General features: G+C 54.5%; 54 protein-coding genes and 2 pseudogenes (2 of these 56 cut by a window edge). 32 read left to right on the forward strand and 24 right to left on the reverse strand.

Features of this window, described 5'->3' with window-relative positions:
- From HWQ14_RS15650 to HWQ14_RS23325, 6 genes are all read left to right on the forward strand, one after another.
- Positions 1-590 carry the 3' portion of a phage minor tail protein L gene (locus HWQ14_RS15650; RefSeq protein WP_176610220.1) on the forward strand. The gene continues 166 nt to the left of window position 1, outside the view, so only the last 590 of its 756 coding nucleotides appear in the window; its start codon lies beyond the left edge, outside the window; its stop codon occupies positions 588-590.
- Position 591: 1 nt separating this feature from the next.
- Positions 592-1,305 (forward strand): C40 family peptidase, encoded by a 714-nt coding sequence (locus HWQ14_RS15655; RefSeq protein WP_176610221.1) that lies wholly within the window; start codon positions 592-594, stop codon positions 1,303-1,305.
- Positions 1,306-1,341: 36 nt separating this feature from the next.
- Entirely contained in the window at positions 1,342-2,001 is a 660-nt protein-coding gene (locus tag HWQ14_RS15660) for a hypothetical protein (RefSeq protein WP_141108482.1), read from the forward strand.
- An 87-nt stretch (positions 2,002-2,088) separates the two neighbouring features.
- Positions 2,089-2,712: a tail assembly protein gene (locus tag HWQ14_RS15665; RefSeq protein ID WP_176610222.1), complete on the forward strand. Its 624-nt coding sequence runs from the start codon at positions 2,089-2,091 to the stop codon at positions 2,710-2,712.
- Between the two features lie 52 nt (positions 2,713-2,764).
- Positions 2,765-6,592, forward strand: coding sequence for a TipJ family phage tail tip protein (gpJ, locus tag HWQ14_RS15670; RefSeq protein WP_176610223.1), 3,828 nt, complete (start codon positions 2,765-2,767; stop codon positions 6,590-6,592).
- 93 nt (positions 6,593-6,685) lie between these two features.
- Positions 6,686-7,843 carry a pyocin knob domain-containing protein gene (locus tag HWQ14_RS23325; RefSeq protein ID WP_245166409.1) on the forward strand — a complete coding sequence of 386 codons (1,158 nt, stop codon included), beginning with the start codon at positions 6,686-6,688 and terminating at the stop codon, positions 7,841-7,843.
- Here HWQ14_RS23325 and HWQ14_RS23330 read toward each other — a convergent pair.
- Together HWQ14_RS23330 and HWQ14_RS15685 are read right to left on the reverse strand one after the other, a co-directional pair.
- Positions 7,809-8,678: a hypothetical protein gene (locus tag HWQ14_RS23330; protein WP_245166465.1), complete on the reverse strand. Its 870-nt coding sequence runs from the start codon at positions 8,676-8,678 to the stop codon at positions 7,809-7,811. The genes HWQ14_RS23325 and HWQ14_RS23330 overlap by 35 nt on opposite strands.
- 116 nt (positions 8,679-8,794) lie before the next feature.
- Positions 8,795-9,475 (reverse strand): hypothetical protein, encoded by a 681-nt coding sequence (locus tag HWQ14_RS15685; protein ID WP_176610224.1) that lies wholly within the window; start codon positions 9,473-9,475, stop codon positions 8,795-8,797.
- Positions 9,476-9,645: 170 nt separating this feature from the next.
- Between HWQ14_RS15685 and HWQ14_RS15690 the strand changes: the two genes are divergently transcribed.
- Positions 9,646-10,212 (forward strand): recombinase family protein, encoded by a 567-nt coding sequence (locus HWQ14_RS15690; RefSeq protein ID WP_176610225.1) that lies wholly within the window; start codon positions 9,646-9,648, stop codon positions 10,210-10,212.
- A 4-nt stretch (positions 10,213-10,216) separates the two neighbouring features.
- Here the strand turns inward: HWQ14_RS15690 and HWQ14_RS23515 are convergent, their stop codons facing one another.
- Complete coding sequence (locus tag HWQ14_RS23515; protein ID WP_413815236.1) at positions 10,217-10,324, reverse strand: YnaM/YnfT family protein; 108 nt, start codon at positions 10,322-10,324, stop codon at positions 10,217-10,219.
- A 208-nt stretch (positions 10,325-10,532) separates the two neighbouring features.
- A complete protein-coding gene (locus tag HWQ14_RS15695) occupies positions 10,533-10,760 on the reverse strand; it encodes a hypothetical protein (RefSeq protein ID WP_176610226.1) in 228 nt (75 codons plus the stop codon).
- A gap of 150 nt (positions 10,761-10,910) precedes the next feature.
- On the opposite strand from HWQ14_RS15695, the gene HWQ14_RS23335 reads away from it, so the two are divergent.
- The gene (locus HWQ14_RS23335) at positions 10,911-11,075 is read left to right on the forward strand and encodes a YnfU family zinc-binding protein (protein ID WP_213787091.1); all 165 of its coding nucleotides are present in this window, start codon (positions 10,911-10,913) and stop codon (positions 11,073-11,075) included.
- 247 nt (positions 11,076-11,322) lie between these two features.
- Here HWQ14_RS23335 and HWQ14_RS15700 read toward each other — a convergent pair whose 3' ends face one another.
- The gene (locus HWQ14_RS15700; RefSeq protein WP_022651253.1) at positions 11,323-11,541 is read right to left on the reverse strand and encodes a cold shock domain-containing protein; all 219 of its coding nucleotides are present in this window, start codon (positions 11,539-11,541) and stop codon (positions 11,323-11,325) included.
- 282 nt (positions 11,542-11,823) lie between these two features.
- Between HWQ14_RS15700 and cspF the strand changes: the two genes are divergently transcribed.
- The gene (gene cspF, locus HWQ14_RS15705; RefSeq protein ID WP_245166466.1) at positions 11,824-12,036 is read left to right on the forward strand and encodes a cold shock-like protein CspF; all 213 of its coding nucleotides are present in this window, start codon (positions 11,824-11,826) and stop codon (positions 12,034-12,036) included.
- Positions 12,037-12,073: 37 nt separating this feature from the next.
- Here the strand turns inward: cspF and HWQ14_RS15710 are convergent, their stop codons facing one another.
- Both HWQ14_RS15710 and HWQ14_RS15715 read right to left on the reverse strand, forming a co-directional pair.
- Positions 12,074-12,763, reverse strand: coding sequence for an SOS response-associated peptidase (locus HWQ14_RS15710; protein ID WP_176610228.1), 690 nt, complete (start codon positions 12,761-12,763; stop codon positions 12,074-12,076).
- Positions 12,764-13,018: 255 nt separating this feature from the next.
- A pseudogene (locus HWQ14_RS15715) lies at positions 13,019-13,327 on the reverse strand (tyrosine-type recombinase/integrase); the annotation flags it as partial.
- A 544-nt stretch (positions 13,328-13,871) separates the two neighbouring features.
- Between HWQ14_RS15715 and HWQ14_RS15720 the strand changes: the two are divergent.
- Positions 13,872-14,045: a hypothetical protein gene (locus tag HWQ14_RS15720; RefSeq protein ID WP_176608609.1), complete on the forward strand. Its 174-nt coding sequence runs from the start codon at positions 13,872-13,874 to the stop codon at positions 14,043-14,045.
- 143 nt (positions 14,046-14,188) lie between these two features.
- Here the strand turns inward: HWQ14_RS15720 and HWQ14_RS15725 are convergent, their stop codons facing one another.
- Positions 14,189-15,085, reverse strand: a complete 897-nt coding sequence (locus HWQ14_RS15725; RefSeq protein ID WP_176611214.1) for a LysR family transcriptional regulator — start codon at positions 15,083-15,085, stop codon at positions 14,189-14,191.
- A gap of 86 nt (positions 15,086-15,171) precedes the next feature.
- Here HWQ14_RS15725 and HWQ14_RS15730 point away from each other — a divergent pair, with 86 nt between their 5' ends.
- The 3 genes from HWQ14_RS15730 to HWQ14_RS15740 all read left to right on the forward strand — a co-directional run bounded on the left by HWQ14_RS15730 (position 15,172) and on the right by HWQ14_RS15740 (position 16,707).
- On the forward strand, positions 15,172-15,942 hold the full coding sequence (locus tag HWQ14_RS15730; protein WP_176610229.1) for an NAD(P)H-dependent oxidoreductase: 771 nt from the start codon (positions 15,172-15,174) through the stop codon (positions 15,940-15,942).
- A 141-nt stretch (positions 15,943-16,083) separates the two neighbouring features.
- Positions 16,084-16,281, forward strand: a complete 198-nt coding sequence (locus HWQ14_RS15735; RefSeq protein ID WP_003856931.1) for a hypothetical protein — start codon at positions 16,084-16,086, stop codon at positions 16,279-16,281.
- Between the two features lie 3 nt (positions 16,282-16,284).
- Positions 16,285-16,707 (forward strand): GFA family protein, encoded by a 423-nt coding sequence (locus HWQ14_RS15740; RefSeq protein WP_176610230.1) that lies wholly within the window; start codon positions 16,285-16,287, stop codon positions 16,705-16,707.
- A 34-nt stretch (positions 16,708-16,741) separates the two neighbouring features.
- Here the strand turns inward: HWQ14_RS15740 and ompC are convergent, their stop codons facing one another.
- Entirely contained in the window at positions 16,742-17,881 is a 1,140-nt protein-coding gene (gene ompC, locus HWQ14_RS15745; protein WP_176610231.1) for a porin OmpC, read from the reverse strand.
- Between the two features lie 387 nt (positions 17,882-18,268).
- Complete coding sequence (gene nifJ, locus HWQ14_RS15750; RefSeq protein WP_148419746.1) at positions 18,269-21,793, reverse strand: pyruvate:ferredoxin (flavodoxin) oxidoreductase; 3,525 nt, start codon at positions 21,791-21,793, stop codon at positions 18,269-18,271.
- Positions 21,794-22,065: 272 nt separating this feature from the next.
- Here nifJ and HWQ14_RS15755 point away from each other — a divergent pair, with 272 nt between their 5' ends.
- Complete coding sequence (locus HWQ14_RS15755; protein ID WP_148419747.1) at positions 22,066-22,332, forward strand: putative hemolysin; 267 nt, start codon at positions 22,066-22,068, stop codon at positions 22,330-22,332.
- Position 22,333: 1 nt separating this feature from the next.
- Here HWQ14_RS15755 and hslJ read toward each other — a convergent pair whose 3' ends face one another.
- The 4 genes from hslJ to HWQ14_RS15775 form a co-directional block, all read right to left on the reverse strand.
- Positions 22,334-22,771, reverse strand: coding sequence for a heat shock protein HslJ (hslJ, locus tag HWQ14_RS15760; RefSeq protein WP_148419748.1), 438 nt, complete (start codon positions 22,769-22,771; stop codon positions 22,334-22,336).
- 123 nt (positions 22,772-22,894) lie between these two features.
- Positions 22,895-23,023 (reverse strand): DUF2474 domain-containing protein, encoded by a 129-nt coding sequence (locus HWQ14_RS15765; protein WP_017693358.1) that lies wholly within the window; start codon positions 23,021-23,023, stop codon positions 22,895-22,897.
- Positions 23,023-24,033, reverse strand: coding sequence for a cytochrome d ubiquinol oxidase subunit II (cydB, locus tag HWQ14_RS15770; RefSeq protein WP_176610232.1), 1,011 nt, complete (start codon positions 24,031-24,033; stop codon positions 23,023-23,025). Before cydB ends, HWQ14_RS15765 begins: the two co-directional genes overlap by 1 nt.
- A gap of 5 nt (positions 24,034-24,038) precedes the next feature.
- Entirely contained in the window at positions 24,039-25,433 is a 1,395-nt protein-coding gene (locus tag HWQ14_RS15775) for a cytochrome ubiquinol oxidase subunit I (RefSeq protein ID WP_176610233.1), read from the reverse strand.
- A 392-nt stretch (positions 25,434-25,825) separates the two neighbouring features.
- Between HWQ14_RS15775 and HWQ14_RS15780 the strand changes: the two genes are divergently transcribed.
- The 3 genes from HWQ14_RS15780 to patD all read left to right on the forward strand — a co-directional run bounded on the left by HWQ14_RS15780 (position 25,826) and on the right by patD (position 29,085).
- Positions 25,826-26,014, forward strand: coding sequence for a cold-shock protein (locus HWQ14_RS15780; RefSeq protein WP_176610234.1), 189 nt, complete (start codon positions 25,826-25,828; stop codon positions 26,012-26,014).
- A gap of 82 nt (positions 26,015-26,096) precedes the next feature.
- Positions 26,097-27,521 (forward strand): PLP-dependent aminotransferase family protein, encoded by a 1,425-nt coding sequence (locus tag HWQ14_RS15785; protein WP_176610235.1) that lies wholly within the window; start codon positions 26,097-26,099, stop codon positions 27,519-27,521.
- A gap of 139 nt (positions 27,522-27,660) precedes the next feature.
- Complete coding sequence (patD, locus tag HWQ14_RS15790; protein WP_176610236.1) at positions 27,661-29,085, forward strand: aminobutyraldehyde dehydrogenase; 1,425 nt, start codon at positions 27,661-27,663, stop codon at positions 29,083-29,085.
- Between the two features lie 36 nt (positions 29,086-29,121).
- Here the strand turns inward: patD and HWQ14_RS15795 are convergent, their stop codons facing one another.
- From HWQ14_RS15795 to HWQ14_RS15805, 3 genes are read right to left on the reverse strand one after another with little or no spacing between them, the layout of a single operon-like run.
- Positions 29,122-29,304 (reverse strand): DUF1869 domain-containing protein, encoded by a 183-nt coding sequence (locus HWQ14_RS15795; protein WP_003856955.1) that lies wholly within the window; start codon positions 29,302-29,304, stop codon positions 29,122-29,124.
- A 3-nt stretch (positions 29,305-29,307) separates the two neighbouring features.
- Positions 29,308-29,661, reverse strand: a complete 354-nt coding sequence (locus tag HWQ14_RS15800; protein WP_176610237.1) for a DUF1971 domain-containing protein — start codon at positions 29,659-29,661, stop codon at positions 29,308-29,310.
- Positions 29,662-29,688: 27 nt separating this feature from the next.
- Positions 29,689-30,015 (reverse strand): DUF1971 domain-containing protein, encoded by a 327-nt coding sequence (locus HWQ14_RS15805; protein ID WP_148419755.1) that lies wholly within the window; start codon positions 30,013-30,015, stop codon positions 29,689-29,691.
- Positions 30,016-30,259: 244 nt separating this feature from the next.
- Between HWQ14_RS15805 and HWQ14_RS15810 the strand changes: the two genes are divergently transcribed.
- Entirely contained in the window at positions 30,260-30,433 is a 174-nt protein-coding gene (locus tag HWQ14_RS15810) for a GhoT/OrtT family toxin (protein ID WP_148419756.1), read from the forward strand.
- Between the two features lie 86 nt (positions 30,434-30,519).
- Positions 30,520-31,278, forward strand: coding sequence for an alpha/beta fold hydrolase (locus HWQ14_RS15815; protein WP_176610238.1), 759 nt, complete (start codon positions 30,520-30,522; stop codon positions 31,276-31,278).
- Positions 31,279-31,310: 32 nt separating this feature from the next.
- Here HWQ14_RS15815 and HWQ14_RS15820 read toward each other — a convergent pair whose 3' ends face one another.
- From HWQ14_RS15820 to HWQ14_RS15830, 3 genes are read right to left on the reverse strand one after another with little or no spacing between them, the layout of a single operon-like run.
- Positions 31,311-33,485, reverse strand: a complete 2,175-nt coding sequence (locus tag HWQ14_RS15820) for a virulence factor SrfC family protein (protein ID WP_176610239.1) — start codon at positions 33,483-33,485, stop codon at positions 31,311-31,313.
- Positions 33,482-36,463, reverse strand: coding sequence for a virulence factor SrfB (locus tag HWQ14_RS15825; RefSeq protein WP_176610240.1), 2,982 nt, complete (start codon positions 36,461-36,463; stop codon positions 33,482-33,484). Before HWQ14_RS15825 ends, HWQ14_RS15820 begins: the two co-directional genes overlap by 4 nt.
- A 4-nt stretch (positions 36,464-36,467) precedes the next feature.
- Positions 36,468-37,787 carry an SrfA family protein gene (locus HWQ14_RS15830; RefSeq protein WP_176610241.1) on the reverse strand — a complete coding sequence of 440 codons (1,320 nt, stop codon included), beginning with the start codon at positions 37,785-37,787 and terminating at the stop codon, positions 36,468-36,470.
- Between the two features lie 282 nt (positions 37,788-38,069).
- Between HWQ14_RS15830 and HWQ14_RS15835 the strand changes: the two genes are divergently transcribed.
- On the forward strand, positions 38,070-39,668 hold the full coding sequence (locus HWQ14_RS15835) for an ABC transporter substrate-binding protein (RefSeq protein ID WP_176610242.1): 1,599 nt from the start codon (positions 38,070-38,072) through the stop codon (positions 39,666-39,668).
- A gap of 50 nt (positions 39,669-39,718) precedes the next feature.
- Positions 39,719-39,952, forward strand: a complete 234-nt coding sequence (locus tag HWQ14_RS15840) for a YdcY family protein (protein WP_148419761.1) — start codon at positions 39,719-39,721, stop codon at positions 39,950-39,952.
- Between the two features lie 2 nt (positions 39,953-39,954).
- On the opposite strand, the gene HWQ14_RS15845 is transcribed toward HWQ14_RS15840, so the two are convergent.
- Positions 39,955-40,404, reverse strand: a complete 450-nt coding sequence (locus HWQ14_RS15845) for a DMT family transporter (RefSeq protein ID WP_176610243.1) — start codon at positions 40,402-40,404, stop codon at positions 39,955-39,957.
- Positions 40,401-40,919 carry a GNAT family N-acetyltransferase gene (locus HWQ14_RS15850; protein WP_148419763.1) on the reverse strand — a complete coding sequence of 173 codons (519 nt, stop codon included), beginning with the start codon at positions 40,917-40,919 and terminating at the stop codon, positions 40,401-40,403. Before HWQ14_RS15850 ends, HWQ14_RS15845 begins: the two co-directional genes overlap by 4 nt.
- 150 nt (positions 40,920-41,069) lie before the next feature.
- Here HWQ14_RS15850 and HWQ14_RS15855 point away from each other — a divergent pair, with 150 nt between their 5' ends.
- The 3 genes from HWQ14_RS15855 (at position 41,070) to HWQ14_RS15865 (ending at position 43,674) form a co-directional block, all read left to right on the forward strand.
- On the forward strand, positions 41,070-41,645 hold the full coding sequence (locus HWQ14_RS15855) for a helix-turn-helix domain-containing protein (RefSeq protein WP_148419764.1): 576 nt from the start codon (positions 41,070-41,072) through the stop codon (positions 41,643-41,645).
- A gap of 66 nt (positions 41,646-41,711) precedes the next feature.
- Positions 41,712-42,746, forward strand: a complete 1,035-nt coding sequence (locus HWQ14_RS15860; RefSeq protein ID WP_176610244.1) for an NADP-dependent oxidoreductase — start codon at positions 41,712-41,714, stop codon at positions 42,744-42,746.
- A 259-nt stretch (positions 42,747-43,005) separates the two neighbouring features.
- Positions 43,006-43,674, forward strand: coding sequence for a GntR family transcriptional regulator (locus tag HWQ14_RS15865; RefSeq protein WP_176610245.1), 669 nt, complete (start codon positions 43,006-43,008; stop codon positions 43,672-43,674).
- Between the two features lie 130 nt (positions 43,675-43,804).
- On the opposite strand, the gene pqqU is transcribed toward HWQ14_RS15865, so the two are convergent.
- Positions 43,805-45,922 carry a TonB-dependent receptor PqqU gene (gene pqqU / locus HWQ14_RS15870; protein WP_176610246.1) on the reverse strand — a complete coding sequence of 706 codons (2,118 nt, stop codon included), beginning with the start codon at positions 45,920-45,922 and terminating at the stop codon, positions 43,805-43,807.
- A 246-nt stretch (positions 45,923-46,168) separates the two neighbouring features.
- Here pqqU and HWQ14_RS15875 point away from each other — a divergent pair, with 246 nt between their 5' ends.
- Positions 46,169-47,230, forward strand: coding sequence for a YncE family protein (locus tag HWQ14_RS15875; RefSeq protein WP_148419768.1), 1,062 nt, complete (start codon positions 46,169-46,171; stop codon positions 47,228-47,230).
- A gap of 85 nt (positions 47,231-47,315) precedes the next feature.
- Here the strand turns inward: HWQ14_RS15875 and ansP are convergent, their stop codons facing one another.
- A complete protein-coding gene (gene ansP / locus HWQ14_RS15880; RefSeq protein WP_176610247.1) occupies positions 47,316-48,812 on the reverse strand; it encodes an L-asparagine permease in 1,497 nt (498 codons plus the stop codon).
- Positions 48,813-49,309: 497 nt separating this feature from the next.
- On the opposite strand from ansP, the gene HWQ14_RS15885 reads away from it, so the two are divergent.
- From HWQ14_RS15885 to HWQ14_RS15920, 7 genes and pseudogenes are all read left to right on the forward strand, one after another.
- Positions 49,310-49,849: a shikimate kinase gene (locus tag HWQ14_RS15885; RefSeq protein ID WP_176610248.1), complete on the forward strand. Its 540-nt coding sequence runs from the start codon at positions 49,310-49,312 to the stop codon at positions 49,847-49,849.
- A gap of 109 nt (positions 49,850-49,958) precedes the next feature.
- On the forward strand, positions 49,959-50,960 hold the full coding sequence (locus HWQ14_RS15890) for an LLM class flavin-dependent oxidoreductase (protein ID WP_176610249.1): 1,002 nt from the start codon (positions 49,959-49,961) through the stop codon (positions 50,958-50,960).
- Positions 50,957-52,078, forward strand: a complete 1,122-nt coding sequence (locus HWQ14_RS15895; RefSeq protein ID WP_176610250.1) for an amidohydrolase — start codon at positions 50,957-50,959, stop codon at positions 52,076-52,078. The genes HWQ14_RS15890 and HWQ14_RS15895 overlap by 4 nt, the downstream gene beginning before the upstream one ends.
- Before the next feature lie 16 nt (positions 52,079-52,094).
- Positions 52,095-54,358: pseudogene (locus tag HWQ14_RS23340) on the forward strand (NtaA/DmoA family FMN-dependent monooxygenase).
- A gap of 9 nt (positions 54,359-54,367) precedes the next feature.
- Positions 54,368-54,877 carry a GNAT family N-acetyltransferase gene (locus HWQ14_RS15910; protein WP_176610253.1) on the forward strand — a complete coding sequence of 170 codons (510 nt, stop codon included), beginning with the start codon at positions 54,368-54,370 and terminating at the stop codon, positions 54,875-54,877.
- 9 nt (positions 54,878-54,886) lie between these two features.
- The gene (locus HWQ14_RS15915; RefSeq protein WP_176610254.1) at positions 54,887-55,813 is read left to right on the forward strand and encodes an amino acid ABC transporter permease; all 927 of its coding nucleotides are present in this window, start codon (positions 54,887-54,889) and stop codon (positions 55,811-55,813) included.
- Positions 55,797-56,277, forward strand: the 5' portion of a protein-coding gene (locus HWQ14_RS15920; protein ID WP_176610255.1) for an amino acid ABC transporter ATP-binding protein. The gene runs 293 nt beyond the window's last position; only the first 481 of its 774 coding nucleotides appear in the window; the start codon lies at positions 55,797-55,799; its stop codon lies beyond the right edge, outside the window. Before HWQ14_RS15915 ends, HWQ14_RS15920 begins: the two co-directional genes overlap by 17 nt.

A 56,277-nucleotide genomic window follows, 5' to 3' on the forward strand; every position in this document is an offset into this window, starting at 1 on the left:
AGGCGAAAAGCATCTGGTGGCAGGGGGAAGAATATGCCGCCTGGCCGTATCAAATTGAAGGGCTTGAAGCATCCACAGAAGGCAACAGCGCCCAGCCAACGCTGACGGTTGCAGATATCGAAAGCAAGATTACAGCGCTGTGCCTTGCCTATGACGATATGCTACAGGCGAAAGTCACTACCCATGACACCTATTCGCACTATCTCGATGCGAAAAACTTCCCTGCAGGTAACGCAACAGCTGATCCGCAACAGGTCAGAAAACGAGTTTTTTACATTGATAGCAAAAGCAGCGAAATTCCGGGCGAAAGTATCGAATTCGTACTCGATAGCCCGATGTCGTTACAGGGAAAGATGATCCCTACACGTCAACTTCATTCTCTGTGTACCTGGTGTATCCGGAATAAATATCGTACCGGCGACGGCTGCGACTATGCCGGAACCCGCTATTTCGATAGAAACAACAACCCGGTGAGTGACCCCTCTCTGGACGAATGCAACGGCACGCTCACGGCCTGTAAGCTCCGGCATGGAGACGGCAACGAACTGCCGTTCGGTGGGTTCCCGGGCACGTCTTTGATCAGGAGCTGATATGCGTCAGAAAACCATCGATGCGATTATGGCCCATGCTGCAGCTGAGTATCCTCGCGAGTGTTGCGGCGTGGTGGCGCAGAAAAGTCGAGTGGAACGCTATTTCCCATGCCGTAATCTGGCTGCCGAACCAACGGAACAGTTTCACCTTTCACCAGAAGATTACGCCGCTGCTGAAGACTGGGGGACGATAACGGGAATCGTACATAGTCACCCCGACGCGACGACACAGCCAAGCGAACTGGACAAGGCTCAATGCGATGCAACGTTGCTGCCCTGGCATATTGTCAGTTGGCCGGAAGGAGACTTTCGAACCATTACTCCTCGCGGTGAATTGCCGCTACTCGGGCGCCCGTTTGTGCTCGGACACTATGACTGTTGGGGCCTAGTGATGAGCTATTTCCGGCAGGGGCACGGGATCGAGCTTAAGGATTACCGTGTAGATTATCCCTGGTGGGAGAACGACTACCCGGACAACTTCTATCAGGATTGCTGGTACGAGTGTGGTTTCCGTGAATTCGACGGACCGCCGAAAACAGGCGATATGGTGATTATGCAGGTTCAGGCCGATAAGTGGAATCACGCCGGGATCCTTCTGGAGGGCAATATACTGCTGCACCACTTATATGGACACCTCAGCCAGCGAGTACCTTATGGAGGGTACTGGATGGAAAGAACTATGAAAATTGTTCGTCATAATACACTTTTTCATTGATAATGAATTTTCAATGTCAATACAGTGGGCTTCCTTGTGGGAAATAAATTTAAATATTGTCACAATCTCAAAAAAATAGCTGTTTTTCTACCTCTTACAATTGGTGGCTTCCTTTTTGTTAATAGCTTATTCAGTTGTTCTATGAATTTATGGGCCGGGAGTGGTTATCTATTTACAGGTCTCGGTCTGACCATTTTTTTTGTAAGATGGCTGTTATGGGGGGACTTGGATTTTACTTCTGGCGGAGTGATGTTAACAGTTGGGTTTGCTTTAGGGATAATAAGTGTGTTTACAGGTTCAAAAGCACTCGACCCGGCATACAACAAGCTGAGAGTAGACATATACAGCGTGTTTGTGGAAGCCTCGCTAACTTGTAAGGGGGGCAGCCAACCCTACATTAATGCCGCACGTTCTTGTGGTGTTGCCCCCATATTAGATATTATGGATTTGAATTACCAGCTAGCCAAAGCTCGTTATTTGAATCCCACAACTTCGATTGTTGATGGTGTTTACCATTCAACAGATGGTGTAAAGGTAGATCCTTGTTTAGTTAATTATTATAAATTATCTTCACAGTGTCCCGATGCATTTGTTCAATTGAAGATTGACCATCCCGAATTAACCTCACCTGAATACTTCAAACAGTGCTCATCTCTTTGGGGAATGATACGTGGTTGGATAGGAAGACTTTTTTAATTCTAAAATTAATACAAATGGAACATGTTCCGCAATGCATTCTCAGCCCACTATTATTGGTGGGCTTTTCATTGGAGTCCATTACTCATGAATGTTGTTTCTGAGGGCTTCAGAACTATTCGTCTTTATGGTGTTCTGGGAGCTACTTTTGGCAGGGAGTTCAAACTTTCCGTTTCTTCACCAAAAGAGGCCATCCGCGCATTGTGCGTTATCGTGCCAGGCTTTGAGCGTTTTTTGAATACCAGCAAGCAGCGCGGCCTAACCTACGCTGTTTTCAGCGGTAAGCGTAACCTCTTAAACGATGAGCTCAGTATGGACAGGAGCACAGAGGAAATCCGCATCGCGCCGGTGATCATCGGCAGTAAGCGAGCCGGGGTGTTTCAGACAATCCTCGGGGTTGCCCTTGTCGCTGTTGCTGCGTTCGTCACGGGAGGGGCCGCGATCGGGATTGGTGGTACCGCTTTCGCTGGTGGATGGGGCGCTATGGCGGGGATTGGGGCATCAATGGCGATCGGCGGCGTAGTCCAAATGCTTTCTCCACAGACAACCGGGCTCGCCAGTAAGCAATCTGCGGATAACCAAGCCAGCTACGCCTTTGGTGGAGTAACAAACACAACAGCCCAGGGGAATCCGGTACCACTTCTTTATGGCCGCCGGCGAATCGGCGGCGCGATTATTTCTGCCGGGATTTATGTCGAAGATCAGCAATAAATAAATACCTTCTTTCAGGCCACCTTCGGGTGGCTTTTTTTATGGGCGCAATATGGCAACTACAATCGCTATAAAAGGCAGCAAGGGCGGCAGCTCAAGTTCCCGCACCCCTACCGAACAGCCTGACGATCTGCAATCTGTAGCAAAGGCAAAAATCCTAGTTGCACTGGGAGAGGGGGAATTTGCAGGGCAGCTGACGGCGAAAGATATCTACCTGGACGGAACGGCTCTGGAGAATGCTGACGGCTCTCAAAACTTCAGCGGCGTTACGTGGGAATTTCGCGCGGGAACTCAGGCGCAAAAATATATTCAGGGCATACCCGGTACCGAAAACGAAATCAACGTGGGAACTGAGGTATCGAGCACTACAGCGTGGACGCGCACGTTTACCAATACGCAGCTTTCAGCTGTTCGCCTGCGCCTGAAATGGCCTTCGCTTTTCAAGCAGGAGAACGACGGTGATCTGGTCGGTTACTCGGTTAATTATGCGATTGACCTGCAGACGGACGGCGGCACATGGCAGACGGTACTCAATACTAGCGTGACCGGCAAAACGACGTCAGGTTACGAGCGCAGCCACCGTATTGATTTACCTCAGGCTGGCAGCACCTGGACAATCCGACTCCGTAAGATTACGTCTGATGCCAACAGCGCGAAGATCGGCGACACGATGATGCTGCAGAGCTTCACCGAGGTAATTGACGCCAAATTACGCTATCCAAACACAGCGCTGCTTTATATCGAATTCGATTCCAGCCAGTTTAACGGCTCTATCCCGCAGATCTCCTGCGAGCCCCGCGGCCGCGTTATCCGCGTACCGGATACTTACGACCCCGAAACCCGCACTTATAGCGGTACATGGGCTGGGACATTTAAATGGGCCTGGACCGATAACCCTGCATGGATTTTCTACGATCTGGTGGTTAGCGACCGTTTCGGGCTTGGGGATCGTCTCACAACAGCAAACATAGACAAATGGACACTTTACCAGGTTGCACAGTATTGCGATCAGATGGTGCCGGATGGCAAAGGCGGAAGTGGCACCGAACCACGTTATACCTGCAACGTCTACATTCAGGAACGCAACGACGCTTATACGGTCCTGCGTGATTTTGCTGCCATCTTCCGTGGGATGACCTACTGGGGCGACGACCAGATTGTGGCGCTGGCGGACATGCCGAGAGATGTAGATTTTACATATACGCATGCAAACGTTATTGATGGGCGCTTTACCTATTCCAGCAGCACCACAAAGAACCGTTACACCAATGCGCTGGTGTCCTGGTCTGATCCTGATAACGCTTATTCTGATGCGATGGAGCCTGTTTTTGAGCAGGCGCTGGTTGCGCGTTATGGGTTTAATCAACTTGAGATAACTGCGATCGGCTGTACCCGTCAGTCAGAAGCGAATCGGAAAGGGCGATGGGGGATCCTCACCAACAACAAGGATCGCGTTGTTACTTTCAATGTAGGGGAAGATGGCAACATTCCGCAGCCTGGCTATGTAATCGCTGTAGCGGACCGAAATCTCTCCGGGCGCGACCTGGGCGGCCGTATCTCTGCGGTGAATGGTCGCGTGCTGACGCTGGACAGGGCGCCGGATGCTTCGGCAGCCGACAGGATGATTGTCAATCTTCCATCGGGGGTTTCACAGTCACGCACCATTCAGTCGATAACGGGCAATAAAGTGACCGTTACGACCGCTTACAGCGAAACGCCTGTGGCTGAGGCCGTATGGGTCATTGAGTCTGATGAGCTCTACGCACAGCAGTATCGCGTTATTACGGTAACTGATAATAATGACGGCACATTCACAATCGTCGGTGCAAATCACGATCCGGATAAATTCGATCGCATTGATACTGGAGCCATCATTGACCAGCGGCCTGTTAGTGTGATCCCGCCGGGTAACCAGGCGCCGCCTGCCAACATCGTGATCAGCTCGTTTTCCGTGGTGCAGCAAAATATCAGCGTCGAAACGATGCGCGTGAGCTGGGACCAGGCGCAGAACGCTATCGCCTATGAAGCACAATGGCGCCGCAACGACGGGAACTGGGTTAACGTGCCGCGCGGCTCCACCACGTCATTCGACGTCCCGGGGATTTATGCCGGGCGCTACCTGGTGCGCGTGCGCGCAATCAATGCCGCAGAAATCTCGTCCGGATGGGGCTATTCAGAAGAGAAAACGCTGACGGGGAAAGTGGGCAATCCACCGAAGCCGGTCGGCTTCATCGCTTCTGAAAACGTGGTATTCGGTATCGAGCTGAACTGGGGATTCCCCGCGAATACGGACGACACGCTGAAGACGGAAATTCAGTACAGCCTGAGCGGTACCGAAGACGATGCGATGCTGCTGGCCGATGTACCTTACCCGCAGCGCAAATATCAGCAGATGGGCCTTAAGGCTGGGCAGATTTTCTGGTACCGCGCGCAGCTGGTGGACCGCAGCGGTAACGAATCAGGTTACACAGAATGGGTGCGCGGTCAGGCCAGTATCGATGTTTCCGACATCACCGATGTGATCCTGGAGGAAATTAAAGACTCGGATACCTTCAAGGACCTGATCGAGAACACGGTGGACAGCAATGAAAAAATTGCTGGCATGGCTGACGACATCAAACAGGCCAACGATGAACTTGAGCAGCAGGCGCTGGCCATCAAAGAAAATGCTGACGGGCTGGCCCAGGCCGAAGTGAAGATTGATGAAATTTCTGTCTCTATGGACGGCATGACGGGCGGGGTGAAGAACTCAGCTATCGCCATTATCCAGAACGGTCTGGCGCAGGTTGCCACACGCAAAAGGCTATCCGCAACGGTCGCCGGTAACAGTGCGCAGCTGGATCGTATTGATGAGGTAATCGTTTACGAGAAGGAGGCAACGGCGCGCTCGCTGCTGAGCCTGCAGACGGACGTTAACGGCAACAAGGCATCCATCAACAGCCTGAATCAGACGTTCTCCGACTATCAGCAGGCTACGGCCACGCAGATAAACGGCATTACGGCGACCGTCAACGGGCACACTTCAGCGATCACCACCAACGCGCAGGCCATTGCGAACATCAACGGCGACCTGAAGGCGATGTACAACATTAAGGTTGGTGTCTCCAGCAACGGCCAGTATTACGCCGCAGGGATGGGGATAGGCGTGGAGAATACGCCGTCCGGCATGCAGTCGCAGGTTATCTTCCTGGCTGACCGCTTCGCTGTTACTCACCAGGCCGGAGCGACCGTTACGCTTCCTTTCGTTATCCAGAATGGGCAGACCATAATTCGGGACACGGTCATTGGTAACGGAACCATCAGCAACCTCAAAATCGGCAGCTACATCCAGTCGACAACATGGGACGGTACCGGGAACATTGGCTGGCACATCAACAAATCCGGTTATGCAACATTCAATAATGTGACCATCCGTGGAACCGTGTATGCCACTAATGGGAGTTTTACCGGAGAGATAAATGCAACGAGTGGAAAATTTAAAGGCACGGTTGAGGCAACAAGTTTCATTGGCGATGTAGCTAACGGTTATGTGTTTGCAGATACGGAAATGACTGCGGGAAACACCGATACAAAAAGGTCGTTCAGATATACTGACAGCACTACAGGCTCCCTGGACAAACAAGTACTCGTTATGTGTATGATTGATTCATACCGCCCAGCTACAGCAGGTACTGCGAGAGTAACGGTCACTATCGCAGGTGCATCTAAACAGTTTGTCGTTCAGTTAAGTAATCAAGGGGTTTCTGCATACAGCTCAACAGATTGCTCAGCCATTATATTTTCTGCAAGAACATCAGCCAGAGTAGTTGATTGCTCTATTGTTGCGAGGTCTGAAGGTGGTGGCATATCAATTAAATCGCCTGCGATGTTAATTATGTGAGGCACCGGCTCGTTTACACAGTTGTAATTACGATAATGAATTTACTGTTCTCAAACCCGCTATTTGGCGGGTTTTTTATTGACCGGAGAAAATATGCTTTATAACACTGGCACCATCTCTATTAACGGAAATACCGCCACCGGGACGGGTACAAATTGGACGGCACCCGCCAGCCAGGTCCGCGCTGGCCAGACGATTATCGTCATGTCTAACCCGGTCCAGATGTTCCAGATTTCAGCCGTGAACAGCACCACGTCGATGACGGTAACGCCTGCTGCATCCCCGGCGCTCAGCGGCCAGAAGTACGGCATTCTGGTATCAGACAATATCTCGGTCGACGGGCTTGCGCAGGCCATATCTCAGCTCATCAAAGAGTATGACGAGAACATCGGCGCGTGGGAGTCGTTCGCCACCACCTCAGCAAACCAGAGCATCACCGTTACCATCAACGGCACCGCCGTAACTATCCCGGGCATTGGTAAACTGGCGAAGAAAGGTAGCAATGGAGCTATCCCGATCGCGCAGGGTGGGACCGGGGCAACAACGGCAGAAGGCAGTCGCACAAACCTCGGTTTGGGAAGTAGCGCGACAAAGGACGTCGGAACTGCTTCCGGTAACGTCATGCAGGTAGGCGCGTTCGGATTACCTTCTGGCGATGCAAGAGCCTTTAAAACAGATATGGCGGTTGCACCTGACGGGACGAACTTCAACAGTCTCACTGAGCCAGGTACTTACCGTTTGCTTTTAGATATGGCGAAATCAACCTCAGGGCCTCTCACCAGTTGGTATGGGTATGTTCAAAATTATGTTCGAATTGCTGATGCAGCCTTAACGCAGTTCTGCTTGCCGTATGCCAGTAAAACCGATGCAGGTAGGTTTTTTTTCAGGGGGTACAATACTGATGCATGGTGCCCATGGAAGGAGATCATGACTTCAGCCGTGTCTGATGGGACCATGAAAAACATCGGTGATGATCTTGATCCAGAGGTAGCCCTGCTGAATATCTGCCGGATGGAGTTCAAGCACTTCACTTTTAAGGATGATGAAACGCAGACCCCACGGCGCGGGGTAATATCGCAGCAGATGGAAACGATTGATCCCGAGTACGTTAAAGAAATAGGCGGCCTGCTGCACCTCGATCAGACTCCAATGTTGCTCGATGCGCTGGCTGCAATTAAAGCCCTGGCTATCCGCGTCAGCGAATTAGAGGAAGAGGTTAAAGTTGCGGGTCTTTGCTCATCCGCTGGTTGAACAAAGAATCGGCAGACATTTCGACACGAATAGACACAAACTGGTCGCGGGGAATGTCGACCGGATCGCCATCGTTGATACCCTTCATTTCGTTCCTGGCGAACGCTGGCGCTTCCGGGTGTGTACGGTGATATGTTTTCACGAGTACAGAGCCATCGGCATTAACTTCATAATCAAGCCAGATAAGCGGTTGCTTATTGCGGTCGGTTGGAATGTCAAAACCGCCATCGATACCGCCCCAGGCAGCGTCAGCGTTCATTCCCTGACATCCTTCAATCAGATATTGCCCTGTGGACAGACGGGTTACAGTGCAGCCTTCTGATTCGTCGTTCGTCCGGTATGCGCCATCCGAAAAGACCTTCACAATGGGGGATGAACGCTTAATAAAGCCGCTGGCATCGACAGTCGTGTTTTTTGTTCCCCAAAGATTGTTGTATTGCGCAGTGCCTGTAGAAATGTTGGAGTCATTACCAGCGGAGATCATTGCATTACCGGTTCTGTAATCTACCCACAACGTTGAAGCTGTATCACCCGCGCGGAAGTAGAGCGAAGCACCATACTGAAAACTCTGCCCACCAATAACAAGGCCTGAATTTAAAGTGCGAAATGCTGCTGTGCCGCCATTTTGTTTTCTCTCATTCATGCATTGCGCTACATTCCCGATCTGAGAATCAAAACCAGTCCCTAGCGCTGCACTTGAGGCGATGATGGCCCCGTCAGTAGAACGAAGAGAGAGATAGCGATTTAGGGTGTTATTGGCACCGTTGATGTGTAACGTCAGATAGTCGATGCCGTCAGAACGTCGTTCAGCGTAGAGGCGAGCATAGTTCTTCACCAAGCCACTGCCGTCCCTCGATGTGGTTGTTAAAATCCCTGATGCCGAAGAGTCATTACCGCGCTCCAGACTCAAATTGCTGAAAGCAACATTATCGCTACTTCCTAAACCGACCTTTATTCGCTTGCATCGGCAGTCATGGCCAGCTCTGCTGTTCTGAGCTTCTGGTTGTATATAGAATCGGCAGACATTTGCAGGCGTAGGTCTATCCATCGGTCATCCGGGATATCCATCGGATCACCGGCAATAATCATTGCTTTTTCCACATCAAAGCGTCGACGAAAAACTGAAACAGTCAGCACGCCATCATCCTCGGTCGAGATATCAACGAAACACAGGAAGTTGCCGTTGATATCCTGGGGGATCTCGACTGTCCATCCTTCAGAATTCAGGCCACAGCTGCCAGTGACTCGATACACCCCAACCGCCTCTCTCGACGCAGTAACCCCTTCCGCTTCATCGTTACATTCAATTTCACCGGTTCCGAAAAGCTTAACCACAGGAGAGGCTCGCTTGATAAAACCATTGGTATCAACCGTGGTGTTTGCTTCCCCCCACCATTTTTTCCACGTAGCCCCGCCTGGATTTGCTGGATCAAATACACCCGTCCATAAATTATCCCGGTTAAAGGCGAGACCAAAACCAGCCGTCGAATAAACAGGAACGGAGACCAAACCGATAATAGAGTTTCCACTTCCAACCGGCGCGCCGATGGTTGACGGTGGAGCTCCATCACCGCGCATACGATAAAGGCCAGCACGATAACCATCGGCCAGGCTTGCCAGCTGAGAAGCCAAAGACGAATCAGCGCCGATGCCAAATCCACCTACCTGGATAACATTGCCATTTGAGGTCCCAGTATCCTTCGTGGCGCTACTTCCTAAACCGACGTTTTTTAGATTGCCCTGCTACAGCCATACCGATAACTTCACCTGATTTTTTTTGCAGAAAATATTGGGTGAAAAATATGCAAATTGGCTACGTAAGGGTGTCAACAAATGACCAAAATACGGATCTTCAGCGTCAAGCCCTGGAACGCGCAGGATGTGAACAGATTTTCGAAGAAAAGATGAGCGGAACGGTAGCGAACCGGCCAGCGCTAAAAAAGCTTCTGCGTACGTTGAATGAGGGCGATACGCTAGTGGTATGGAAGCTGGATCGCCTCGGTCGAAGTATGCGGAACCTGGTACTGCTGGTGGACGAACTCCGGCAGCGCGGCATCCACTTCAAAAGCCTTACGGACAGCATCGACACTTCCAGCCCAATGGGGCGTTTCATATTCCACATTATGTCAGCCCTAGCCGAAATGGAGAGGGAGTTAATAGTGGAACGCACCCGGGCAGGATTGGCGGCAGCACGTGAGAAGGGGCGCATAGGTGGTAGGCGCTCGAAGTTAACCCCAGAGCAATGGGCGCAGGCGGGGCGTCTGATTGCAAACGGCGTGGACAGGAAGCAGGTAGCGATTATCTATGATGTGGCCGTATGTACTTTGTATAAGAAATTCCCAGCCCTCAAAGGGATCAGCGAAACATAAATAATTATAGTTCATCAGGATTATTAGATGTGCCGATCCCAATCTTAACCAGACTGAATATAATCAATGCCAGAACTATTGCAACGATAGTAGAGAGTATGAGTGTTGTCATAAATGACCTCTTTGTGAGTATACCTTTTGGACTGTTTGAATCAAAAAAGGTTCCGAGCCCTAAAAAATATATGACATAAGATAGGAATCTATCGTCTGCTTAATGAAAAAAAAGCCTACGCCAGGTAGGCAATGCTGAAGATTTCTAATTGTTTTAATAATGCTTGTTACTCAAGGTTACCCGCAATGTTGGTAGAAAGTAACGAAACTTATAGATACTTCTTGGCTGCATCTAATATTTCCTGAGTAGTAAGCTCTCGATCTGATGCAACATAGACAACTTCATGGTCCCCTGTTAAAGAGGGGAAACCGGCTGACATTATCTGAAGATTGATCTGTTCTCCACTAGGGTACTGTTCGCGTATTGATGTTACGCCTTTAAGCACAGTGACAACCTTACTTGGTTTACCATTAAAGAAAATGATTACTTTTTTCATATATCACCATGTATTCAAACAATTTTTAGCGGTCATGGCTGTTCGGTAAGGGGTGCTTTTTTTTCATGTATTGTTTGTTTTTCGAAATTAAAACAAGCAATAGTCTGTCTTAGCGTGTACTGTAGTAGCCCATTTGAACTGGAGAAGCCTGTGTCTGCACGTAAAAACAATCAATTCCGCCGAAATTATTTAGTCAAATGCCCTTGTCCAAACTGCTCAAAAGATTCGGAGCATAGTTACAATCGTGTACAAAAGGGATCTCAATTAGTATGCCCTTACTGTAATGCTTTGTTCAAAGCCCCTGAACGTTACTAAAAAAACTCATACATTAAATAAGAAGTGATGCTTTTGGAGGCTGCCTAACCTCTTACGCACTTTAATATTTTATAAGCAGTTAGCTTCTGCTTTGAGACTATTCATGCAGCAGTCCTGCATTTCATCACATCGGTCAGCAAACTTGACGGTGCTGAAAATATGCTGGCCTGTTGTAATGATATTCGCAAACGATAAATGGCCCTTCTGATTTCTTAATTCGTATAAGCTTAAACGGCCATTAAGAGGGTTATTTATCGCAGAGCGTAACATTTGCAGCTGTCGGACCCTTAGTACCGGCAATGATAACAAATTTAACTTTTTGTCCTTCAAAAAGAGTTTTGAATGTCTCTCCCTGTAGTGAAGAAGAGTGAACAAGGATATCTTTACTTCCATCGAGTGGGGAGATAAAACCAAAACCTTTATCTTCGTTAAACCACTTAACAAGACCTATCATTTTTGAAGACATAAAAACTCCACTTGAACACTTAAGAAGTTACAACTTCATGAAAAGAAACGCATAATGGCATACGTATGGACTCAAGAGGAGGGATATCAGAGATAGCACCTGGTTATGAGGACTACTTAGAAAAAGTCAGATTCACATTGCATCGAACTAACCAGATCATTAAGGCACGTGTTAAACTATTTAGCAAATTTTATTTTAGCCATCTGGGAGGCTATGGAAATTAGATTAGCTAATCCAAATTTTTCCTGTATAGTCAAATTGGATTTACCAAAAGGAAATTATTTGACTCGTAAAATGACAGGAGTTGTCAAAAGTTTTGACTTCAAGAGTGGGAAGGGATTCATTATACCATCGGATGGGCGTAAAGATGTTTTCTTACACATCTCTGCATTAAAAAATAGCGAAAACCAAACGTTAAGTCTTGGTGTTCGTGTTGAGTTCTATCGTATAAATGGACTCAGTGGTCCAATGGCGGCAAATATATTTCTTTCTTAAAAATACGCTATTGTGAGACTAGCTAAAAAGTGCAGGTCTAACTGATATTAGATTTGATTGTTATATGCTCTATCAAATTCCTCCCTTGGTTTTTTACATTTCCGACTGTACGCGTTACCGCATGCCAGTTGAACTTATCGGCGGGCACTGCACCGTCTGAAGCTATCTCTAACGCTTTATTCCCTCCAACGTCCAGCCGCATCCACTCTATTGCAGCTTCCGGCGACAAAACTAGCGGCCGGCGGTCGTGAATGTCGACCAGACCTTTGTCCGCTGCCGATGTCACGATGAGAAAACCTTCTGCTTCATCACCGCGTTCGAACGGCGTGCTTCCGATCGCCGCCATGAATATGGGCTGCCCGTCAGCGCGGTGAATGAAGTAAGGCTGTTTTTTGTCGCCTTCTTTCTTCCATTCGAACCATCCATCTGCAAAGCAGATAGCGCGACCATGCTGCCAGAGAGGTTTAAACATTCGACTCGTGGCCGCAGTCTCGACACGCGCGTTGATCAGTGGCGGTTTATCCCACCACCCGGGCGCGTAACCCCAGAAAACCGGATCAAGATGCAGCTGCTCGTCGCGTTCGCTCAACAGCAGCACTTTGGTGCCGGGCGCGACGTTGTATCGGCCAATAGGTTCAGGGTCGTATGCGATGTCGCGATCAGCTTCATCGGATAGGTAAGCCAGGTATTTTTCACGCGTTTGAGCTTGTGCAAAACGCCCACACATAGAAACCTCCAGCCAGATGTCAGACTTAAAGTATAGGACAGGGAGAAGAAGGGGGGCGCACTGGCTAAAGTTAGGGGCAAATTTAGGGGCAAAAATGCGAAATAGGGGCAAAAAAAGGGCACAAAAAATGTAGTTCTGGGTAGCTTTAGGGAGAAGTTATTATGCTATAATTAATTGAATTAAATGATAAATCAAATGACATCAATGGGTTGGCAAAATCAGCGTAGCTTATTCAGGTTGTATTGCTCTTTTTTGTTAATCTCTTGATTTTCTTGCATTTATTACTACCTTCGGAGCCAGTAGGGGCAAAAAATTTAAGCGTGCCAGCTTATCGTTAAGCATCGGCACCTGTTCGCCATTCATTTCTTCAATCCACGCACCGTAGACTTCATAAACCATTTGCGCGTTTTCATGCCCCATCTGGCTGGCTATGAAAGACGGGTTAGCGCCGGCAGATAAAAGCCAGCAGGCAAAAGTATGCCGCGTATGGTACGGATTCCGGCGGCGAATGCCAGCACGTTTTACAGCGGCGTTAGATCCGGCGCCGATGCTCGTTAAAGCGTAACAGGTTTCCAGCACCGGGAGTCACCGAGAAAGCGGCCGAGGCTATCAAAGAAACGCGGTTACCGGTCGTGACTAAAAGTGGCTGGTTCAGATAATTTTGATGACGGTTCCGGCTTCTTTTAACTTTGTGTAAGTAAAACCTACGGCTCCGTAAAAAGAGATGCAAAGGAATATTAAAGCGAAGAGCATTACGTAGAAACTGACGTCTCCCTTTACTGAGAATTGATAAATTGCATAAAAGCAAAGTAAGACGAAGGCTGCCAGGGAGGAGAGTGCAATAGCGGAATAAAGAAAAATCATGAGCAGGTCGTCCTGACGTTAACTTTTGTCAAACCATTCTATCTTCAGCCAGGCGTAATACCAACCTCCAGCATTGCTACACGCTTCTGAAATATTGCATTTACATCGCGTTAGAGCTGCCTGTTTACCTTCCGTTTAAATGGCACTGCTAAGCGCTAAACTGACCGCAGACACGTCATTACCTTATGTCAGGATGAAAGCAGCATCCCCTTACGCCACGTGAAGTTTGGGGATAACGTATGGAATGTCTACACTTAAGGTTTACGCGGTAGAAATGGAGGTGAACATGACTGACCGGCCAGTAAATGGCGACCATCCTGATTTTAGCCCCGTCCCGGATAGCCACGATAAGGATGGAAGCAAGCCAAAAGATGACCCTGGCTCAGCGCCTGAATCGGGCGATAAAGAACCAGAGTGATAAGAAGCCGCCTTCGGGCGGTTTTTCTTTGCATCGTCCAGGGGCTGCGATCTCATGGGTACAGACGCGGAGGAGTCTAAAGCGTTGGTCGTTCTTTCCAGCATAAACTGACAAGCTTTTAAGATGTCTGTACCGATTGATGCTTATACCGATGAGGCGATTTTCTCACGAAACCACATATGGGCGCGATCGCGATGGACCCGCTCAGGCCAGAGCATAACCATTTCAAATCCGGGCACCTCAACTGGTGGTTCAACAGTTTGCAGCGCATTGTTTTCACACACCAGCCGCCATGGGGCCATGGCGACCATATCTGAACTCTCCAGCACCGCACAGAGAAGCAGAAAACCTGGCACAGACATTGAGACACGACGCGTCATACCTCGTTCGGCCAATACGGTATCTGTCGCACCATGAAAGCCTCCACCTTCTGGTGAGACAATGACGTGTTCAAGCTGACAGAATTTCTCAAGCGACAGGGGTTTTTGCAGGTCGGGGTTTCCCGCACGACCAACAAGTACATAGCGCTCAGTGAACAGTGTTCGACTATATAAATTATGCGGAGCTTCGTCCCTGGTCATAAAGGCCAGGTCAATTTCTCCCCGATCGGCTTTCCTGGACGCTTGCGAGGGAAGCATATGTACTACTTCAATACGTGTAGCTGGCGCAGCAGCGCGTAATGCTTTCAGGGCTGGACGCAGGATAGTTAAGACACCGTAATCAAAGGCGGCGACGTGCCAGTGGTGAGTTGCCTGCGCTGGGTTGAAGACACCCGTTGGGGAGATGACCTCTTCGAGTGCTGCTAATGCATGTCGCAGTGGTTCACGAAGCTCATCAGCCCGAAGGGTTGGGCGCATCCCCCGTGGACCCGGTATGAGTAACGGATCCTCGAATACCTTCCGAAGTCGGGCGAGTTGCACGCTCACGGTGGGTTGAGAAAGATGCAAACGCTCGGCAGCACGGGTGACATTATGTTCGGTCAGAAGCGCGTTAAGCGTAACCAGCAGGTTTAAATCAAGATTCCTTAAGGTATTAACCATCATAATGCCAGCCATTTTATAAATTCATTTTAACTATATCAGACGCGGAATTAATGTGTTGCTTCCAACTGATTGGGAGCGAAAAAATGAATGTACTTCTTGTCTACGCCCAGCCCGAAACCACCTCTTTAACACGTCATCTTGTCCACATAGCGACGCAGGTATTAACCGCGCAGGGCCACTGTGTCGTGCATTCGGATCTCCACAAGATGGGGTGGAAAGCTGTATTTGATTCCCAGGACTTCCCTGAACGAATTAATCCTGAACGTTTTTCCTATATTCAGGAGTCTGCGCATGCTTTTGCTCATGGACGCCAGACGTCAGATGTTGAACAAGAGCAGCGTAAAGTTTTGGCCTCAGATGCGGTTATCTTCCTTTTCCCATTATGGTGGTTCAGTATGCCTGCCATTATGAAAGGCTGGATAGAGCGGGTGTGGGCCTACGGTCTTGCATATGGCTATCAGAATAAGGGCAACGCGTATCGTTATGGTGAAGGCGGTTTTAAAGGCAAACGGGCATTGCTTGCTGTTTCGATTGGCGGGCCAGAACGTGATTATTCACCCAGAGGCATCAATGGTGATTTAGAGCAATTATTATTTCCGATCACCCATGGCACGCTCTTTTATACCGGAATGGAGGTATTACCCACGTTTGCTGTTTACGGTAGTGGCCAGCTTAACGCTGACGCTATACGTGAACTGGAGACCAGCTGGCGAAGTCGTCTGGAAAATCTCTTTAATGATGCGCCGATCCCTTTTCGTTCACAAAATTCAGGGGTGTACCCGGACCGGCATGTACTGGCGGAACATATTGCACCGGGTATGTCTGGACTTGCCGTTCATCTTGAGGATGACTGACTGGCAAGCCCCAAAGGCAACCCTATCTTCTTCAGGCAAGTCGAAAATCTCTGACAGTTATGGCATGGATCCCATTAACGATAGCCAGCACGCTTTATTTTACTCCTGCTACTCTTTTGAAGGGTACAAGGGAGCGCTTCAATGAAGAATAAAGACGAACAAACAGGGTTGGTTGGGCTGGCTATTGGCGCCGCCGTTATTGGTCTGGTTTCATCCCAGAAGATCATCAACCGGGAAAGTATTGTCGATGAGCTGGTAAGGCTCGGCAGGCAGAAGGGAGATGGCGTTGAGGATGAAGTCTTTTTGAAAGCTGCTGAATTAGTGAGAAAAGGGGTATAAGCGATGGCTGAAATTCGTCATGCACGGTGCCATTGTGGTGCGGTGCAGTTTACGGTTGAGCTGACGGACGGCCTGAAAACCGCGCGTCGCTGTAGCTGCTCTTTTTGCCGGATGCGGGGTGCGGTGGTGGTCTCTGCACCGTTAACGGGTATTACGGTGACTCAGGGCGAAGACAGGCTCACGGAATACCGCTTCAACACCGGCACGGCGCGCCATTTCTTCTGTGCGGTGTGCGGAATTTATACGTTCCATCAAAGACGTTCCAACCCTAACGAGTATGGGGTAAACGTTGCATGTCTTGAAAACGTCACGCCATTTGATTTCCCGGAAGTGGTGGTGATGGATGGGGTAAATCATCCGATGGACGGTGATAGCGGGGTATTTGGCTATCTCTCTTTTCGCAAAGAAGAAACTCAACATAAATAAACGTTAGCCCGCAGATTTCTGCGGGCTAATGTCATTAGAACTGGTAAACCAGGCCTAACGCTACGACGTCATCAGTACCGATGCCGTTGTTTTTGTAGAATGCGTCATCTTCATCCAGCAGGTTGATTTTATAATCAACATAGGTGGACATGTTTTTGTTGAAATAGTAGGTAGCACCGACGTCAGCGTATTTCACCAGGTCTTTGTCGTCCTGGCCATTGCCCAGGTCTTTACCTTTGGACTGTAAATAGGAAATAGCCGGACGCAGACCGAAATCGAACTGATATTGTGCGGTCACTTCAACGTTCTGGGTTTTGTTTGCAATACCGCCGCCATCTTGGCTATCGGTCGAACCATAAGGGGTCATATTGCGGGTTTCGGAATACATTGCCGCCAGGTAAATATTATTAGCGTCATATTTCAGGCCAGCAGTCCATGCATCCGCCTTATCGCCACCTGCATACTGAGATGCTGCGCCAGTCCCAGCACTAACCTGATCGTTGGTACGGTCAGATGACGCATATGCCGCACCCGCGCTGAAGCCCATGCCAAAATCATAGGTCGCAGAAATACCGTAACCGTCGCCGTTCTCATGGCGAATATCGCGGCCGTTGTTGGTGCCTTCCTGATTATTGCTGGCGTCTTCGTTATTACCCTGATACTGAACCGCAAAGTTCAGACCCTGCACCAGACCGTAGAAGTCGGTGTTGCGGTAGGTCGCCACGCCGTTTGCACGACCGGTCATAAAGTTGTCGGCGTAGGTATATGAGTCGCCACCAAATTCCGGCAGCATGTCGGTCCAGCCTTCCACATCGTACAGTACGCCATAGTTACGGCCGTAATCGAACGAGCCATAGTCGCCCACCTTCACGCCGGCGAAGGCCAGACGCGTCCAGGACTGGTTATCAGAGCCTTCGGTGTTGTTCGCCTGAATATTGTATTCCCACTGCGCATAGCCGGTCATCATGTCGTTGATTTGGGTTTCACCTTTGAAGCCCAGACGCATGTAGGTTTGATCACCGTCTTTAGACGTATCGTCGGAGAAATAGTGCAGGCCATCTACTTTTCCATACAGATCAAGTTTATTACCATCTTTATTATAAATTTCAGCCGCATGAGTTGCGCCAGCCATTAACAGAGCGGGGATCATCAGTGCCAGTACTTTTCTTTGCATTTTGATTATTCCTGTGTCGTTATTTTTTTAATTGCTTAGTGAACTTTCCGGGCTGGAAAGATGTCCCATGCTAAATCACTCCGATAGTGAATAATAAAATATAATTGTTACTGGGTAAGTAAAATCTAAACTAAATGATGCTATTGAAATAGCGATTCATTCTATGAATGTTTTTAGTTGAATAATACAAAATAAAAATTATTAATTGCTGAGTAAACAGGGTAATCTCCACGCCGTTATATGCCTTTAAGATTTCTTTTCCATAATTCACGTGAATATTGTTTAAATCGTATACGCAATTTTCACCGATTGTCTGGATGAGCCCGATGTACCTGCATCGGGCTTTTTTTTAGGCAAAAAAATGCCCGGACAGGCCGGGCAAGTTTATTATTCGCTGGTTGATTTTTCCGCTTTCCCCGCCATCTGCGCCAGGAAGTCATAACGCTTCTGGAGATCTGCTGCCGCATCCTTCCACAGCTGTTCAGCCACCTCTGGCTGTTGAGCGTTCAGCCTGCGGAAGCGCTGCTCCTGGAGCAACGTCTCAGCAAGGGCGTCTGACGGCGGACGTGAATCCAGCGCCAGCGGCAATTTACCTTCATCTGCACGGCGTGGATCAAAGCGGTACAGCGGCCAGAATCCCGTTGCGGTGAGCTGGCGCATCTGGTCATGGCTGAGTGCCAAATCGTAGCCGTGCTCTTCGCATGGGCTGTAAGCGATAATCAGCGACGGGCCAGGATAAGCTTCCGCTTCCTGAATGGCTTTTACCGTCTGGTTAAGCTGTGCGCCTAGCGAAATCTGCGCGACGTAAACATGGCCATACATCATCATGCTGACGCCCAGATCCTTACGCGCCTTGCGCTTGCCGTGCTCGCCGAATTTCGTGACGGCACCCAGCGGCGTCGCTTTTGAGGCCTGTCCGCCCGTGTTTGAATAGCACTGGGTGTCGAGCACCAGAATATTGACGTTTTCGGTCAGGCTCAGTACATGATCCAGGCCGCCGAAGCCAATATCGTAGGCCCACCCGTCGCCGCCAATCAGCCAGATCGATTTTTCCACCAGCGCGTCGGCATCGTTCAGCAGCTGTTCGGCCCCCTCAACGCCCTGAAGCGCCTTGCGCAGTTCAGCAACCTGTTCGCGCCGAACCTCAGGCGTGGCCTCCGCATGCAGCGCGTCGTTTAGTTCAGCCGGTATGTTATCGGCAAACTGCGCCAGCAGACGCATCACGCGGGCACGGTGCTGATCGACCGTCAGGCGGAACCCCAGCCCAAATTCGGCGTTATCCTCGAAAAGGGAGTTTGCCCACGCCGGACCGCGGCCGTTAGCGTCCGTCGTATAAGGGGTGGACGGCAGGTTCCCCCCGTAGATTGACGAACAGCCGGTCGCGTTGGCTATCAGCATACGGTCGCCGTAAAGCTGCGTGAGCAGTTTGATATACGGTGTTTCACCGCAGCCGGAACACGCTCCGGAGTACTCAAAGAGCGGCGTAATGAGCTGAGAGGTACGAATATCAATGCGCTCCAGCTTGCTGCGATCGATCTCAGGCAGGTTGAGGAAGAAGTCATAGTTCACTTTCTCCTCCTCAACGTGCTCCAGGCGCGACATCATATTGATGGCTTTGATTTCCGGGTTCTGACGATCTTTCGCCGGACACACTTCCACGCACAGGTTACAGCCGGTGCAGTCTTCCGGCGCAACCTGAAGAACATATTTCTGACCACGCATGTCGCGAGATTTTACATCCAGCGAGTGCAGGCTTTCCGGTGCGGCGGACATCGCTTCTGGTGATACCACCTTGGCGCGAATGGCCGAGTGCGGGCAGGCGGCCACGCAGTGGTTGCATTGCGTGCACAGCTCTTCTTTCCAGATGGGAATCGCTTCGGCGATGTTGCGTTTCTCCCAGCGGGTCGTGCCCATCGGCCAGGTGCCGTCCGGCGGCAGCGCGGATACGGGGAGGGCATCGCCCAGCCCCGCGAGCATCGCCGCGGTAACGGTTTTGACGAAGTCCGGCGCGGCGTCTGACACCACCGGCGGCCGGTTCGGGCTGCTGGCGTTGACCGGCTGCAACGGCACCTCGAACAGCGACTCGCGGGCCAGCGCCAGCGCCTGCCAGTTGCGCTCAACCAGCTCCTGGCCTTTACTGCTGTAGCTTTTAGCAATCGCCCCCTGCAGCGCCGTAAGCGCGCTGTCGCCCGGCAAAATATTGGTCAGGTGGAAGAAGGCCATCTGCATTACGGTATTAATACGCGCGGCCAGGCCACACTCGCGGGCAATTTTTGCCGCGTTAATCACGTACAGACGCGCCTGTTTCTGGTTCAGCACCGCCTGAACCTCCTGCGGCAGACGTCCCCAGACCTCATCGGCGCTGTACGGGGTGTTAATCAGGAAAATACCGCCGGGCTTCAGGCGCTCGGCCATCTGGTATTTATCGATGAACTGAAGCTGGTGGCAGCCAACAAAATCCGCCTGAGAGATAAGGTAGGCCGAGCGAATCGGATGCTCGCTGACGCGCAGGTGGGATACGGTGAGACCGCCCGCTTTTTTGGAGTCGTAGACGAAATACCCCTGCGCATACCACGGCGTGGCGTTACCGATAATCTTAATGTTGTTCTTGGTGGCCGAGACGCTGCCGTCACTGCCCAGGCCGTAAAACAGCGCTTCCAGCTTTGCAGTCGAGGGCAGGGTGTTTTCCGGCAACGCAAGGGAGAGGTTGGTCACGTCATCATAAATGCCGACCGTAAAACGCGGCTTCGGTTTTGCTTCGTTCAGTTCAGCAAACACGGCCAGCACGCATTCAGGCCCGAACTCTTTGGAAGACAAACCGTATCGGCCGCCGATTACGCGGGGCAACGTTTCACGCTCGCCGCTGTTAAACGCCTCTGCAAGGGCGGTCATCACATCAAGATAGAGCGGCTCAGCCTGTGCGCCAGGCTCTTTGGTGCGATCGAGTACCGCCACGGCGCGCGCGCTGTCCGGCAGAGCGGAGAGCAGGTGTTTTGCCGAGAACGGACGATAAAGGCGAACTTTTAGCACGCCAACCTTTTCACCACGCGTCAGCAGCTCATCGACCACCTCTTCGCAGGTGCCGATGGCCGAGCCCATCAGAACGACTACGCGTTCAGCCTGCGGATGTCCGTAATATTCAAACGGCTTATATTCGCGCCCCGTCGCAGCGGCAAAATCGTCCATCGCACGTTCAACGTGGTCATACACCGCGTTGTACCACGGGTTTGTCGCCTCGCGGGACTGGAAATAGGTATCAGGGTTCGCAGAGGTGCCACGGATCACCGGATGTTCAGGGTTGAGGGCACGGGCGCGATGGGCATCAATGTCCGCCTGCGGCAGCAGGTTGAGGATGGTGTCATCCGGCAGCGGAACGATTTTATTGATTTCGTGGGAGGTGCGGAAACCGTCAAAGAAATGAATGAACGGCACGCGGCTTTTCAGCGTAGCGATATGGGAAATCAGCGCAAAGTCCTGGGCTTCCTGCACGCTGCTGGCGCAGAGCATGGCGCAGCCGGTTTGACGTACGGCCATCACGTCCGAGTGATCGCCAAAAATTGAGAGGGCGTGAGTGGCTACGGTGCGTGCGGCCACGTGCAGGACAAACGGCGTTAATTGTCCTGCCAGCTTGTAAAGCGTGGGGATCATCAGCAGCAGCCCCTGCGATGACGTAAAGGAGGTCGACAGCGCACCGGTCTGCAGCGCGCCGTGCACGGTGGCAATCGCGCCGGCTTCAGACTGCATCTCCACGACGCGCGGGACATCGCCCCAGACGTTTTTTAATCCATTGCCAGCCCAGGCGTCCGCCTGTTCAGCCATCGTGGAGCTTGGCGTGATGGGATAGATGGCGATAACTTCGCTGGTACGAAACGCAACAGACGCGACTGCACCATTGCCGTCAATAGTTTGCATAGGACAACACCCTTACATTGCGCAAAAAAAGAGGGGCCCGTAAAACGACAACAGACCCTGAATATTATCTGTGTATTTTAGCAAACCCGGGGTTTTACGATTTTCGCTTTTGTGTCCTGGTTATTCGCCGTACCAATGAGTAGATCAAGATTTGGGCTAAAAAATTGCGAGAAATTGTTTCAGAGGCGCATAAATACGCACATCCGCTCTCGACGATGCGGCGCCTGATGCCTATTATGCATAGGTTTCGCTTAAATGATGGGGAGGAAGATATGCGTTCAGCATTTTGGGTAGGGTGTGCCGCGTTACTGTTATCGGCATGCAGCAGTGAACCTGTACAGCAGGCGACAGCGGCACACGTTACGCCGGGTATGAGAGCGGCCATGTCCAGCTCCGGGCAGGCCAACTGCGCCATGATCGGCGGTTCGCTATCCGTCGCCCGCCAGCTCGACGGTTCCGCCATCGGGATGTGCGCGTTGCCTAACGGCAAACGCTGTAGCGAACAGTCGCTTGCCGTTGGTTCGTGCGGAAGCTACTGAGTTATTCTACTCGCTTAAACATCAGTGATTTATCGGCTGTCGCCAGCGTTAGCTGATCTTCGGTTAGGTCTACCTGCGCGCCTTTGCGCAGCATATCGGCGAGAGTCTGATCCAGCTCATTAAGCTGCGGCTCGGTGCAGAGTTTACGGGTCATCGCCAGCGTTTTGACCTTCAGCTCGCCTTCGGACAATTTCCCCTGTCCGTTGAAGCCGTTGCACATGGTGCCGGAGACGACAATGTTGTTAATGAGGCTGATGTTGGGCTGCGCGCTGAAGCGGATTTCAGGCTGCATTTTCCCGACGTTTACCGCTTTGCCATCGACGTTTTCCAGCACGAAACGGTGATTCTCTAACCGATCGGCCTGAACGGAGGCTTTGCCGGGATTAACGCATCCAGCCAGTGCAAGGCTGAGTAAACTTATTGCCGCGAGCTTTTTCATTTTTCTTCTCGAACTATCAATGCTGTAAATATTATTCGAGTGTAACGATACCCCCTGCGGCGTTAATGGGTTTTATCTGAAAGTGCGAGAAGGGACCGGGCGGCGGCGCGCCCGGTCAGTCAATTAGTGAGATTTAAATCCTGCCGCTGCCATCAGCATTTTGAAGAGCATACTTACGCAGGCCAGCGCCAGCACGCTGCCTCCCCAGATGATGGCAAGCCACATCAAACGTTTCCATACAGGTTGTTGCATCAGTGATAACCCTCCCCATGCTGTACTTTTCCGCGAAAAACGTAATAGCTCCAGAAGGTGTAGACCAGAATAACGGGAATGATCAACAGTGCGCCCACCAGCATAAAGCCCTGGCTTTGAGGTGGCGCGGCGGCTTCCCACAGGGTGATGGACGGCGGAATGATATGTGGCCAGATGCTGATCCCAAGCCCGCTGAACCCGAGAAAAACCAGACCTAACGTCGTGATAAACGGCAGATTATGGCTGGCAGGATTATTCAGGCAGCGCCACTGTAACAGGCTCAGGATCGCAACCAGCGCGGGGACCGGCATGAGGTAAAACAGGTTTGGCAGCGTGAACCAGCGCGCGGCAATGGCCGGCTGCGCCAGAGGCGTCCAGAGGCTGATCGCTACAATAAATACCAGAAGGAGGAGCAAAAGCCCTTTTGATATCCGGCGCATCCGCCGTTGCAGGGCATGCTCGCTTTTCATCACCAGCCAGGTGGATCCTAACAGCGCATAAGCCACCACAAGACCCGCGCCGCAGAAGAGATTAAACGGCGTTAACCAGTCAAACGGGCCGCCACCGTAAGCGCGACCGGTTACGCTGAACCCCTGGATAACAGCGCCAACGGTGATGCCCTGGGTGAAGGTCGCGAGAATGGAGCCGCCGATAAAGGCCTTATCCCAGAACGGGCGATGTGCCGGGGTTGCCTTGAAGCGAAATTCAAAGGCGACACCGCGAAATATTAGTCCGATCAGCATTAACGTCAGCGGAATGGTCAGCGCGTCGATGATAACCGCATAGGCGAGGGGAAATGCGCCAAACAGCGCCGCACCGCCAAGCACCAGCCAGGTTTCGTTTCCGTCCCAGACCGGAGCGACGCTGTTGACCATCACGTCGCGATCGTCGGCATTTTGCGTAGCGGGAAACAGGATGCCTATCCCCAGGTCAAAGCCATCCATCACGATATACATCAGCGTGGCGAAAACGATGATAACGAACCAGATAATGGAAAGATCGATACCCATTACGGTTACTCCTTAAATTCAGTGGTGACGGCGGAAAGCGGACGGGCAGGGCGGCCATCGGACTCGGTGGCAAAAGATTCGTGGGGCTGCGGCCCTTTTTTAATCAGACGCACCATATAGCTGTAGCCCACGCCGAACACCGAGGTATAAACCACGAAGAAGGCCAATAAACTGACGCTCATATGCAGATCTCCATGCGCGGAGACCGCATCCTGCGTGCGCTGTAGCCCGTAGACGACCCACGGCTGACGGCCAACCTCCGTTGTCACCCATCCGGCGAGGATTGCGATCAGCCCCGACGGCCCCATCAGCAGTGCAAACCTCAGGAAAGGGCGAGAGGTATACAGGCGTTGCTTATAGCGTAGCCAGACCGCCATCACGCCCAGGAGCAGCATCAACATGCCCAAGCCGGCCATAATGCGAAATGACCAGAAAACGATAGTGGAGTTGGGTCGATCCTCTTTCGCAAAATCTTTTAAGGCCGGTACCTGTTTATCGAGGCTGTGGGTCAGGATCAGGCTGCCGAGAGCGGGGATCTCCAGTCCAAAGCGGGTACGCTCCTGCTCCATATCCGGCCAGCCAAACAGCAGCAGCGGAGTGGGTTCACCCGGGGGATTCTCCCAGTGTCCCTCGATGGCGGCTATTTTTGCAGGCTGATGCTTTAAGGTATTCAAACCGTGCATATCGCCCACCAGTGCCTGTACGGGCGCCACAATCAGCGTCATCCACAATGCCATGGAGAACATGGCACGAATGGCGGGGGTGTTGTTTCCACGCAGCAGATGCCAGGCCGCAGACGCGCCGACAAACAGCGCGCTGCTGAGGAAGGCAGCAATCGACATGTGCAGCAGGCGGTAGGGGAAGGAGGGGTTAAAGACAACGGCAAACCAGTCCACCGGAACGACCTGACCGTTAATAATTTCGTATCCCTGGGGCGTCTGCATCCAGCTGTTAGAGGCGAGGATCCAGAAGGTCGAAATGATAGTTCCCAGCGCAACCATGCAGGTTGAGAAAAAGTGCAGACCTGGCCCTACCTTATTCCAGCCAAACAGCATCACGCCGAGGAACCCGGCTTCGAGGAAGAAGGCGGTAAGTACTTCATAGGTCAGCAGGGGGCCGGTAATACTGCCCGCGAACTGGGAAAATCCGCTCCAGTTGGTGCCGAACTGATAAGCCATCACCAGGCCGGAGACCACACCCATGCCGAAGTTAACGGCGAAGATCTTCGACCAAAAATGGTACAGCGAACGCCAGACGGGATTTTTTGTCTTCAGCCACAGCCCTTCCAGCACGGCAAGATAGCTCGCCAGGCCGATGGTGATGGCCGGAAAAATAATATGAAAGGATACGGTAAAGGCGAACTGTATTCGCGCAAGATGAAACGCATCTAAACCAAACATGCACAGCCTCAAATTTAAATGGTGTGATGTTATGGTAAAGGGGCAATGAGTAAGGTATCAGAAGCAGAAAATTAAAATTTAACTATAACAGTTGAGTAAAAACCCAGGCTTTAGTTACCTGTTATAGTTAACTGGAGTGAATAAAAAATTTCTTTTTATGATTTTTACGCATTAAACCGCTTGCTTTGTCGTCAGCAACATGCGTTAATGGCCTTCTGGTTTTGCATCCAAATAAATATCTGACGTAGTTTTATAAAGCAGTTCTCATCACGTTGTGCCTCTCCGCAGCCTCTCTTGGGTCTTTATCTACTTTCCGATTCGTTTTGTATCGAACCACTATTGCCCGTTCGGCTCATGAGTAATTTACGTTTTTACGTTTACAGGAGAATCCTATGACTTCTTATATCCATTTTCGCTGCCCTTGCTGTCATGGCTCGCAGTACTGCACCTCAGCTTTTGACGTGTCTGACAAAAATCCTTTCGGCGCGAAGTGCATTTTCTGCAAATCGTCGATGATCACGCTCGACCATCTGGCCGCAGCGCGTTCCGCGCAGAATCACGTTACCGAGTACCGCAAGTAATTATCCGCATTTCCCATAACAGTTAGCAAAATCTTCTCTTTTTCTCCTGCTGATATACACTGTCAGCAATAAGGAGAATCTGATGAAAAAATACCAGCGTCTGGCGCAACAAATTATCTCGCAGATTGAACTTGGCGTATGGTTGCCGGGCGATAAGCTGCCTTCACTGCGAGAGCAGGTGGCAAGCAGCGGCATGAGCTTTATGACCGTTGGCCACGCGTATCAGATGCTGGAAAGTCAGGGGCGCATTGTCGCCAGACCGCAGTCGGGCTACTACGTTGCCGCGCGCCCGACCTCCCACCAGCCTGCACCGCCCGCTCAGGTGATGCGCGACGAAGTGGTAGACATTAATACCTACATCTTCGACGTGTTACAGGCCAGCCGCGATCCCTCGGTAGTCCCGTTTGCCTCTGCGTTTCCCGATCCGCGTCTTTTCCCGCTTCAGCAGCTCAACCGATCGCTGGCCAGCGTCAGTAAAACGGCCACCGCCATGAGCGTGATTGAAAACCTGCCGCCGGGTAACGTTGACTTACGCCATGCTATCGCCCGCCGCTACGCCCAGCAGGGGATGAACATCTCCCCGGATGAGATCGTGATCACCGCCGGGGCGCTCGAGGCGCTCAACCTCAGCCTGCAGGCCGTCACCGAGCCGGGAGACTGGGTCATCGTTGAAAACCCCTGTTTTTATGGCGCGCTTCAGGCCCTTGAACGCCTGAAGCTGAAAGCCTTGTCCATCGCCACTGACGTGCGTGAAGGCATCGATCTTAACGCGTTAGAGCAGGCGTTAAGCGATTATCCGGTTAAAGCCTGCTGGCTGATGACTAACAGCCAGAATCCGCTGGGATTCACCCTGAGCGCAGAGAAGAAGGCCCGGCTGGTGGCCTTGTTAACGCGGCATAACGTCACGCTGATTGAAGACGATGTTTACAGCGAACTCTACTTTGGCCGTGAAAAACCTTTGCCTGCGAAGGCCTGGGACAAGCAGGACATGACGCTGCACTGTTCATCCTTCTCCAAGTGCCTGGTGGCCGGTTTTCGCATCGGCTGGGTGGCGGCAGGAAAACATGCCCGGCGTATTCAGCAGTTACAGCTGATGAGTACCTTATCCACCAGCTCCCCTATGCAGCTGGCGCTGGTGGATTATCTGTCCACCAAACGTTACGACGCCCACCTCCGCCGCCTGCGGCGCACGCTCGCCGAGCGCAAGCAGCATGCCTGGCAGACGCTTCTGCGCCATATGCCTGCCGGTGTCAAAATCCATCATAACGACAGCGGCTACTTTTTATGGCTGGAGCTGCCGGAACGGCTCGACGCAGGACGGCTCAGCGAAAAGGCGTTAGCCCATCAAATCAGCATTGCCCCCGGCAAAATGTTTTCCACCTCCGATACCTGGGCGCCGTTTTTCCGCTTTAACACCTCATGGGGCTGGGGGGAGCGGGAGGAACAGGCTGTCGCCCGGCTGGGTGAAGTCATTCGCGAAATGATGCTGGCTCCAGTCACACCCTGATGAAAATTCCTGAAGCGACAGGGTACGCGGTCTACCTTTAGTTAGGGAGCGCCGACTTGATGCGTGACGTTGTCACGCATTAGCCCGGCAATACGCGTGCTGACAGCGAAAATAATGTCGACTTCAACAGGACAATGCTATGCAAAATCTACTGCTGATTAATGGTGAACTGGTGGCCGGCGAAGGCGAGGCGCAGGCGGTTTACAATCCTGCCACGGGTGAGGTGTTGCTGGAGATTGCTGAGGCGTCGGCCGCTCAGGTGGATGCTGCCGTCCAGGCTGCCGATCGTGCTTTCGCTGAGTGGGGCCAGACGACGCCGAAAACGCGCGCCGAATGCCTGCTGAAGCTGGCGGATGTAATCGAAGCCAATGCCGACGCGTTCGCGCAGCTGGAATCACTTAACTGCGGGAAACCGCTGCATTGTGCCCTGGGGGATGAAATTCCGGCCGTCGTCGATGTGTTTCGCTTCTTTGCCGGGGCCGCCCGCTGCCTGAATGGTCTGGCCGCGGGTGAATACCTTGAGGGACATACCTCAATGATCCGTCGCGATCCGGTAGGCGTTGTCGCCTCCATTGCCCCGTGGAACTATCCGCTGATGATGGCGGCGTGGAAGCTGGCGCCCGCGCTGGCCGCCGGAAACTGCGTGGTGATCAAACCTTCGGAAATCACGCCGCTGACGGCGCTGAAGCTGGCGGAACTGGCGAAGGACATCTTCCCGGCAGGGGTGCTGAACGTGCTGTTTGGTCGCGGTAAAACCGTGGGAGATCCGCTGACCGGTCACGAAAAAGTGCGCATGGTTTCGCTTACCGGCTCTATCGCCACCGGGGAACATATCATCGGCCATACCGCTTCCTCTATCAAACGGACCCATATGGAGCTGGGCGGCAAAGCGCCGGTCATCGTCTTTGACGATGCGGATCTGGATGCGGTGGTTGAGGGCGTGCGCACGTTTGGCTTCTACAATGCTGGTCAGGATTGTACCGCTGCCTGTCGTATATACGCCCAGAAGGGGATTTACCCCGCGCTGGTCGAAAAGCTGGGCGCCGCCGTCGCCACGCTGAAGATGGGTGCGCCGGAGGATACGTCTACGGAGCTTGGCCCGCTCAGCTCAGCAGCGCATCTTGCTCGCGTGTGTGCAGCGGTGGACGACGCCAAAGCGCTGAGTCATATTCGCGTGGTCACCGGGGGCGGCAAGAGAGAGGGCGCGGGATATTACTTCCAGCCAACGCTGCTGGCCGGGGCGAGGCAGGATGACGCTATCGTCCAGCGGGAGGTGTTCGGGCCGGTGGTCAGCGTGACGGAGTTTGAGGATGAAGCGCAGGTGCTGGAATGGGCTAACGATTCCCGGTACGGCCTGGCATCCTCCGTCTGGACGAAAGACACAGGGCGTGCGCATCGGCTCAGCGCGCGGTTGCAGTATGGCTGCACCTGGGTCAATACCCATTTTATGCTGGTGAGCGAAATGCCGCACGGCGGTATGAAGTTATCAGGCTACGGCAAGGATATGTCGGTCTACGGGCTTGAGGACTATACGGTTGTGCGACATGTCATGATAAAGCACTAAGCCGTCTTGCCCGGCGCAAACGCCGGGCAGATCTGCCTACCAGCCACACACCTCGTGCTCATTCTCCGTATCGTAGGCGCGAACGGTATTCACCAGGTCCTTCACCACGTCAGCCGCGACGTCGGGGATTAACAGCTCCATCGGCGCTTCTGTCTCATAATCTACCGACACGCCGTTACTGTTGTTTGTAACGGTCACGGTATAGGTTGCCTTACCCATCACTTACTCCTTATGCGTATTAACCACTTTACCAATGCCCGCACCGCTGAGCGTGACGGCAGGATCGGCGAAAAAGTCGATATTAAAATAGGTATCGTCGGTCAACAGCTCAATGCGGTGCCATTTTTGCGGCGGGGAAATCCCGAAGGAACCGGCTTCAATCACCACTTCCAGGTCCGGTTCGGCAGCATCGCTATCGGCGAAGCCATAGTAACGCACCGCGCCCTGCATGACGGACAGACGACCGAAGACGCCAGCTTTCGTGTTGTGATGGGTGAAGAGCGCTTTTGGGGCGGTCTCTTTATTCCAGAACGGCGTCGAGCGGGTGTGAACAAAGTTTTCAGGAATACGTAACATAATAGTTTCCTTCATGTCGTCAGGCACCTAAAGGGACTTAAGCACCTCTGGTTCAACAAAGAATTCAATATTGAACAACGTGTCGTCGGTCATCACTTCAATATGGTGCCATCTCTCAGGGGGGAAAACGCCGAAATGACCGGCTTCAATGACGAGTTCGCTGTCAGGCTCGGGCGTGAACTGATCGGCATAGCCAAGATAACGCACCGCGCCACGCATCACCGAAAGGCGAGGGTAAACGCCCGGGCGCGTGCCCGTATCGAGGTGACGCTTAAAAATACCGGCGGGTGCCGTCTCTTTGTTCCAGAAAGGTGTGGAACGGGTGTGAATACAACTCTGCGGAATGCGTAGCATGTTTCCTCCCTTAATAGCCTGTGCTAATTAGAACGCGTTCCGCCGGAGTAAATTTATCAAAAAGTGCATTTTTAATGCATGTTATTACCAATAGCCGTTTTGCTTCCCCCCGCGTTGTTACACAAGGTACTCAGTTGTTATTATCCATAATATTTAAGTGGTTATGATGTAACGAAAAAACTTGATCTGCGTCAACATATGCCGCATATTGCGTGCGGTTATTTTTTCGGCTCAGGTAAACAGAATGACGTTGTATCAAAAGATGTTGGTGTTTTACGCAATCATGGCCTTCATCTGCGCATTAATCACCTGGTTCCTGTCAAAAGATCGTAAGCGCATTCGCCTGCTGAGCGCCTTCCTGGTGGGTTCCACCTGGCCGATGAGCTTTCCTGTTGCGCTGTTGATCTCACTTTTCTGAAGCACGTTTCCAGATTCTAAATCAGAACATAGCATTTCAAACATAGAGACTGTATAAATAAACAGTTCGTTGTAAAGGGAGTGCTTATGAACAGTTTTTATTCGCAGCATGCCGGTTGTACTGTGCGCTGGCTCGATCTTCCCGGTTCAGGTGAGCCTGTTGTATTTATCCACGGATTAGGCTGCGCCTCTTCGTATGAGTATCCACGCATTGTCTGTGACACCCGGTTTGGAGATCGCAGAGCCATTCTGATCGATCTTCCCGGCAGCGGTTACAGTGAGAAACCTGAAAAGTACCGTTATCGCACAAGCGAGCAGGCGCAGGTGGTAGTTGAACTGTTAAACCATCTCGGCCTGGACCATTTCTGGCTCTATGGCCATAGCATGGGAGGAAGCATTGCTATTGAAACGGCAGTGCTATTACAGCCGCGCGTTAAGGGATTAATCGTTTCTGAACCCAATTTTCATGCGGGCGGTGGAATATTCAGCCGATCTATTGCGGCCCAAGCAGAACAACGGTTTCTGGAGCAGGGATATAATGAAATGCTTCGCGCAGAAACGTCGCCATGGGCTGGAAGCCTTCAAAGCAATGCCCCCTGGGCCGTTTGGCGCGGCGCAACGAGCCTGGTAGAGGGGGTAAAACCTGACTGGGAAGACAAGTTCTTGTCGTTAACCTGCCCGATAACGTTAGTTTTCGGTGAATGGTCACTTCCCGATGAAGATTTTAATCGCCTGCAACAAAAAGGCGTGGCGACAAAGATTATACCCAATGCGGGCCATTCAATGTCCTGGGAAAATCCTTCTGCGTTAGCTCAGGCTTTAGCCAACTTCTTTGATGGTAAGTGAGCGTTAGCCCGCACTTCTGCGGGCTGAGGTGATTAAGGCAGCAGGGTTAATAATTTCCTGCGCGCAGCAGGCTGCACGTCGTGAGGACACTGGTAATCCACGTTCTCAATGGCGCGGGTGTAGAGCGCAACCAGCCAGTCATATACATAGGCTGTCGCCGCATGAACGGGCTGCTCGCCCAGTCGGGTGAGGCGTGGAGAGGCGCTGCTGACCACCGGGGTCACAAAAATTGGCTGTCCTTTACGGATCCGGCTTGCCGGACGCTCAGAGACCGCGGTCAGATCGTATCCCAGCCAGCCGATGAAATTGCCTGTGGCGGCGTGCAGCTGCGCAGCGCTGCTTTTATCCGTTTCCACAATACGTTGCAGCTGCAGCGGCAGGTTCAGGCGGTAGCTGGTGACGATAAGCACATCGGCAATATGCTGTAAAATCGCAGGATCCAGGCCCAGACGGGCCGCTGCCGCGTCGTTGCGGCTCCACTGACGCAGATGGTTAACCCAGACGCTATGCGCCAGCCGCGCCCTGTCTTTGGTCTGAGTCGCACCTGTGCTTTCGTGCGTCTCTTCTGCGAACAGGTCGATAACATCATTAAACAGGCCGTTGACCTGCTCCTCGCGAGGCTGGTGAACCGTCAGCAGCGTTTCAAATGCCTTTAACGGCGGAAGAAGACCGTCAAGCAGCTCACCGTGGCGGGCAGCGCTGCCTTGCAGCGTTCGCACCATTTTTTCGGCCTGAGAGCGTCTTTGATCCGGCGTCTGCGTAAGCGGCGCGAGGTACGGCTGCATCAGCGCAGACAGCTCCTGTCGCAGCAGCGATTTCAGCGCGTGGAGTCGCTTCTGCCGCTGCGCCGGCAGGGTAGCCTGCGATAGCCATTCAATCACTCTTTGCATGCTGTGGTTATCCAGCGCCTGCAGCGTCCCCCAGCGCAGTCCCGGCTGACCCAGCAGCTGCTGAACGGCTTCGTCAAGATTCTGCTTTGTGGTGAATCGCGCATCGTGAGGGGTAATGGCCCACACCAGGCCCGGCAGCGCGGACTCCTCGCCAGGCTGCGTCTCTTTTACCCAGTTTTGCAGGATCCTGGCCGTCTTCGCCGTCTGCTGGTGGCGCGCCGTCGCGTTGCAGATAACCAGCACGTCCGGCTGGAGCTGCTGGCGATAATGCTCCAGCAGCCACAGGGATTTAGCCTGGTGCATCAGCGGCGTGTTGTCGTCAGAAATGGCTGGAATATCAATAATATCCACGCTGTCCAGTACGGCACCCTCAACGGGCAGCACCAGTTCGCGGGTGAGAAACGCCAGCACGTCGACAGGAAGGCTGATGGCATTGAGCATCTCGCCATTTTCCAGAGGGTGAAGGAGCGTTTCCTGCGCTTCCGGTGCGCTTAACGCCCCAGGGGTCAGGAATCCTTCACACGGCAGACCGAAGCTGTCCATCAGCAGACTCAACGGCGCAGCAAGCGTGCCGGCATGGCTGGTTTGATGAAGCACATGGGCGAGCTTAAGCCACTGCTGGGTTAGCTCCTGCTGCTCACCCCACAGCAGAGACCAGACGCTGGCGCGGGTGCTGAGATCGAGCGACGGCACGAGCAGCGCAAACTGATACCACAGGGCATCGTCAACGTGCTGTTTTGCACCCGGTACCATGCTCTGCCAGAAACGGGCGACGGCCGCGACGTCCTGCGCCGTCATTCCCGGCACGCTCTGCGGCTGGCGCAGGGCACGCCACTGTTCAAGGCGGGCTTCGATAACGGATTTTTCAACCGGGCGGATCTGCGGGTGCAGGGTGGTTCGCGCAATGAAAAGCTGTACCAGCTCGGCTTCCGTCACCAGTGCGATCCGCAGCGGAAACGCATCATCGACGATCTCACTGGCCGTTCTGCTGAAACGAACGGCCATATTGGTCGGCGCGTTTCCGGGATTGATATGCGAGAAGTAGTCAAACGTGCGTTGACCCGGCATAACGTTCAGCCGTTCGTTGCCGTTGCCGCACAGGGACGCGAGCAGGTGCGCTTTCGCCGCCTGAGAGTGACCGTATAAGCCCACGGTGCTCTGGCTGATAAGCGCGCGATCGAGCGCCTCCTCACGCGCGCGCGCTGCGTTGAGACGCGCAAGCAGGGCATCGGCTTCGTTATCCAGCATCGGGGCGTGCTGTCGCGTCTCGTTGATCCACCCGATTAAGGCCTGAGTGGTGGCAGTCGTCGCAGTCATTTCAGGTATACGCTCCCGCTGTCGATCCAGTAGTGGCTGCCGCTGTGTCGGCGATCGGCCAGAGTATTCAGTTTAAAGGTCAGAGCATCCGGCGGCACCGGCGTACCGTCCTGTAGCCAGGCTTCGCTCAGCTCGAAGGATTCCGGACCTTCCTGCCTGTTACCGCCCCGCAGCTTCAGGCGCACGTTCAGCACGCCGTCACCCGCAATGGTTTTCGCCAGCTCGGCCGAGTTAATGCTCAGGGTATAGAGCGGCGTCGCGGGCCAGCGGGCGTTTGCCAGCTGCCGGAAGCCGAGCGTGACGTTGCCGCGCAGCGGGAAGTGCAGGCGGGCATCCAGTTTCGCGCCGGGCTTATCGAGGTCGATATCGTGATACCAGACATTCTCTTCCCGCAGGGTATTAACGGTGTTATCCAGCACCCCCAGATAGCGTACCGTGGAGTACGCGCCGATATCCGCCGCCTTAAAGTTAAAGCGCGGCAGGCGCAGATCCAGCGCAAGGCTACAGAGCATCGCGCCGACGGCGGCAGTCGATTTCGGATTGCCGATCCGTCCCTGCTGGCTGAACGGATACCATTCATGAACCTGATACTTATCCAGCCAGACGATGCGGTTGACCGGCACCGGCTGCAGGTGGCGAATCAGTGCCTGAACGCCCGGCAGGCAGCCCGGGCGTCCGGTGATCAGCAAAATATCGCAACCGTAATGCGAGATGGCCTCACATACCGCATGAAGCGGGGCGGCAAGCGTGAACTGGCCCGCCAGCATGGCGTCCTGCATCTCACGGAAGTTGACGTGCACCGGCACGCTGAACAGGTCGAACGTTTCCGAGCCAGCCGGCAACGCGTGGTCGATGGCCTGCTGGAGATAATTCATCACGTTACGCGTTGGTTTTTGCGTAAGCAGATCGCCAAAGGTGGCGTGCAGCCCGGCCAGCGGATCGTCAACGTCGCTCGTTTCCCACGCCGCAAGGATCGCGTGGCCGATCGGCATAAAGAGCTGAAGCGCGGTTTGCTGACGCAGTACCGCCTGAGTATCGATCCGACCGGAGTCACCGAACAGGGATGCCATCAGCAGAGAGGCGTCGGCTAAGCCGGATTTCTGAAGCTGGGTTTGCAGCGCGGGCAGCACGTAGCGCTGGATCACGTCGAGCAGGGTATCGTCACCGGCAACCTTAAACCCTTCGCGGAACAACAGCTGCGGGGTAATTTTGACGTTATTCCCGGAACCATCGTCCAGCTGATAGTGCGTGATGGCCATATCCGTCGTGCCGCCGCCGATATCAATCGAGGCTACGCGCAGCGCGCGTCCCGGCTGGACCCCCGGCTCTGGCGCGCGGTCCGGACGGGCGAGGGAGGCAAAAAACGCCTCGGTCTGGCCGCCGAAGCGGGAAATGGCTTCGTTGTACAGCCACACCAGCTGGCCGCAGCTGGCCTCGTCCCACTCCATCTGGATCTCAGGTACCGGAACCACGCTTTTTTCCTGCTGCCTGCGGCTGGCAAAATCTTCATCCTGCGGATGCCAGCCCATCGCTTTCCAGACGATGGCGATGGCTTCGAACATGCGGCGGCGGAAGATCTCGCGCTCCTGTTTCGGCATCGCCGAAGGCAGGGTCAGGATCAGCGTGCGCAGCTGGCGGGGTGACGCCGGAAAACCGAGCCGCAAACGCGTAGCCACGCTGTTAATCTGCCCCAGCGCCTGAGCCAGCAGCTCGCAGAGCATGTGCGTCATCAGGGTGCTGCGGCTGTACTGCGGCGAGAAGACCGGCAGGCGCTCATCCGGCGGCAGGGTAAAAAGCGGTTCCCCGTCATCGTTCATCAGGTTCATCAGCGGGAACGCGGTGGCCAGCGGTTCGCGCTGGGTTTTGCCGTTCATCTGGCTGAAGCGCCAGTCCTGCACCACCGGGGTCTCATCCCACAGATAACGACGCGGGCTGGAAATTCCGCTGTTGCCTTCGGTGCCCAGACGCTGCATTGCCAGCTTACGCGCCTCATCACCCACGCGGACAATCGACGGCCAGACGAACGCATCCTCCCGGCCGCTTTCCACGGAGAAGTGCTGCTTGCCAAAACGCGCCTCCGAAAATTCGAGGCGGCTGGTAAACAGCGGCTCGTTCAGGAACTGCGGCTCGCTCAGGGAACGTACCTGGAGTTCAGCCGTCTGACGCAGGCCGTCGTTAGCGTCTCCGTGATCTTCAATAATCACGCCGCAGGTATGGGTGTTCCCCACGTCGAGGATCAGATCGACAGGAATGGCCGGGGTGCTCAGGGTGTGCGTGACAAACTTCACCTCCGGCACGGTGAGCTGTTCACCGAGCATGGAGAGCAGGTTGAGCCAGTGCGCCTGATACTCGAAGCTGCGCATGGCCTGATGCAGCTCGCGCTCGGCGCGTTTTTCAACCCCGTCAGCATACTGTGTGAAGGCTTCACGCAGCCAGCCGTCAATCCAGGTCTGGTCCAGGAAACTCTCAACTTCACTATCGCGCCAGGCGAGGGCGAAACGCGTGCCGTTCAGGATATCGTTTTCAACCGGCGACAGGGCGGAGGTTGCATGTTCCGCGATCTGGCTGTCGAGCGCGACGGTGACGCGGTGCGTATTGCCTGCGGCGTCGGGCGCGGACAGTTTGCGCACCTGCACGCGGGCCCAGTTATCCGGGCCATCTACAAACGTTCTTGGCGGGTTAAAGCGCAGGAAAGGGAGCGGCAGCCAGATGCCGTCCAGCACGGTCAGGGAATCATGCAGCGAAATCGTGCTTTCAGGCTTAACCACTTCCGGCTGTCCGCCATCGGCGGCGGGCAGGGTGTAACGGCCATTTACCAGATCAAAATTCAGGCGCAGCAGCGGGCCATTTGCCGTTTTACGCACGAACCGCCCGTTGCTGGCGGTGTCCTGCGGGGTCAGGCCAAAATCAAGAAACTGCACGCCGCTGTTAGCGATAAGCGTAACGCTCTGTTTGTAGTCGCAAAGATTAACCAGCATAGGATCAGGCACCTGCTTTCTTAAACGTCAAAGGAACGACGGTGTTGGCATCATAACGTGCCGTGCATTCCGCCACGTCGCTGGTTCCCGCCTTGCAGGCCACTTCCGGCATCGGATAACGCGAGCCGTCGGTGCAGCGTGCGTTACCGCGCGTTTTGATCAGCAGCTCGCCGTTGCTGTGTAAACCGGAGAAGACCTCTACGCGGCACACGATGTTGTCGCCATGCACCACCCGGGCAAACCCTTTGTTGTTCTGGATCTGGTAGCGCAGCGACGGCGGCTTACCGGTGAGCGGATCCTGCACATCCAGGAACGCGCGCCAGGTGCCGTTCAGGAAGCGCGTTAACCCGGCCTTGACCTGGTTTGCCTCCATTACCATGGCATCTTTCGGGATAGCGGTAATCACCACCGGCTCCGCAGCGGGAGCCGGGGTTTTAACCTTTGGCTCCACCACCTCGGCCTGGTGCAGCGGGAGCGTCAGCTCAAGCGGCTTCACCGTTTTCACGGGCGCTGGCGCAATGGCGACCGGGGCTGGCGCGGGCGCTGCGGTCGGGGCCTGTTTCGGCCAGAGCAGCGGGGCGGCAATGGCCGCGATAGCGACGGCAGCAACCGGCAGCAGCCAGAGGGGGGAGCGACGTTTTTTTTGCGTGAGAGCAGGGGCCGGCTCTGGTGGCTCAACGTTCACGCGGGCAGGCTCTGGCGTATACAGATCATCTTCGGTGATACGTACAGCGGTGGCTTGCGCGATAAGCGGCGCATCGGCCTGCTCAAAGGTGACTACCGGCGCAGGCTCGGGTTCTGGCTCCGGCTCCTCGATTATCACCGGTGCAGGTTCAGGGATAAGCGATTCGCGCAGGCAGCCAAGCACGTCGTCCCGCGCGCTCTCGTTGAGGTTCACAAAGCCCCAGAAGCAGATCACCGGCCTGCCGTTCACCAGAAACACGAAGTTTTCACCGGGGAACTGGAAGGCTTTTGAAAGCAGAGAGCCAAACAGCTGCTGGGCGGTTTTAGGCGACTGGAGGCATTTTTTACTCAGCGATTCCACGCTGGCGAGCGTATTTTCAAGGTAGCGCAGGGCGCGATAGCGGTCATCTTCGTTCGCGGCCTTCCAGCCTGAAACGGTTCCCTCTATCGGCGAGTACCAGTCAACGCGGTCGCCGCCGTCATTGACCTGCGGGATAGCCAGGCAGTCAACGATGGCCTGCTGTTTGCGTAACCGGAGCGCTTCGCGGATTTGCAGCGCTGATTCAAAAACGGCCTGTCCGCCGCCGCCAACGGCCTGAAAATCATCCAGATTACCGCTGCGTAAAAGTGTTTTTGCCACGATTTGGTCCTGTAGACTTCTTCACGCCGTTACTTTAGCTAAACGAGAAAGCAAACAAACGGCTGAGGAGACGGCAAAAGGGACGATTTCTTGCGGCATTGATCGTGGCGGTTGTGCTTGACGAATAACGAACCTTAAGGCAAATCGCTTTCGTCATGCTGGTGCTAAAACCGGCGAAATGTGCGCCTTTAGAATAACCTGATAGTGATTCGTTATTTGTCAGGTTAAAACGGCTGTGCTGTTATTACGGTTCACTATAATAAAACCGAAAGGGTAATAACTATGTCTACAGGGAAAACATTGCTCGCGCTGGCGCTGAGCGCGCTGCTGCCGGCAAGCGCCGCATGGGCTGCAAATAATGACACTATTATCTACTGCTCCGAGGCGTCGCCGGAGTCGTTTAACCCGCAGATCGCCAGCTCTGGCCCGTCGTTTGTCGCCAGCTCGCAAACGCTGTATAACCGCCTGATAAACTTCGATCCGGTGAAAAATACGCCGGTTCCCTCGCTGGCAGAATCATGGACTATTTCACCTGACGGCAAAACCTATACCTTTACGCTGCGTAAAGGGGTGAAGTTCAACAGCAATAAGTACTTTAATCCTACGCGTGATTTTAATGCTGATGACGTTATTTTCTCCGTTATGCGTCAGAAAGACCCTAAGCATCCGTATCACAATGTTTCGCAGGGCAATTACGAATACTTTAACGACGTGGGCCTCGACAAGCTGATTCAGGATGTGAAAAAGCTCGATGATTATCACGTCCAGTTCACGCCGAGCGAACCCAATGCGGCTTTCCTGGCCGACTGGGGGATGGACTTCGCCTCGATCCTCTCCGCCGAATACGCGGACGCCATGCTGAAAAAGGGCACGCCTGAAAACGTAGACACCTGGCCAATCGGCACCGGGCCGTACGTGCTTCAGCAATACAAGGTGGACTCGCTGATCCGCTACGTTGCCAACCCGAACTACTGGGACGGTGAGGTGCCGACTAAACACCTTATCTTCTCCATTACCCCTAACGTCGAAACGCGCCTGGCGAAGCTGCAGACTAACGAATGTCAGATTATCCCCGCGCCGTCGCCGGTGCAGTTTGATGTGATTAAGAAAAATAAAGACCTGGCGCTGCACTCGGTGGAGGCGCTGAACGTGGGATACCTGGCGTTTAATACAGAGAAAAAGCCGTTTGATAACATGCTGGTGCGCCAGGCGCTGAACTACGCGACCGATAAAAAAGCCATCGTCAATGCTGTCTTTATGGGGTCTGGCACGGTAGCCAAATCGCCGATCCCGCCGAACATGCTCGGCTTCAATAAAGACCTTCAGGATTACGGCTACGATCCCGAGAAAGCAAAAGCGCTGCTGAAGCAGGCTGGGCTTGAAAAGGGCGCAGAAGTGACCCTGTGGTCCATGCCGGTTCAGCGCCCGTATAACCCAAATTCCCGACGCATTGCGGAGATGATCCAGGCCGACTGGGCGAAGGTGGGGGTGAAGGCAAAAATTGTGTCATACGAGTGGGGGGAATACCTCTCCGGCATGCGTAAAGGCGAGCATGACTCCGCGCTGTTCGGCTGGATGTCTGACAACGGCGACCCGGACAACTTCGCCGACGTGCTGCTGGGCTGCAACAGCATAAAAACCGGATCCAACGCCGCACGCTGGTGTGATAAGGGTTATGATGATCTGGTGCAAAAGGCCAAACTGACGAGCTCCGCGGACGAGCGCGCGAAGCTGTACGGTCAGGCCCAGGAAATTTTCTACCAGCAGGCGCCGTGGATCGCGTTAGCTAACGGCAAAACCTTCTATGCGACCCGCAGCAACGTCACGGGCTACAGCGTGAGCCTGATGGGCAGTGATTTCTCAAAGGCGAAGATAAACTGAGGTCTTGCCCGGTGGCGCTACGCTTGCCGGGCATTAACGGAGGAGTGACAATGTCACATTTAAGCGACGTGATGGCCCGCGTTGATGCTGCCATCGAAGAGAGCGTTATCGCGCACATGAATGAACTGCTGATTGAACTCAGCGACGATACCGCGCTTAGCCGTGAAGAACGTTACACCCAGCAGCAGCGCCTGCGCACCGCAATTGCGCATCATGGCAGGCAGCATAAAGAAGAGGCGGAAGCGCGCCTTGCCCATCTCACGCAGGGCGGTACCATTCTGTAGGGTTAAAACTGGCGCCGCGCCACCAGCCAGGCGCCGACCACCAGCATCACCGCGCCGCACGCCGGGCCAACCAGCGTCCGCAGCGGTACGCCGCTGCTTCTGAGGACGTCCAGCACCAGGCCGCCTATCAGCTGGCTTGCCACCAGAACGGCGATTGTCGTCGCCGCGCCCACGTTCTGGTAGCCGCTAATGCTGGCAAAGACAAAGAATGACCCGAGCAGGCCGGGAATCAGCGTCCACCAGCGCACCGTCGAAGCCAGTTCGCTAAACCCCGCCATGCCATTCTTAATCAGCAGAATGCTGACAAACAGCACAATCCCCACCAGCGAGTTAAGCAGCATGGCGATAAGAATGGTGGAGGAGGACTGCGTAATGCGCACCATTAAGGTGTTTTGCACGACCAGCCCGATGCCGGCAGCCACCAGGAACGCCAGGGTCAGCGACTGGTTCATGGGAGCACATCCGGATCGCTGCGCTCGTCGAGCTGAAGCTGCATAAAGGTTAAATCCAGCCAGCGGCCAAATTTGGTGCCTACCTGCGGCATCCTTCCGGTGGTGACGAAGCCCAGGGTTTCATGCAGATGAATCGACGCCTGATTTTGCGCCTCAATACCGGCCACCATCACATGCTTGCCGATCTGACGGGCTTCGTCGATCAGGGCCTTCATCAGCAGCCGCCCAATGCCTTTGCCCTGATGGTCGGGGTGAACGTACACCGAGTGCTCAACCGTATGGCGAAAACCGTCGAACGCCCGCCAGTCGCCGAAAGAGGCATAACCCGTCACCACGCCGTCTTCTTCACTGACCAGCACCGGATAGCCCATCAGCTTGCGCGCTTCGAACCAGGCGATACGGTTATCGGTATCGACGGTCGTATCGTTCCAGATGGCGGCAGTATGCAGCACCGCATGGTTGTAAATCTCTCCGATAGCGGCGCAATCTTCTTTTAGGGCATGACGAACGATCATGGCGGGTCCTCTGGCTGTGTTGTTCACTATAGTAGTATGCATTAATTACAATATTACACATTTACCGGGTTGCATCGCCATGGCTAAGTCCCTATTTTTTTGTCATTAAAACTGCACCGGAAAACCATTCATACACTATAGTATGACGTCATGAACACGATGACAGACACTATGAATCAACGGATTAGCGCCCGGCTTCGCATTGAGCGTGAATCGCGAGGCTGGTCTTTGAGCGAGCTGGCCGAGCGGGCAGGTATTTCGCGCGCCATGATCCACAAGATTGAACGGGGCGACAGCAGCCCAACCGCAACACTGCTTGCGCGCTTTTCGGGTGCCTTTGGTATCAGCATGTCGACGCTGATTGCGCGTGCGGAAATGCAGGAGGGGAAACTGCTGCGCCTGGCTAACCAGCCCGTCTGGCGCGATCCGCAAACGCACTATCTGCGCCGGCACGTATCGCCGCGCACCGACCTGCCCATCGATCTCGTTCAGGTGGAGCTGCCCGCGGGCAGCGATGTGCCAATGCCCGCCTCCTCTTATGCCCTGGCGCGCCAGCTTATCTGGCTACAGTCCGGCGAGCTGGTGTTTCAGGAAGGGGATACCCGCCATGAAATGAAGGCCGGAGATTGCCTGGAGCTGGGGCCACCGAATGACTGCCGCTTTATCAACGAAACGGATCGGCCGTGCCTTTATCTGGTCGTACGGCTGAATCAGTCTGCCTCATAATGGTAAGGCGATCCGCAGGATAAAGTGCCAGGCTTGAATGACATTTTCAGCAGTAAGGAGCGATTAATGAGTCAATCTACCACGCAAAACCGACGCTGGGTTCTGGCTTCCCGCCCGCACGGCGCGCCGGTCGCCGATAATTTCCGCCTGGAAGAACAGCCGATCCCGACGCCCGCAGACGGGCAGGTATTGTTACGCACGGTATGGCTTTCGCTGGATCCGTACATGCGGGGGCGTATGAGCGATGCGCCGTCCTACTCTCCACCGGTTGAGATTGGCGCGGTGATGGTAGGCGGTACGGTAAGCCGCGTTGAGACGTCCCGTCATCCTGACTATAAAGAGGGTGAATGGGTACTGGGCTACAGCGGCTGGCAGGAGTATGCGCTGTCCGACGGACAAGGACTGGTGAAGCTGGGCGATAGCTCGTCGCATCCGTCCTGGGCGCTGGGCGTTCTGGGTATGCCTGGCTTTACCGCCTACATGGGGCTGCTCGATATCGGCCAGCCACGTGAGGGGGAAACGCTGGTGGTGGCCGCCGCTACCGGGCCGGTCGGCGCAACGGTCGGGCAAATCGGTAAAATCAAAGGCTGCCGGGTCGTTGGCGTGGCCGGTGGTGAAGAGAAATGCCGACATGCGGTCGAGGTACTGGGTTTCGACGCCTGTATCGATCACCATGCGGATGATTTTGCTGAACAGCTGGCAAGCGCCTGCCCGCAGGGCATTGACGTTTATTATGAAAACGTCGGCGGCAAGGTTTTTGACGCCGTGCTGCCGCTGCTGAATACCTCCGCACGCGTGCCGGTATGCGGTCTGGTGAGCGGCTACAACGCAACCAACCTGCCGGACGGCCCGGATCGGCTGCCGCTGTTGATGGGCACCATTTTGAAAAAACGCATCCGCATGCAGGGCTTTATCATCGCGCAGGACTACGGGCATCGTATTGACGAGTTCCAGCAGGAGATGGGGCGCTGGGTGAAGGAAGGCAAAATTCACTATCGCGAACAGGTCATCGAAGGGCTGGAAGCGGCTCCGGACGCGCTGATCGGCCTGCTTGAAGGGAAAAACTTCGGCAAGGTCGTGATACGCGTAGCGGCAGACTAAACGGTGCGTCGGTTATGGCGGGCGTGGCCCGCCATAATTATTTGTGAAGATACGATATATTGTCTTTAATTAACCCATAAGCTTTGCGCGCCATCGGCCCAGCTGAGCCAGAAGTGATAAACGCAATTTTAATTGTCCTATTTATATTTTAACGCGCGCCCCTAATACCAGGCATGACGATACAGGATATATCGAACCGGTGCTGTTTTTTTAAACAGGTACTGAGAATGGCATTTTGTTTTGGCTACGGGAATTAAACATGCTTGATTTGGATTATTTAGAAAAAGCACAAAGAATCAGTCTGACTATGCAAGTTGAGATCAGTTTAAAAGGAGCGTTAATCACGGGGTCTTTAAAGCCCGGGGCTCGGCTGATCACCAAAGAGATTGCGGATAAATTAGGTACCAGCATCACACCGGTACGTGAAGCGCTGCTGCGACTGGTTTCTGCAGGAGCGTTGCAGGCCACCCCCGCGCAGGCTTTTCTGGTGCCGGAAGTCACGCTGGAACGCTATAACGAAATTAATGCCATTCGAAAACAGCTTGAACCGATGGCGGTTGCGGCGGCGTGCCAGAATATGACCGAGGCTAAGCTGGACACGCTGCGCGCGCTGTCGGAGAACTTCAGCACCGCGATGCATCAGGGTAACGTCCAGAAGGCGCTCCATGCTAACCGCATCTTCCGCTTTACGCTCTATCAGTATGCCGAGATGCCGACCTTAAATTCGCTGATCGAGCAGCTCTGGGTGCGGATTGGCCCGTGCATAAACTATCTGCATGGAGAGATGAAGGAGATGCCGGCTGAGACCTATCATTATGCCGATCTGCTTTTGGCGCTTGAGAACAGGGACGTGGAGGCCAGCCGGGAAGCCATTGACCGGGCAATTGATGAAGCCAACGTCCTGCTGCAACGGCAATACTTTAGTTAAGGATCCCCGCGCGCACTTATTTCTTTATTCGAGCAGTAATATGACAAATAAATTCCCGGCGCATCAGGCAACCGGGAATAGCGTTATTGAGCGCGTTTATTACCGGCAACGCCCGTTGCCGGATAAAGTTTTACTCAAAGCGATAAGAAACTGACAGCCCTACGCCGTAATTACGGCCTGGCGCGGGCTCGTAATAGCGGTCGCGGCTGGCATTAACGATTTCGGACCCCGCGTACGCTTTATCGAACAGGTTATCGACGCGGCCAAAGATATCCATTCCCCATTTGCCATAGTTAAGCTTATACCCGGTGTTGAGGCCGACCACGGTATAGGAGGGCGCTTTCGCGGTATTGGCATCGTTCGCCATCACATCGCTCATGTAGCGTGCATCCGCACCGGCATACCAGCCTTCCTCCGGCTCCCAGCCAAGCGACGCGTATCCCATGTTTCGGGCAATGCCCGGCATCCGGTTGCCGCTACAGTCTGCATTGTTACAGACGTTGGTACGGTAGGTCGCGTCAAGGTAGGTCCACGCCATCTTTAGCTTCCAGTTCTCTGCAAACTGCTGGTCGAGCGCGATCTCCACGCCCTGACGGCGCGTTTTACCGGCGTTTTTATAGCTGGTACGGCCATCATTGTTGGTGTCCACCACAATCTCGTTATCGGTATCCGTGCGGAACAGCGCCGCCGTCAGAAGACCGTTGCCGATGCGGGTTTTACTGCCAATCTCGTACGTATTGTTGGTTGACGGTTGCAGGTTAATGTTGAGCCCGCCTTTGCCGTCAGGGCGGTAGGAAAGTTCATTGATCGTCGGGGTCTCGAACCCGCGTCCCGCCGCAGCGTACAGATTCCATGCATCGGTCACGGCGTATTTCACCGCACCCGCCGGAAGCCACTTATGGTAGCTGGCGTCGCCGCTGTCATCGCCATTCTGCGGGGTAATGTAGCGATCGTTAGAATCGAACCAGACGGAGCTGTAACGCACGCCTGCCTCCACGGACAGCTTTTGCGTAAGCTGCCACTGGGTTTGCAGGTAAGGATCGAAGTTCCACATCAGGTTACGCTCGTCACGGCGTTTGTTGCCCTTGACGCCGTAGTCCGGAGCGCCGTTGTTCATTACAAAGTTTTCATACCCGCGGCGATTTTCACTCATGTTTTCGTAGTTCAGGCCGGTGGTGAACGTCACCGGCACCAGCAGCTCGCCGCGGTGGGTCCAGCGCGTATCGATGCCCTGATAGTGGCGCTGCATGTCAATGACGCCCCCAGAGTGGGCCGGATTGTCACGCTGAGTGGACGCCGGAATAGACTGGTACTGGGTCATTTCACGCTCGCCGGCGTACATCATCACGCTAAGGTCGTCCTGCGCACTCAGCTGACGGTCGTAGCGGATACCGGCCTGGGTCTGCTTAATGGTTTTACGCGTGTTGTACTGATCCCCGCGCGGGGACTGGCGCGGGTTGTTCTGCCACTCCTGATAGCTCAGCCCGCCCGGATCGTTGGCTTTCATGTCCACGCTGTTAAAAATCAGCGTCAGTTTGCTGGCATCATCAATGCGCACGCCTAACTTCGCGTTGGCGAGGTTTTTTCTCGCGCCGCTGTGGTCGCGATAGCCATGGGTGGTGAAGCGGGTGGTGGATACCGCATAGTCAACATCTCCCGCCTGCGTACCGTCGCCGACCGCGCCGGTGGCCTTCATGCCGTAACGCCAGGTGCCGTAGCTGCCGTAATAGCTGCTGGCTTCGACGACGGGCGGCTGTTGGCCGGTCTGGGTATTGATGTTAATGACGCCGCCGGAGGCATTGCCGTACAGGGCGGAGAAGGGACCACGCAGCACGTCGATGCTCTCTACGCTGCTGAGATCGATGTTTGACGTCTGCCCCTGGCCGTCGGGCATGGTCGCCGGAATGCCGTCCACGTACATGCGGATCCCGCGTACGCCAAAGGTCGAGCGCGCGCCAAAGCCGCGCACCGACAGCTGCAAATCCTGGGCATAGTTCTGGCGGTTCTGGATTTGCAGGCCAGGCACGCTGCCGAGAGATTCAGAGAGATTGATGCGCGGGGCGGCATGGCGCATATCCTCGCCCCTTACCACGCTGACCGCGGCTGGCGTATCCAGCTCGGAGACGGCCTGCGGCGTAGCGCTGACGATCAGGGTTTGTTCTTCTGCGGCCATCGCGCTCAGCGGGCCAAATACGACGGGAACGAACAGCAGCGGTAGCGATGCCCTGCGGGCAGAAATGATTTTCATGAAGTAACCGATTAAGAAAAGATTCGAACCAAATCAACTGGAACCTGTGTATATATGTTAAATCCTTTGTAAATGTTATGAAAACTATAACCGCACATTTCGTGAATGTAAGGGTCGGAAGGAAAGAAAAACTCCACATTCAACTCATTAATGATTACTATTCTCATTAAAATAACGGCAAAGCGATGACTTTGCCCGCCGGAAGCGATGTCAGCGGTAAATCTCCTCATTTAAAAAGGAATTGTTATGTCTTTACGTCATCTGTGCTCGCCGCGCCTGCGTGGGTCTCTGCTGTTGGGTTCTTTACTGATTGCCGGTACGTTCCAGGCTCATGCTGCTGAAGAGATGCTGCGCAAAGCGGTAGGCAAGGGCGCGTATGAAATGGCCGTCAGCCAGCAGGAAAACGCGCTGTGGGTTGCGACGACTCAAAGCCGCAAAACCGATAAAGGCGGCGTGGTATATCGCCTGGATCCGGTCACGCTGGACGTGACGCAGGCGATTCATAACGATCTCAAGCCGTTTGGCGCAACGATCGATAATGCCACCCAGACGCTGTGGTTTGGAAACACCGTCAACAGCGCGGTAACGGCCATTGACGCCAAAACGGGCGAGGTGAAAGGGCGCCTGGTGCTGGACGATCGCAAGCGTAGCGACACGGTGAAGCCCCTCCAGCCGCGCCAGCTGGTGGCCGATGACGCCACCAATACCGTCTACATTACCGGCATCGGAAAAGAGAGCGTGATTTGGGTGGTTGACGGCGCAACGCTGAAGCTGAAAGACACCATCACGAACACCGGCACGTTCAGCACCGGCCTGGCGCTGGATGCGCAGGCAAAACGCCTGTACACCACCAATGCGGACGGCGAGCTGGTAACCATTGATACCGCAACCAACAAAATCCTCAGCCGTAAGAAGGTGCAGGACGACGGAAAAGAGCACTTCTACCTGAACCTGAGTCTGGACACTGCCGGTCAGCGCGCGTTCCTGACGGATTCTAAACAGCCAGAGGTGCTGGTGGTGAGCCTGAAAGACGGCAGCGTAATCGGGAAAGTTTCTGCGCCGGAATCGCTGGCGGTGCTGTTTAACCCGGCACGCAATGAAGCCTACGTGACGCACCGCGAGGCGGGTAAGGTGAGCGTGATTGACGCCAAAACCTACAAAGTGACCAAAACCTACGATACGCCGGTTTACCCGAACAGCCTGGCGCTGTCAGCGGATGGCAAGACGCTGTACGTGACGGTGAAGCAGAAATCTACCCGTCAGCAGGAAGCGACCCAGCCTGACGACGTCATTCGTATCGCGCTGTAATGTCGTAGCGTGAGCGGCAGGCTGCCGTCCTACGATACAAAATAAAAAGGGAAGGCTAAATGCCTTCCCTTTTTTTGACGCCGTATTAGCGCGACGTCTCTTCAACCAGCGGAGCGTCCTTTGTTTCATCGTCAGGATGAACCGGCGCGGTGCTGTGAATTTCATACACGCGTTTACGTACGCCAAACCAGCCGGCAATCAGCAACACCGCCAGCAGCGGAATAGTCGCGATGGTGTAGGTACCGTTCGGGTAGTCGAACGCCATCAGCACCAGCACGCTCAGCAGGAACAGCAGGGTGAGCCAGGAGGTCACCGGCGCGCCCGGAAGCTTAAAGCTGACGTCAGCCGCCTTACCTTCTTTGATCGCTTTGCGCAGACGCATCTGGCACACCACGATGAAAGCCCAGGAGGCGATGATGCCCAGCGCCGCTACGTTCAGTACAATCTCAAACACCTGAGACGGCACCAGATAGTTCAGGAATACCCCGAAGACGTACACCACCAGCGTGGCCAGAATACCCGCGTAAGGTACCTGCTGCTTGCTCATCTTCGACATAAACTTCGGTGCCGAGCCGCCCATGGACATGGAGCGCAGAATACGGCCCGTCGAGTACAGGCCAGAGTTCAGGCTGGAGAGCGCGGCGGTCAATACCACGATGTTCATGATGCTGCCCACGTACGGCACGCCCAGCTTAGAGAAGAAGGTGACAAACGGGCTTTGACCCGCCTGATAGGCGTTCCACGGCAGCAGCAGCACCAGGAGCACTACGGAGCCCACGTAGAACAGGCCGATACGCCAGATCACGCTGTTAATGGCTTTAGGCACCATGGTCTGCGGATCTTTACATTCACCCGCCGCCGTACCCACCAGTTCGATGGAGGCAAAGGCAAACACTACCCCCTGAACCAGCACCAGCGCTGGCAGCAGGCCGTGCGGGAAGAAGCCGCCGTTATCGGTAATCAGATGGAAGCCCGTCGCATTGCCGTCCAGCGGTTTACCGCTGCCGAGGAAGACGGTACCGACGACCAGGAAGATGACAATGGCCAGCACTTTTACCAGCGCGAACCAGAACTCCATCTCGGCGAACCATTTCACGCCGATCATGTTCATGGTGCCGACGATCGCCAGCGCGCCAAGGGCAAACACCCACTGTGGCACATCGCCAAACGCGCCCCAGTAGTGCATGTACAGCGCGACGGCGGTGATATCAACGATACCGGTCATTGCCCAGTTAACGAAGTACATCCAGCCGGCGACGTAAGCGGCTTTTTCACCGAGAAATTCACGGGCGTAAGAGACAAAGCTGCCGCTGGAGGGACGATGGAGAACCAGCTCGCCCAGGGCACGAAGGATGAAGAAAGAGAAGATCCCGCACACCAGATAGACCAGGGCGAGGGCGGGGCCTGCCATCTGCAGACGCGCGCCTGCACCTAAAAACAGACCAGTACCGATAGCGCCGCCGATGGCGATCATCTGCACCTGACGGTTGCCCATCGCCTTGTGATAGCCCTCTTCGTGAGAGTTCAACCAGCGACGTTTCGCAGCATGATGATCGGCTGCGCTTTTATTGCTTGTTTTCATTGAGTTACCTGTTTGCCTGTCTGAACCATTAACGTGATAGTCCTGCCTGCCAGCAGCCCGAACAAACGATTGCTTCTGCGCAGACACATGCTGCCTTTCCAGTCATTCTGTGTATGGATAAGGCAAAACATGGCGAGGCATCCTACCCGCAATTGATAAGCGACGCAAAATATAACCGTGCCGAAAGTGATGCGCGTCGAAGGAAATCGTGTGGTCAGAGCAGACGGGGATCGCAATGCGCTGAATCGTGGCGTTTTTTTAGGCAAAAAGGCCGCCAAATGCCAGTTTATACATCAGGTTTACTTGATAATTACCGCCAGGTAGAGATTATGAATGCCGCAGGGCTGCAATCAGTAAGGCAAGCGCGGTAGTGTGCTGGCGGCGTAGCTGGAGAAGGTTACCGACGAGCAGTATCCGCATGCGTAGGCTGGCGTTTCGTAAACAAATTTTTAACGCTATGATTCGATCCGTTTACTTCAGCATTTGCAGGTGGAACGGTGAAAATCAATATCATAGGCACCAGCGGAAGTGGGAAAAGTACGCTTGGCAGGCGAATCGCTGAGGCGCTGGCCATCCCTTACATTGAGATGGACAGGCTTTACTGGCGAGCGAACTGGCAGGGAACCCCGGATGATGAGTTTCTCGCAGCGCTGGAAAAGGCGCTCGCCGCCTCGCCTGACTGGGTCCTGGACGGGAATTACAACCGCACGCGCGACGTAAAGTGGTGCGACGTTGATCTGGTGGTGTGGATAGATCGTGGGTTTAGCCGCACGCTCTGGCAGGCGGTGACGCGCGCCTTCAGACGCGCCTGGCACAAACAGGAGCTCTGGCCCGGCACGGGGAACCGTGAAAGCTTTCGTCGATCGTTCTTTAGTAAGGACTCGATTATCATCTGGACGATCAAAACCTGGCGCAGCAACCGCAAACGCTATGAAGCGGATATGCAAAACCCGCAGTACGCGCACATTCGCTTTCTCCGCATTACCCGACGGCAGGAAGCGGAAGCACTCATTACTTCGCTCCTGTCAGGCCGATGACGGATCCGCTATTCCCGTTTTCCGGCAATTCAAATGTAAATTAATTGTTTCTCAGAGGTGAAATCCGCCTTTAATAATGACGACATGTTAAGTCAAACGAGAACGCAACATGTCATGGCGAATCAGCATTCTGGATAAAAGCCCCGTCGCAGAACACGAAACCGCCGCCGATGCGCTGGCGCGTACCTTAACGCTGGCGCAGCTGGCGGAGACTCTGGGCTACCACCGCTTCTGGATTGCCGAACACCACAATACCCCGGCGCTTGCCAGCCCCTCGCCGGAGCTGCTGATTGCCTGGATCCTCGGGCAAACAAAGCGTATTCGCGTGGGCTCAGGCGGCGTCATGCTGCAACATTACAGCCCCTATAAAGTCGCCGAAAATTTTAACGTACTGGCCGCCCTTGCGCCGGGCCGGGTTGATCTGGGGGTTGGTAAAGCGCCCGGCGGTCTGCCGCTCTCAACCCGCGCCTTGCAGCACGGCCTTAATCCGCAGGAGAAAGGCAGCTTCGCGGAACAACTGACGCAGCTCGAACGGTGGATCCGCCCTGAAAATCAGGCAGCGGAGGAGACGGTTCGCGCCACGCCTCTGCCTCCGGTGCCTGCGCAAGGCTTTCTGCTGGGCGCCAGCACCGAAAGCGCGCTGCTGGCGGCCTCGCTCGACTGGCATTTTGTCTTTGCCGCCCACCTGAACGGTGATCCGGAACTGCTGCGCGAGGTCGTCACGGCCTGGCGTCAACACAGCGTCCGGGAGGTGATGGTGGCCGTGCAGGTCATTGTTGCCCCAACCCAGTCAGAGGCCGACGCTTTGGCGCAGAAGGTTGAAGTATGGGGCGTGGAGCTGGCAAACGGGCAACGCGTCACCGTGGCCAGCGAAGAACAGGCCTACGCCTTTGCGCGGCAGGCGGGCAGCGAACCGGTGCGCATCGCGCGTCGGGCGCAGTCTCTGCTGGCCGGAACGGCGGCGTCGGTGCTTGAACGGCTCAACGCGCTGCACCAGCAGTGGGGGATTGACGAATTTATCATCGACACGCCGGTAGCTGATGGCGCAACGCGCGTGCAGTCCCTGCGGCTGCTGGCCGAGGCGCGTCTTAACAGGGAGGTTACCGTATGAGCTTTTGCGAACAGCTGATTGCCTGGCGCCGTGAGCTGCACCAGAACCCTGAACTGTCCGGTCAGGAGGTCGAAACAACGGCTCGTCTGCGCGAGTGGCTGACGGCGGCCGGGATTGCCCCGCTGGATTACGATCTTCAGACCGGGCTGGTTGCGGAGATCGGCACGGGCAATGCACTGGTTGCGCTGCGCGCCGATATCGACGCGTTACCCATCGATGAGCGCAGCGGGGTGCCGTTTACCTCCAGACGTGCGGGAGTGATGCACGCCTGCGGTCACGACGTTCACACCAGCGTGATCCTCGGCGCCGCGTTAAAGCTGAAGGAGCGGGAAGACTCGCTCAACGGACGCGTGCGGATCCTGTTCCAGCCTGCGGAAGAAAATTTCGGCGGAGCGAAAAGCATGGTGCGTGCCGGGGCATTACGCGACGTGCGCGCAATTTTCGGGATGCATAACGAGCCTTCATTGCCGGTTGGTGAATTTGCCACGCGCGGCGGTCCGTTTTATGCCAACGTCGATCGCTTCGTTATTCATATTACCGGTAAAGGCGCGCACGCCGCACGCCCCCATGAAGGCAACGACGCCATCGTGCTGGCAAGCCAGCTGGTGACCGCGCTGCAAAGCGTGGCCAGCCGTAACGTCAACACGCTGGATTCGGTCGTACTAAGCGTGACGCGCATCGCCGGGGGGAATACCTGGAACGTGCTGCCGGAAAGCGTTGAGCTCGAGGGCACGTTGCGCACGCACCGCACGGAAGTGCAGCAGAACGTGAAGGCGCGCGTCGGTGAAATCGCCGCCGGATTTGCCAGCGCCTTTAGCGCGCAGATCAACATCACCTGGTACGCCGGGCCAGCCGCGCTGGTTAATGACGAGCGCTGGGCCGCGTTTGCCGCCTCGGTCGCGCGCGAGGCGGGGTATGAGACCCGGCATGCTGAACTGCACATGGGTGGAGAAGATTTTGCGGTCTATCTGCAAAACATTCCCGGCGCGTTTGTCAGCATTGGCAGCAACAGCCCGTTTGGTTTACATCATCCGGCATTTAACCCGGACGAAGCACTAATCGAACCCGCTGCCCGCTATTTTGCACAGCTCGCGGAAAAAGCTCTGCAACACGTTTAATTTATTTGAGGTGAATATGTCTGCAAATCGTCAATTGCGGCTGGGTACCATTTTGCATGGTGCATCCGGAAATATGTCCGCCTGGCGTCATCCGGCGGCGGTCGCGGATGCCAGCATTAATTTTGATTTCGTTAAAGAAACGGCATTAAAAGCGGAAGAGGGCAAGCTCGACTTTATTTTTGTGGCCGACGGTCTTTATATTAACGAGAAATCCATTCCGCATTTTTTAAACCGCTTTGAGCCGCTGACGGTTTTGTCCGCGCTGGCAAGCGTTACCTCGCGCCTGGGGCTGGTCGGCACGTTGTCCACCTCCTACAGCGAGCCTTTCACCGTGGCGCGCCAGTTTGCCAGCCTCGATCACCTGAGCAACGGCCGCGCGGGCTGGAACGTTGTGACCTCACCGCTGGAAGGTTCAGCGAAAAACTTCTCCCGCGACAAACATCCTGAGCATGCGCTGCGCTACCGCATTGCCGATGAGTATCTCGACGTGGTCAAAGGGTTATGGGATTCCTGGGAAGGGGATGCCTTTATCCGCAATAAGGAGAGCGGACAGTTTTTCGACGCGTCAAAATTGCATACCCTGGATCACCACGGTGATTTCTTCCGGGTTTCCGGCCCGCTGAACATTGGCCGCACGCCGCAGGGGCGTCCGATTGTCTTTCAGGCCGGCGCGTCGGATGACGGTAAAAAGCTGGCGGCGAAACACGCCGACGCCATCTTTACCCACCATGAAACGCTGGAAGACGCCCGGGCCTTTTACCGCGACGTCAAACAGCAACTGGAAAGTCACGGTCGCCGCGCAGGGGATTTACATATATTCCAGGGCGTCAGCGTGATTGTCGGAAACGACGCCGATGACGTTGAAAACCAGTATCAAACCTCGGCGGCACTGGTCTCCGTTCATGATGCGCTGAACTATCTCGGACGTTATTTCGAGCATCACGACTTCAGCCAGTATCCCCTCGATGCGCCGTTCCCGGATATTGGCGATTTAGGCAATAACAGCTTCCGCAGCACCACCGATGAAATCAAGCGTAACGCCCGTGAGCGCAACTTAACTCTGCGTCAGGTTGCGCTGGAAGCCGCATCGCCGCGCCCGCGTTTTTCCGGCACGCCGGAGCAGGTGGCGGATGGATTACAGGCCTGGTTCGAGGAGAAGGCGGCTGACGGCTTCATTATTCAGGGCGGCACGCCGGACACCTTTCTGCGCTTTGTCGACCAGGTGGTGCCCGTTTTACAGGCGCGCGGCCTTTTCCGCAGCGAGTATCCCGGCACCACGCTGCGCGAAAGTCTGGGCTTAGACGAACCCAAAAATCAGTTCACACAACAATAAAAGAGAAAAACGCTATGCAGAAATCATCGCTTATTCTGGCGCTTGCGCTGGCCTTTACCCCTGCCGTCTGGGCAGAGAACGTCAATATTAACGGCACCGGCGTGAGCATTGAGGTGAATAAAACGCCGATCCATACCGCTAAAAACAGCGATGCGATCGCGCAGTTGCCGAAAGACTACCGCTTTGCCGTGCCGGGGAAATTTACCGTGGCGGTGGCGGGACTGAATCAGCCGCCGCTGACGGTCTTTTCCGAAGACAACAAAACTCTGCTTGGGAGTGAGGTCGATATTGCGCGACTGGTGGCGGACAGCCTCGGGCTCGAGCTCAACGTCGTGCCCACCTCCTGGGAGGACTGGCCGCTGGGGGTTGCATCCGGGAAATACGACGCGGCGATCAGCAATATCACCGTCACCAAAGCGCGCAAGGAGAAGTTCGACTTCGCCACCTACCGCAAGGATTCCCTTGGCTTTTACGTGAAATCCACCAGCCCGATCGCGTCGCTGCAGAAGGCGGAAGATATCGCCGGGCTGCGCATCATCGTCGGCTCCGGCACCAACCAGGAGGCGATCCTGCTGGCGTGGAACGAAGCGAACCTGAAAAAAGGGCTTAAGCCGTTTATCCCGGTCTACACCAAAGACGATGCGGCGCAAACCCTCGCGCTACAGTCAGGCCGCGCTGACGCCTATTTTGGCCCGAACGTGATCGGCGCCTGGAAAGCGGCGCTGAACGGTAAAACCAGGCTGGTCGGCAGCGTCGACGGCGGCTGGCCGAAGGCGGCACATATCGCGGTGACGCTGAAAAAAGGGAGCGGCCTGGTCGAACCGGTTCAAACGGCGCTTAACGGCGTAATTAAGAACGGAGATTACGACAACGTGCTGAACCGCTGGGGGGAAGGCGTTGAGCGTATACCCCATTCCGAAGTTAACCCGGCTGGTCTGGGTGATTAAGGAGGCGCTATGCGGGAACGATTTCGTGACGTTTCGCCGGAAGACGCCGATCTTCAGCCCATTATCGTCGGGCTCTTCGGTGAGTACGCCGCTCGTTACGGCGACTACTTTTCAAAAGATGCAGAAGTCGAGCTGACGGAGTGGTACCTGGCGCCGCAGGGGCTGTTTATCGTGCTGGAGCGCGATGGCGAAATCATCGCTACCGGCGCTTATAAACCCTTCGACGAACGCACGGCAGAAATCAAGCGTATCTGGACGAATAAAACGCTGCGCCAGCAGGGGCTGGCCGCGCGCGTGGTACAGGAGCTGGAGCGCAGGGCGATACTGGCGGGCTACAGCCACATTTACCTGACTACCGGGTTTCGTCAGCCGGAGGCGGTACGGCTTTATCTGAGTCAGGGGTATCAGCCGCAGTTCGATCTCAACCGCGATCCGGAAGAGTACAGCCAGCCGCCGTTCGATGGTCGGCTGCGCTTCACCAAGACGCTGATCCGCGAAGCGCTCAGCAAAACCGCATAAGGAGCGACGATGAGCAACGTTGAAACCATAAAAGTGGTCCCGGCACGTTATCCGCTGCGCACGGTCGGCGCTGCGGTGGCGCTGTTTGTGCTGGCGGTCGTGATTCAGTCCGTGGCCTTTAATCCACGCTGGGAGTGGGCGGTATTTGCCCGCTGGTTCTTTGATCCGGTGATCCTTGAAGGTGTCGGTCAGACGCTGCTGCTCACGCTGATAGGCACCGTGCTGAGCATGGTGATTGGCGGCATGCTGGCGCTGGCGCGGCTCTCGTCATCCTGGCTGTTGAGCAGCCTGGCGTGGGGATATATCTGGCTTTTCCGCTCTCTGCCGCTGATCGTGGTGCTGATCGTTCTTTATAACTTTTCCTATCTCTACGACACGCTCTCTCTCGGCGTGCCTTTTACCGGCATTACCTGGGGTAGCTTTGAAACCATCAACGTTCTCGGGCAATTTTCTACCGCCGTTGTGGGACTGACGCTGGTGCAGAGCGCCTATACGGCAGAAATTATCCGCGGGGGCTTCCTTGGGGTCGATCATGGTCAGTATGAGGCGGCGGCTGCGCTGGGTCTGCCGGCGTGGCGCCGCACCGTGCGGATTATTCTTCCGCAGGCGCTGCGCACCATTTTGCCGTCCGGGTTCAATGAAATCATCAGTCTCGCCAAAGGTACGGCGATGGTTTACGTGCTGGCGATGCCGGAGCTTTTCTACACGATTCAGATGATCTACAACCGCACGCAGGAGGTCATTCCGCTGTTGATGGTGGGTGCCGTCTGGTACCTGGTGATTACCACCGTCCTGTCTGCCATCCAGCACGTCGTTGAGCGTGGGCTCGCCCGCAGCGAGCGCCGCTCCGCCGTAAACCACAACCGGACTGCCAGCCGGACGCGTTCCGTTACCACCTCGCCAGCACAGGAGCCTGTTCATGCAAGCCTCTCCTGAAGGACACATTGCTATTACCGGCGTCAGCAAGTTTTTTGGCCGTCATAAAGCGCTCGATAACGTTACGCTTGAGATCCCGCCGGGTTCCGTCACGGTGATCCTCGGCCCATCCGGCTCGGGAAAATCGACGCTGCTGCGCACCATTAACCATCTGGAACGCGTGGATGAAGGCTTTATTCAGATTGACGGAGAGTATATTGGCTACCGCCGCCAGGGCGACAAACTTTACGAACTAAAGGAGAAAGAGATCATCAAACAGCGCGTTAACGTGGGCTACGTGTTTCAGAACTTCAACCTTTTTCCGCATCTCACGGTGCTGGAAAACCTGATTGAGGCGCCCATCGCGCACAAGAAGCTCACCAGAAAGGCGGCTATAGCGCGCGCATACGGCCTGCTGGATGTAGTAGGGCTGCGCGATAAGGCCGATGCCTGGTCGCGTCACCTCTCCGGCGGACAGCAGCAGC

It is taken from the genome of Enterobacter cloacae, from assembly GCF_013375935.1.
In the GTDB taxonomy this organism is placed as follows: Bacteria; Pseudomonadota; Gammaproteobacteria; order Enterobacterales; family Enterobacteriaceae; genus Enterobacter; species Enterobacter pasteurii.

Excerpts from the sequence above, each read along its gene's own strand:
- HWQ14_RS15720 (WP_176608609.1), top strand. The coding sequence starts at position 13,872 with ATGTCTACACTTAAGGTTTACGCGGTAGAAATGGAGGTGAACATGACT.
- HWQ14_RS15895 (WP_176610250.1), top strand. The coding sequence starts at position 50,957 with ATGAGCTTTTGCGAACAGCTGATTGCCTGGCGCCGTGAGCTGCACCAG.
- HWQ14_RS15780 (WP_176610234.1), top strand. The coding sequence starts at position 25,826 with ATGACTTCTTATATCCATTTTCGCTGCCCTTGCTGTCATGGCTCGCAG.
- HWQ14_RS15875 (WP_148419768.1), top strand. The coding sequence starts at position 46,169 with ATGTCTTTACGTCATCTGTGCTCGCCGCGCCTGCGTGGGTCTCTGCTG.
- HWQ14_RS15740 (WP_176610230.1), top strand. The coding sequence starts at position 16,285 with ATGGCTGAAATTCGTCATGCACGGTGCCATTGTGGTGCGGTGCAGTTT.
- HWQ14_RS15695 (WP_176610226.1), bottom strand. The coding sequence starts at position 10,760 with ATGAAAAAAGTAATCATTTTCTTTAATGGTAAACCAAGTAAGGTTGTC.
- HWQ14_RS15835 (WP_176610242.1), top strand. The coding sequence starts at position 38,070 with ATGTCTACAGGGAAAACATTGCTCGCGCTGGCGCTGAGCGCGCTGCTG.
- HWQ14_RS15850 (WP_148419763.1), bottom strand. The coding sequence starts at position 40,919 with ATGATCGTTCGTCATGCCCTAAAAGAAGATTGCGCCGCTATCGGAGAG.
- HWQ14_RS15805 (WP_148419755.1), bottom strand. The coding sequence starts at position 30,015 with ATGCTACGCATTCCGCAGAGTTGTATTCACACCCGTTCCACACCTTTC.
- ompC (WP_176610231.1), bottom strand. The coding sequence starts at position 17,881 with ATGCAAAGAAAAGTACTGGCACTGATGATCCCCGCTCTGTTAATGGCT.
- HWQ14_RS15890 (WP_176610249.1), top strand. The coding sequence starts at position 49,959 with ATGTCATGGCGAATCAGCATTCTGGATAAAAGCCCCGTCGCAGAACAC.
- HWQ14_RS15775 (WP_176610233.1), bottom strand. The coding sequence starts at position 25,433 with ATGTTTGGTTTAGATGCGTTTCATCTTGCGCGAATACAGTTCGCCTTT.
- HWQ14_RS15800 (WP_176610237.1), bottom strand. The coding sequence starts at position 29,661 with ATGTTACGTATTCCTGAAAACTTTGTTCACACCCGCTCGACGCCGTTC.
- HWQ14_RS15815 (WP_176610238.1), top strand. The coding sequence starts at position 30,520 with ATGAACAGTTTTTATTCGCAGCATGCCGGTTGTACTGTGCGCTGGCTC.
- HWQ14_RS15655 (WP_176610221.1), top strand. The coding sequence starts at position 592 with ATGCGTCAGAAAACCATCGATGCGATTATGGCCCATGCTGCAGCTGAG.
- pqqU (WP_176610246.1), bottom strand. The coding sequence starts at position 45,922 with ATGAAAATCATTTCTGCCCGCAGGGCATCGCTACCGCTGCTGTTCGTT.
- nifJ (WP_148419746.1), bottom strand. The coding sequence starts at position 21,793 with ATGCAAACTATTGACGGCAATGGTGCAGTCGCGTCTGTTGCGTTTCGT.
- patD (WP_176610236.1), top strand. The coding sequence starts at position 27,661 with ATGCAAAATCTACTGCTGATTAATGGTGAACTGGTGGCCGGCGAAGGC.
- hslJ (WP_148419748.1), bottom strand. The coding sequence starts at position 22,771 with ATGAAAAAGCTCGCGGCAATAAGTTTACTCAGCCTTGCACTGGCTGGA.
- HWQ14_RS15730 (WP_176610229.1), top strand. The coding sequence starts at position 15,172 with ATGAATGTACTTCTTGTCTACGCCCAGCCCGAAACCACCTCTTTAACA.
- HWQ14_RS15735 (WP_003856931.1), top strand. The coding sequence starts at position 16,084 with ATGAAGAATAAAGACGAACAAACAGGGTTGGTTGGGCTGGCTATTGGC.
- HWQ14_RS23325 (WP_245166409.1), top strand. The coding sequence starts at position 6,686 with ATGCTTTATAACACTGGCACCATCTCTATTAACGGAAATACCGCCACC.
- HWQ14_RS15755 (WP_148419747.1), top strand. The coding sequence starts at position 22,066 with ATGCGTTCAGCATTTTGGGTAGGGTGTGCCGCGTTACTGTTATCGGCA.
- gpJ (WP_176610223.1), top strand. The coding sequence starts at position 2,765 with ATGGCAACTACAATCGCTATAAAAGGCAGCAAGGGCGGCAGCTCAAGT.
- HWQ14_RS15795 (WP_003856955.1), bottom strand. The coding sequence starts at position 29,304 with ATGGGTAAGGCAACCTATACCGTGACCGTTACAAACAACAGTAACGGC.
- HWQ14_RS15825 (WP_176610240.1), bottom strand. The coding sequence starts at position 36,463 with ATGCTGGTTAATCTTTGCGACTACAAACAGAGCGTTACGCTTATCGCT.
- HWQ14_RS15855 (WP_148419764.1), top strand. The coding sequence starts at position 41,070 with ATGAACACGATGACAGACACTATGAATCAACGGATTAGCGCCCGGCTT.
- HWQ14_RS15910 (WP_176610253.1), top strand. The coding sequence starts at position 54,368 with ATGCGGGAACGATTTCGTGACGTTTCGCCGGAAGACGCCGATCTTCAG.
- HWQ14_RS15860 (WP_176610244.1), top strand. The coding sequence starts at position 41,712 with ATGAGTCAATCTACCACGCAAAACCGACGCTGGGTTCTGGCTTCCCGC.
- HWQ14_RS15915 (WP_176610254.1), top strand. The coding sequence starts at position 54,887 with ATGAGCAACGTTGAAACCATAAAAGTGGTCCCGGCACGTTATCCGCTG.
- HWQ14_RS23515 (WP_413815236.1), bottom strand. The coding sequence starts at position 10,324 with ATGACAACACTCATACTCTCTACTATCGTTGCAATAGTTCTGGCATTG.
- cydB (WP_176610232.1), bottom strand. The coding sequence starts at position 24,033 with ATGGGTATCGATCTTTCCATTATCTGGTTCGTTATCATCGTTTTCGCC.
- HWQ14_RS15810 (WP_148419756.1), top strand. The coding sequence starts at position 30,260 with ATGACGTTGTATCAAAAGATGTTGGTGTTTTACGCAATCATGGCCTTC.
- HWQ14_RS15690 (WP_176610225.1), top strand. The coding sequence starts at position 9,646 with ATGCAAATTGGCTACGTAAGGGTGTCAACAAATGACCAAAATACGGAT.
- HWQ14_RS15820 (WP_176610239.1), bottom strand. The coding sequence starts at position 33,485 with ATGACTGCGACGACTGCCACCACTCAGGCCTTAATCGGGTGGATCAAC.
- HWQ14_RS15865 (WP_176610245.1), top strand. The coding sequence starts at position 43,006 with ATGCTTGATTTGGATTATTTAGAAAAAGCACAAAGAATCAGTCTGACT.
- HWQ14_RS15710 (WP_176610228.1), bottom strand. The coding sequence starts at position 12,763 with ATGTGTGGGCGTTTTGCACAAGCTCAAACGCGTGAAAAATACCTGGCT.
- HWQ14_RS15840 (WP_148419761.1), top strand. The coding sequence starts at position 39,719 with ATGTCACATTTAAGCGACGTGATGGCCCGCGTTGATGCTGCCATCGAA.
- HWQ14_RS15785 (WP_176610235.1), top strand. The coding sequence starts at position 26,097 with ATGAAAAAATACCAGCGTCTGGCGCAACAAATTATCTCGCAGATTGAA.
- HWQ14_RS15725 (WP_176611214.1), bottom strand. The coding sequence starts at position 15,085 with ATGGTTAATACCTTAAGGAATCTTGATTTAAACCTGCTGGTTACGCTT.
- HWQ14_RS15665 (WP_176610222.1), top strand. The coding sequence starts at position 2,089 with ATGAATGTTGTTTCTGAGGGCTTCAGAACTATTCGTCTTTATGGTGTT.
- HWQ14_RS15845 (WP_176610243.1), bottom strand. The coding sequence starts at position 40,404 with ATGAACCAGTCGCTGACCCTGGCGTTCCTGGTGGCTGCCGGCATCGGG.
- ansP (WP_176610247.1), bottom strand. The coding sequence starts at position 48,812 with ATGAAAACAAGCAATAAAAGCGCAGCCGATCATCATGCTGCGAAACGT.
- HWQ14_RS15765 (WP_017693358.1), bottom strand. The coding sequence starts at position 23,023 with ATGCAACAACCTGTATGGAAACGTTTGATGTGGCTTGCCATCATCTGG.
- HWQ14_RS15700 (WP_022651253.1), bottom strand. The coding sequence starts at position 11,541 with ATGTCTTCAAAAATGATAGGTCTTGTTAAGTGGTTTAACGAAGATAAA.